Here is a 57,671-nt window from a genome sequence, read left to right on the forward strand (position 1 = left end):
TCTTAATAGTTACAATATTTTTTAAATAAATTATTTATTATAGTCGGTTTAATTTACAGACTTTATTACACACTCTCCAACCTCTTCTGGATAATTTGAAAACCATTTTATCTCCTATCCTTTCATATTCCATAATTTAATAAACTCAGTCATAAATTTTTCTGCTATTTCCCGACTATTGTCAATTGTAATTGTTTCATTGTGATACTGAGCCTTATTTGTCCAGTTATATGATCCATGTATAACAGTTTTTAAATCAATAACACAAAACTTATTATGCATTAGATTTTTATATGGCCCCCTTGGAGGTAGGGCGATTGTTTCAAAATGCTTCTTACACTTTTCTATTGTTTCTTTATTTATACTATCATCCATTGTAATAATCCTTATACTCAATCCTTCTTTTTGTCTTTTGTATAATTCATTTAGAATCGTTTTATCAGTTATCCATGCTACACAAACCCATATTAAATACTTTGCTGCTTTTATTTGTTCTATGATTTGGGCTTGTATATCTTCAAAATGCGGGGTAACTTCCACATCATCCGGAAGATCTTCCCCAGTTATTTTATATACTCCATCAAAATCTTGAAATTTATATCCGTCATTTATAATTATTTCATTAATCTTCTCTACCGCAATATCTCTATTTAACCTTTCATCCTTAGCAAAATGTCGAGAATCAGCTATTAAATTGAATATTATTTTTAACTTACTGCTACCGTTTAATTCTTTCAGTATCTTTTCAGTATATTGGTTTCTAGATATCCCCCCTGGTAAACCCAGTGGCAAACCATTGTTTTTATCCCAATTATAAGTATCTCTTATACCCACTTGGTTAAATAGTTTTGTAATGTCAGGGCCTGACAAATAAGGAGTATAGTCGCTATCTCCTATTACATAATCTTTCAGTATCTCTATTGATAAATTACTCAATTTCATATATAGCCACCTTTTATTTTATAAAATTTTATTCAAGATACTTCTGAGGTAAAAAAGAGTCCGAGGGTCTCGCGATCCCAAATAAGAACTAGATTTATTCTAAAAAAATTTTCATTACGTTTCGTTTAGTTAACTCCTTAAATTGCTATATCTCTTATTAATAAAGGAATTAACAATATAAAATGAACTATGTATGCAAGTCTTATGCATTTCGTTTTAAATGTATCTCTGGAATATAAAAGGTACTTCCAGAGTATATTATTAACGGGTCTTGCGAGTTCCAGAGAACACATATTTATTGGATTATTTTATCTTCATGTCCTGTCCAAGTATTTAAGACTTATAAAAACCTCACAATAGTTCCGCATATAGTACCTATAATAAAACTACTTACTACAATTATTGGGGCAGATTTCCTATCGCTTTTTGATACAATAATAACCATGGGTAAGGCACATATCACATATAATAATCCACCCATTACAATTTTGGATATATTTATATTTAGATAATACAAAATTGTCGGCATTATAAAATGGAATATAAATGCTGAGGAACAATCGAACTTGTCTAATTTTTTCTTTACCATTGGTAGTACATCAATTATTCCGAACAATATTCCTATTCCTAATAATATAACTTGAATTTTCATAGTTGATCTCCTTTCAAAAGTTTATAATATATTACCTGTGTCAAGAGTCACGACAGAGGGGCGAGGAAATTACTCAGTCCTTAATTATCATGAGGCGCACGATTCGTTCAGTCATTGCAAACACTAGTTTTGAAGTATACTGAAATTTTAGTATAGCTATTTATAAGGGGTGTATGTTTTGGACAGACCCTAAGTCAGACTTAGGGGCATCACTGACAGCTACTTAAAGCTAGAGTAACATTTTGTGACGTCAGATAAAGCCAAAACTCGCCATATCTATGTCCACTCAAATCTGAGAAGATCACTCAAATTTGGATTAACCTAAAATATTCTGAGCTGCCACTCTTTTCTGAGTCACTTTGTGCGATTCAGCGATTATATATTATAGAATTAAAAAATATATCTCCTCAAACTTTAGGTGATCTATTTCTTATTTTAGCCGGCTAAAAAATCAGCAGAATAAAACTTCTACTATAGGCCCCAAAATAGCGAAATCCCAATCATGGGTTCTGAGGATTTTGTTATTTATCAGCTCATTTTTGAGCTGATCTTAACCAATAGATTTCAAATCTGACAGCTCATTTTTGAGCAGTCCTCAGCCGGTACATTTGAAATGTATCGCTATTTCTTCCTGAAATGAAATTTTCTTTTCTAGTATATTGCCTGGATTTAATCTAGGCTGTTATATTTTCAATTACCTCATGCTTTACGATGCAGTACCACTGGATCAGGTTTAAACTCCAGAGCTCATATTTTCGATTTAAGGGCATTTCTGCTCGCCGAACTATTTGACGTAGAGCAATGTGTAGATTTGTTTTAAAATCAAAATTTGGAGCCCTTAAGGATTTATTTATTATGCTTCTTCTCATAAGTTATATTTTGGACATAATTATCCCATATATTTTGTTCTCTTGGCGTCAATTTTTCAATATATTCATCTCCATAAATTCCTTGTTTTCGTTTTACTCTCTCAAGTTCTTCATCTGTATAGTCATCAGCATTTTCATATTCATCAAAAGCATTTTCAATTTTTTCTTCAATAAGTTCTTCTATGTCATTAATTAATTCAGCAATATTTATTTTGCCTACCCTATCTTCATAAGCAATATAATATTCATATCCATAACCGAATTCTGTCTCTTCTTCTAATATTCTATAGTCCATTAATCCTATCATTTTTTTTATAAGATCATCTATCATAGCTTGTGATTCAAAATCTCCGATTAATTTATATAAGCTAACTTCTAAAATATCGGCTATTTCATTAAGAAGAGAGTCAGAGATGGGTATTTGCCCATATTCATACCTTTGAATTGTATAAGTAGTTTTCTCAAGCCTTTTCCCAAGGTCTTCTTGAGTTATCTTTCTTAACAATCTATATTTTTTGATATTTTTACCTATTATTTTATCCTTATCTTGTTGAGGTTCTTGTGACTTATTAGATTCCATTTATCTCACCCACTAGTGTTTTTTACTATTTTATCATTTATTTTTTAAATTTCAAAACTTTTTATTGACAAAAACCACTTATGACGTTATATTTATGACAACATAAAAAGTGGTGTAAATGTTTTTAGAAAAGGAGAGTGTAAAAAATTAAAATAAGAAAGTTAAAAGCATTATTACTGGAATATAATTACAAGTATTGTGAAGTGGCTAATGCTTTGAAAATATCAGAATCAAATGTAGCTGCTAAAATGAATGACAAACGGGAATTTAAACCAAGTGAAATATCAAAGCTGAGAAAACTTTTAAAATTAACAGATCAAGAAGTCATTGAAATATTTATTGATTAGAAAGGAGAAAATATGCAGATAGAAACATTTAAAACTAAATGTCAAGCTGTAACGACAGGCGGTAAGGTTAGAGGAGTGTATCAAACTTTAGAAGAATTGCAGGAAGAAGTGAACGATTTTATCCGGCAAGTAAAAGTATTTGACATAAAACATACTATTGAAGCAGCCAATACTACCATTCACTACTTCACAGTAATATATGAAGAAGAGGAATAAAAGGAGGGTCTTACAATGAACTTTAAGGAATGTTACAAAGGCTTTCTACAGTCTAATGGTAAAGCTCCCGCAGTATCTTATAAAAGTAAAAATACAAAGTTTTTATCCTATGAAGCTGCAAAAACTTACAATGAATTTGTTGGGATACTGGCAGATAATACCATATTGGTAGATGTGGATACTGAACTTGAGGGAGAATTATTAAAATCAATCCTGGAGGAAATGGAGATAAAATGCCCTGTATTAAGAACCACAAAAGGTTATCATTTTTTATTCAAACATAATAATATGTATAAAAAATGTACTTCAAAAATCAAAACTCCAATAGGAATAACTATTGATGTTAAGTTCGGAGCTCACCTGGGCGTACAATGTTTAAAACTCAGCGGTGTTGAAAGAGAAATATTGAGTGATCCAAATTATGACGAAATACCGGAAATACCAAAATTCTTGTATGCACCTACTAAGAATACATTTAAGAATCTTGATGTTATTGAAATGGGAGAGGGCGAACGGAATAATACTTTAAGTGCTCATAAATTTCATTTATATAAATTAGGCTACAACGACAATGAAATAATGGAAATATGTTGTCTTATTAATGAATATGTATTTTCTGAATCATTGGACGAGGACGAATTTCAAACTATCATGAGAGATGAAAATATACCAAAACAAATCAGATTTTTTGATGATAATAATAAATTTCAACATCATAAATTTGCGGAACATATCCGGGATAATTTCCATGTGAAAATGATTGATGATAGGCTGCATATCTATGATAATGGATACTACAGATACGATAATGAGAGTAAAATTATAGAGCGGTTTATGCAGGGAACAATTGCCTTTTTAAGCAGACATCAAAGGGCAGAGGCTACAGCCACACTAAAATTAATATGTGAAGAAGTACAGATTGATAAGTTTTATATTTGTTTCAATAATGGACTTTATCATGTTAAAACTCAAGAGTTTATCCCACATACACCGGATATAATATGTACCAATAAAGTACCACATAATTTCTATCCTGAAGCGAGCAGGAATGAGATAGATAAAATAGTATCAAGTTTTGTGTGCGATGATAAAGAATTAAAAGCTTTACTCTATGAAATAATTGGATATATATTTTACCCTGATCCCTTCCTTGATAAATGTTTTATCATAAAAGGTGATCACGATAATGGTAAAAGTAAATTTCTCTATATGATTGAATGCATGGTTGGTAGAAAAAATACCAGTTTTCTTGATTTAAAGCAGTTTAATGAGAGATTTACTCCGTCAACACTGTATGGAAAACTAGTTAATATAGGTGATGATATATCTAACCAATTTATGGAAGAAACAGCAATTTTTAAAAAACTTGTCACTGGGGAAACTTTACTTATTGAAGAAAAAGGAAAAAATGCCGTAGAGTACACACCAAGGGTGAAACATTTTTTCGGGGCAAATGTAATTCCTAGGTTTCCGGATATGACTGGTGCAATAAAGAAAAGGGTCTTTATAATTCCCTTTAATAATGATTTTAGTCCGGGAAGCCCGAACAGAGATGAATTTATAAATGAAAAATTAGAAAAAGAAGAGAATCAAGAGGCCCTTATCCAATTGGCAATTGAAAGCTTTAATAAAGTAATGAAAAATGAGGAATTAACAATACCAGAGTGTGTAAAGGATGAGCTCAAAGTATTTGATCATGAGAATAATCCTATATTAACATTCATAGAGGAGAAAGATGAGGAATCTCCAAATGGTGGTTGGTACTTAAGAAAAGCAACAACCGAGGTCTTTAATTCTTATAAATGGTGGTGCATGGAAAACGGCTATAGAGCTTTTGCACAAAGTAAATTCTCAGCAGAAATGAAAAAACTAAAGCAATTGGATATTAAAAACATCAGGGAAAGTGGGAAAGTTTCAAGGTGTTTTGTACAAGAATGCCCTATAAATTGAAAGTGTTATGCATTTCTGAACTCCCAGTTGTCTATTATTACTAGGTTTTATGCTTTTTAGTTACGCTTAGTTATGCATTGATGTAAATAAGCATAACAGCGGAATGAATGATCGCTACTGGACTAGAATATATTTTGTTACGCTGTTACTATTAAATTTATATTCTTATATATATAGACAAAGTAATAAAATTAAAAATAATATATATATTTATATATAAGGAATAAGAAAAGATGCGTAACAGTAACATAATAGATTCAACAACTGGAAAACAAAGGGTTTTGATGTGTTACGCTCTAAAAATGATATATGTAACATTTTGCTGAATAATGTTGAAATAAAAGTGATAATTATGACGATATTAGAAGGACTGATGAAATTGTATAACATAACTAAGAAAGACTTAGCAGCACAACTGGGAGTTACTACTAGAACATTGAATAGAAGACTAAAAGATACAAGTGAATGGAAATTACGGGATATTAATAATATTGTTGATATTTTTAGTCTAGAATCGTATCAATTTAAATATATATTCAAATCAAAAGTTGCTATTAATGGGAAAGAATTAGATAAGTGGATAAAGAAAATGGAGTGTTTTATTAATAGAAACGCTACTACAAAATACTGCAATAAAATGTAGGGAAATGTTGGAAATAAAATTTTGTAATTGCTAAGAAATGCTAAGGTATAAAACATTAGTATTCTATGGTCGATGTTATAAATGCAACCTGAGAAAACCTATATATTGAACTAGATAATACTAGACTTTTTAAATAAAAGAGGTGATAAAATGAAAAGTTTCTTTGAGTCTGCAGCTGGAATCATATTATTAATCGGAGCAGGATCAGAAAATTTGCTGACTACTGCAACATTTATAATAATATTTGTATTATTTATGGCCTGTCTAAAAATAAAAAAAGAGATAGTAATCCAGCTAGATTAAGCTATCTCTGCAAATCTTTTCTCGTTGGAGAAAAAACTATCGTGTGATATAATTATTACAACAACAGAATTATATCACACTTTAAAATTTTTTTAAAGGATGTGATTTTTTATGAGAAATCCTAATGGATATGGAAGTGTCCATAAACTTTCAGGAAAAAGAAGAAAACCCTATGCTGTTCAAGTTACAACAGGATGGGATGAAGAAGGTAGGCAAATAAGAAAATATTTAAGCTATCATACTTCTAAATCAGAAGCCATGAGAGCATTAGCAAAGTATAATGATAACCCATATGATCTGGATAATATTTCTGTCACATTTGCTGAAATATACAATAGATGGAGTGAACTTAAATTTAAAGAAATTGGTAGATCAGGAATTCTTGGATATCAAGCTGCTTATAAAACCTGTGAGCCTTTATACAATATAAAGTTTCAAGATATCAAAACAAGTCATCTGCAGGGAATAGTACAAAATTGTGGCAAAAAACATCAATCTTTGAAGAAGATAAAGGTACTGTTTAATCAACTTTTTGAATATGCTATGAAGCATGATATTGTTATGAAAGATTATAGTAATTTTGTTGAAATTGGTAAAAATAAAGAAGTATCCACAAGAAAACCTTTTTCAGCAGAAGAAATCCAAATACTTTGGGAAAATTCACATTTACCCTATGTTGATACTATTCTGATTATGATTTATTCTGGATTTAGAATAGGTGAATTGTTAGATATTAAATTAGAAAATATTGATTTGATCAACAGAACTATCACAGGTGGTTCTAAAACAGAAGCAGGTAAGAATAGACTTGTTCCTATACATGATAAAATTTTTGATTTTATTAAAAATAGAATGGAGTATAATAAAAGTGAGTATTTGATATGTAATTCAAGAAATAAAAAGATCCTATATGATCTGTATAAAACTAAATATTTTTATGGTGCTATGGAAAAACTTAGCATGTGCCACAAACCGCATGATTGTAGACATACTTTTGCGACTTTATTAAATAATGCAGAAGCAAATAGCACATCAATTAAAAACCTAATCGGGCATAGTAACTTCCTGACTACTGAAAAAATATACTCTCATAAAGATGTGGAAGAATTGAGAAAAGCTATTAAATTAATCAAATAAATTTGTCAGCTTGTTGTCTGCTGTTGATTAAATTCATAAGCATTTTACAAAAATTATAGTAAGTTAAAATACAGTAACGACAGTATTCAGTGACCTTGAGAGATCAAAAGTGTTATTTCTGGGATAATAATTATGACATACTGATAGATTATTTATATTCAATCCTGATTTTTTCAGTCTTTCCATCCATTCTTCAGAAACAGTGGAAGCATTCAGCTGAATATTATATTTATGGCTTAATTCAGCTGTCTCTTTGTCATCAAAGCCGAAATCCAGTCTCAAAGCATGTATCTTATAGTCTTCCCAACGGAATTCATCAAAAAATCCCTTTGAAATATCCACTATTACTTTCATATTACGTTTTTCTGCTTCTTTTAGTATTATTTCAAATTCATCTTTTACTCTTTTTCTATCTGTTTCAGGAATATGTACAGAAGTAAAAACATATTCTATCCCGTTTTTATACGCTCTTTCCATATACTCGATATTTTCTGCCGCAGAATAATCCAGTCCGGGAAAAATAGAAACTCCTCTCATTACCTTACCTCCGATTCTAAAAAAACATATATTTACATTATAACTAAACATTTGTTTCTAAAAAACACATATCCTCACTATAATCCGGTATCTGTTTTAGATATCCGAGTTTTCCCCAAAGCCTCCAATGCCTTATCATAAATCAGGTTAAAATAAGCTGTATATAATATGTCAATGACATTCAACATTGATATTCTCGAATATATCGCCGCACTTCTGTATAAATTCTCTTTTGCAGTTACATAAAGCGACTTATCTGCGAATTTTTCCAGTGTATTATCAGAATTTTTAGTAATTGTAACGATCTTTGCTTTATTTTCAGTGAGAATTTTTGCTATTTCCAGCATTTCAGCAGTTTCTCCCGAATAGGAAAATATAATAGCAGTATGATTTTCATTGGAATTTTTTGCCTGCACATACTGCTGGTCATAGAGCGCATATGTCGCAGTCACCTTTCCTATTCTCATAAATTTATAATTGGCATCCAGTGCCACAAAATGTGATGCTCCTGAACCGTATAAATCCAGAATCTCAGCATCATCAATCATGTTTATCACCGATTTCACCACATTTTCATCTGTTAAAATCCTGGTTTCCTTTAATGAATCTATACTCAGAGAGCTTATTTTATCTATAATGTCACTTATAGAATCTTCTCTGTCTATTTCATTGTTTTTATTTATTTCCATGCTGTTCTTAATAAAAAAGTTTATTTCAGAAGCCAGCATTACTTTGAATTCCTGATATCCCCCTATACCTATCTTTTTACATAATCTGATTATGGTAGCGGGACTTGTATATGTCTTTTTTGCCAATTCAGTGCATGAAAGCTTTATTACCTCGTCAGAATGCGTAATTATATACTTTGCTGCTTCTACTTCATTTGGTGTAAAATTCTTGGCCTCTCTCAACTTTATTATCAGGCTCATATTTTTACCTCATTTCCAAATATTATAGCTTTTCATTATTTAAAATCATTATATCAGATATTTTGTAAAAAAGAAAAGTTTATCCTGCCGGAGAATCCCGAAAACTTTACTTTTTACCATAATATAAAAACTGTATCAGACTAAAATCCTATACAGCTGTCACTGCTGACAGCATGTCATGATTCATTCCAATACAGTTTTTCTGCTAATTCTCTTCTCCCAGTATCTTTCTCCAGAGATCCTTTGCCCTCTCTACTTTAAACCTGTTATAAACCACATATACACTGGGGATTTCATTATCTTCCTTTAACTCACTCCAGCTCAGGATTCTTCCGTATTCTTTATACTTTCTGTAAAGCAGATCCCTTATTTCTTCTCTTTCACGGTAAAATATTTCTTCATTATTAATAAATCCCGCTAGCTTCCGTAAATTATCTATACCGCCGAATCTTCCGGCAATTCCCGTTCCTGTCATAGGGAAGTTATTCTGTTTCATATCAATTATCGAAGCCCCGCAGTCTTCTTTCCCTATCTTTAATGATAAAGCCCTGTACAGCTTTAACAATTCATCATTGTTGTACCTCTTTTGCCTTGGGATATACTTTTTTCTGCTCTTACATCTTACAAGCCCTAGTATTTCTCTTAATTCCGACCACTTCCAATATTTCTCTATCTCTTCCACAGAAATTACATCTTTAATTTTATCAAGATCTTTCTTAAATATTAACTCATAATTCGCTACTTTATGTTTCAGAATTTTTAATATCTCTTCTTTTCTTGATTTCGACATATTCCTCTCCTAATTTTGTATTTGTTTCATCAATAATTTAACATAAAATTTTGTTTTTTTCAATTTTTTTTGTTTTATATTTTCTGTGAATTTAATCAAATATCATATTTTTCTATAAAAAATACATATTATTATATAAAAAAGTGAACATAAAATAAAATGTCCACTTTTTATAATATATTTATCTGTATAGTTTTATTCTACTCTTACATAGTAAAAATCATAACCAGATGCGATTTTAGTAAAATTCATATCTTTTATTCTCTCATTTACAAGCATATTTTTTATGTTATATGTAAGCATAGCAATAGGAAGTTCTTTTCCTAATATTTTTTCTGCATCCATCATACTTTTCATTCTTACAGAATTATCTACGCTGTTTTTAGCAGTTTCCATTAATTTGTCATATTCAGGATTCGACCAGTTTGTCTTGTTATTTCCTCCGTTTGTTACCCACATATCCATATATGTCATAGGATCAAGATAATCAGGCCCCCATTGTGACAGATCCATATCGTAGTTACCCTGTGTTTCATTTTGTGAGAATATTTTAAATGTATTAGTTTCTATTTTTACATCAAGACCAAGTACAGTTCTCAGTTTTTCCTGAAGATACTCTGCCAGTTTCTGATTGTCAGGGGCTTCATATATCATCAAAGTAAGTGTAGGCGTTCCTGTTTCCCCTATCTCTTTCAATCCTTCCTGAAACAGCTGTTTTGCTTTTTCAGGATTATATTTTTCAAAAATATCTCCGTTTTCTTTTCTGAAATCTCCGCCGGCTGATCCTCCGTATCCTTCCGGAACAAACCCGTAAGCAGGCATAAAGCTTCCTTTTGATACGTTTTCTGTCATTTCGTTTCTGTCTATTGCCATAGAAACAGCTTCTCTTATTTTCTGGTTAGCAAGAAGCTTATTTTTAACATTGAATTTCAAAAATTTTATAGAACCTTTATTATATGAATAAAGTCTTTTATCTTCTCTATACTCTATCAGCTGTTCTCCTGACAGCTCTGTAATATCCAGTTCCCCGTTCTTAAATGCATTTAGAGCTGCAAGAGGGTCGGAAATCATTTTTATTTCCAGTTCATCAAGATGAATATTATCTTTATTCCAGTAATTTTCATTTTTAGCAAGAAGAATACTAGTTTCAGGTGTCCATTTTTTCACTGCATAAGGCCCGTTACCCATTATCTTGTCTGCTGACAGTGAAAAATCTTTTCCTGCTTCGTTATAGAACTTTTCATTAACCGGATAGTATGTAGGAAATGAAAATAATGAAAGCAGATATGGTGTAGGCTGATTCAGCTCTATTTCCAGAGTGTTGTCATCCGGAGTCTTTATTGCCACATCTTCTTTTTTCCCTTTTCCTTCGTTATATTCTCTGGCTCCTTTTATATAATAGAGCTCATATGCATATTCTGATGCTGTCTGAGGATCAAGTGCCCTAAGCCAGCCAAATGCAAAATCTTTTGATGTTACAGGGTCTCCGTTTGCCCATTTCATATCTTTTCTCAAATGAAATACCCATTTTAGGCCGTCTTCACTAATTTCCCAGCTTTCAGCCGCTGCAGGAACCACTTTTCCCTCTCTGTCAAGCCTTGTCAGCCCTTCATAAATAAGAGAGTCTATTGTTATTCCGGAAGCATCTGATGCCAGCTGCGGATCCAGTGATTTTGGTTCTGACTGTAGATTTACCGCAATTTTTTTCATATCACTGCTTTTTTTAGTACCGCTGTCACTTTTGCCGCATGATATTACAAAAAACAATAATGTTAACATTGTTAAAAATATTTTTTTCATTCACAGCACCTTCCTCAATAATTTATTCTTTCATTATTTTATCATTCTTTCAGTTGTAATTGCAAGTATTCTCATAAAAAATACCTTAATATCCTCTGATATTTTTTTGCAAAAATTATACAATATTTTCTTACTTATATTTAAAATAGTAAATAACACAGTAAAATCAACCCATCATACAATTTTACAATAAAATCAAAACAAACTGGTTCTCTGTACTTAGTATTGCCCGAGAAAAATCATTGTATAAAAAAGCAGACTATACCGCTTTTGGGAATAGTCTGCTGTTATTTTAATTATTCTACATAAGCATCATATAAATAATATTCTGCCCCGATTCCTTTGAAATATACATTTTTTATTTTGGGATTCAGTAGAATTACCCTTGTAGAGTAAAGCAGAGCTCCCACAGGCATATCATCGCCCAATATTTTCTCTGCATCTCTCATTGCCTGCATTCTTACTTTATTATCTCCGCTGTTATTTGCTGTTTTTATAAGTTCGTCATACTTTGGATTCGAGTATGAAGAGTGGTTATTTCCGCCGTTTGTAATAAATAAATCCATATATGTCATAGGATCTGCATAATCAGAACCCCATCCCGATAATACTATCTCAAAATCTTTCTGCTGAAGTCTAGCCATTCTCTCCTTAAAAGGAATCGGCTCTATTTTTATATTTGCTCCCAGATTAGTTCTCAGTTTTTCCTGTACATATTCCGCTATCTTCTTATTATTTCCCGCTTCATTTATAATAAGCGACAGTTCGGGAAGCTCACTTATCCCTAGTTCTGCCAGTCCTTCCTGATAAAGTCTTTTTGCTTCTTCGGGATTATATCTGGGATAAGCATCTCCGTTTTCCTCTCTGAAAGTTTTAATTTCTCCGGGAAATCCTGTAGGAACCATGCCGTAAGCACCTTCTCCCGTACCTTTTACTATGGTATTTGCCATTTCTTCCTTATCAATTGCAAGAGTCAATGCCTGTCTGATCTTCTTATTCGCAAGATATTTATTCTCCATATTATATTCCAGATACCATACTGAATTATTTCTGAATACATTTACCCTCGGGTCTTTTTCATATCTCTGATACTGCTCTGCTGTGAGCCTTATAAGATCTACCTCTCCATTGTTAAAAGCATTCAGCTCTGCTGTGGAATCTGCCACCAGAACCATTTCTACTTCATCTATTTTTATATGATCTTTATTCCAGTAATTTTCATTTTTTACTAAAACAAAGTTAGAATCATGTTTCCAGCTTTTTATCTTATACGGCCCGCTATATTCCATTGCATCAGCTTCCAATGCATAATCTTTTCCTTTTTCATTAAAAAATTTCTCATTTATTGGTGTATATGTGGCAGATGCTGTCAGTGAAGCGAAGTATGCTGTCGGCTTTTCCAATTTTACTTCCAGTGTTTGGCTGTCTATTACATTTATTCCTACATCTTCTTTCTTTCCTTTACCTTCATTGTACGCCTGTCCACCTTTTACAGGATAAAGCATATATGCATATTCCGAAGCCGTTTCAGGATTCAGCACTCTTAGCCATGCAAATTTAAAATCATCCGCAGTAACAGGCTCTCCGTCAGACCATTTCAGATTTTCTCTCAAATGAAAAGTCCATGTCAGCCCGTCTTCACTAACATCCCATTCTTTAGCCATTCCCGGTTCAGGAGTCCCGTCTTTTCCCTGTCTTGTCAGCCCTTCACTTACCAGTGAATTAACGGCTATTCCCGTCTGGTCTGTTAAAAGTCCCGGATCTATTGATTTTGGTTCAGCTGTTTCATTTACTATAATTTTGGTGTTTCCAGAAGATTCCCCTTCTTTTCCTGAGCCTCCGCAGGAAATAAGAATTAACATTATAAATAATAAAAGTAGTTTTTTCATTGTTTCTCCTTTCAACAATCATTTTTATATTTTATATTTTACTAAATTTCTTTGATTTTTACCATTCTTTTCTTTTCAATTCAACTAAGTGTCAATTAGTTTTTTAAACCATTAATTAATAATAATTTATTTCGTAAATCTTGACTTTTTCTATTCTTAGATGTATAATTATTACATGTTTATTAATATTTCTGTACTTCTCTAATATCTTAGTGAAAAATAAAACTTTCATATGTCTTATTTTTTTTTAATAAAAATTATAGATAAGATATCCGACATTTCCTATTTATTTATTCTTTAAATATCCAAATAGTCATTTGTTGTAATATCTATTTATAGTATAGAGAATGCAGCTATCTTTAAATAAAAGGAGATCATTTATGAAAAAAAAATTTTTATTGGTTGCCGTGCTTCTCATAGCTCTCACAGCATGCGGAAGTTCCGGCGGCGGTGGAGGAGGCGGTGGAAACGGGACTCCGGCGACTCCGATTCCAACATCACCTGATACTTCTACACCTAACGTTACTGTTCCTGATGCACCCTATGTTCCATTTAACAAAACTGATCCGCATAAAGCAAGCTCAGCAAAAAGCAGCGGCATTACAGGTACAGGAGTGACTATTGGTATTATTGATACCGGTTTTGAAACTGCAAATGCAGAATTCAAAGATAGTCTGGGGAATCCGCGTATCAGCACAGATCCGGCATTTACAGGCAATACTAATATACACGGAAGTCTGGTAGCTGAGGTCGCAGGCGGTAAGACAATCGGTATGGCACCTAATGTGACTATAAAAGCTATTTCTGCCGGTGCGACATGTACTGACGGCGGTGATACCTGCGTTGATACTAATCTTTCCATGTATCAGTCATTATATAATGATGGTGTGAGAATATTTAACCAGTCTTTCGGAGCCGATAAAGCCACAGGTGCTGCTAAAAAATCAGAATTTCCGCTTACTGATCCGGTTATCGACTTTTTCTATAAAAGAGCTACTACAGATTCATTGTTTGTATGGGCTACTGGAAATGGAAGCTCTTTACAGCCCGGAGCTGAAGCAGGACTTCCTTTCTTATATCCGGCTTTGGAAAAGGGATGGATCGCTGTTACCGCTGTTGATTCTCAGACCGGTTTAATAGCTGATTATGCTAATCAATGCGGACTTGCTCAAAACTGGTGTATAGCAGCAGTAGGTGACTATAGCTTTTATGCAAAGAATGTAAACGGCAAGGGTACTTCATTTGCTACCCCGGCAGTTACAGGCGCAGCTGCTCTTGTACAGCAGAAATATCCGTGGATGAACGGAGACCTTCTGAGACAGACACTTTTATCCACAGCAACTGATATGGGGAAACTTGGAGTAGACAGTACCTATGGATGGGGACTTCTAAATGTGGAAAAAGCTGTAAAAGGCCCTGCTCTTTTTGATAAGAAACTGGCATTGGGAAATTATGTTAATATCAGCTTTGACACTGTTACTTCTTATTTTCAAAATGATATAAGCGGAGATGCGGGTGTAATAAAAAGCGGTACTGGAAAGCTTGTTCTTTCAGGAAATAATACTTATACAGGGGATAACATCGTCAACGGCGGTACTCTTACTGTTAACGGTAAAGTAATATCACAGGTTCAGATTCAGTCCAACGGTACCTTCTCTAGTAACGGCGGATATGTGGACAATAATGTTATAAATAACGGCGGTACTTTTGTAAATGAATCAAACGGTACAATAATCGCAGGAAATTACACTGCTTCATCAGATTCTATAACTGAAAGCACTGCTGATTCTACAATTAACGTAAAAGGAAAGGCTGTACTTTCAGGTTCTGTCCTAAAAGTAGCCGCTCCTAAAGATGAGAATGACAGACCTGTTTATATAAGTTCTACGAACAGTATACAGGGAAACATACTTGTTGCTGATCAGGGAATCGAGAGCAGTTTTGGTTCTGTGGAAACTCCGGTACTTCTGAGTACAGAGCTTAAATACAGCGAAAATAATGTAGGATTGGAAATGACAAGAAAAGATGTTTCGGTTTATTCAGCGGAAGCTTATAATTCTGATGCTACAAGGGACAACACAGCTTCAAATCTGGAACAGGTATTTAAAATCCTTGATAACGGTACAGGAAATGAAGCATTCAGAACACAGGCCGCATACTTACAGCAGACTGCTTCTTCAAAAGTGCTGGCTGCATCTCTTGACAGTTTATCAGGACAGATTTATGCTTCGGCACAGGCACTTACATTCCAACAATCTCAGACAATAAACAAAGACCTGTCAAACAGGCTTACATGGCTTGGAAGTATGACAAACCCTGCTGACAGCACAGGTATATGGTTTAACGGAATTGGTTCAGTAGGAAGACTTTATCAGTCCGGATATGCAGAGGCAGATACTTACCTTTACGGCGGACAAATCGGGGTGGACAAAGCTTTTAACAGTAAGTTTATTCTTGGTGCATCACTTTCATTCTCTGACTCCAAAGCTGATTTTGACAGATATGCCGGAGAATCAAAGAGCCAGAATCTGGGATTATCATTATACGGAAGATACGGACTGGAAAACGATACATTCTATGTGCTGGGACGTATAGGAGGAGCTTATGTTTCAAGTGATGTAGAAAGAGATGTAATAGTAGGTTCATATAAAGATAATCTTTCTGTTAATCATGATGATTATGTACTTTCAGGTTACGGGGAAGTAGGATACAAACTCAAAACTTCTTCTGCTGTGAGTATCACTCCTTATGCCGGTCTTTTATTCGACAGTGTAAACAGAGGAAGTTTTTCTGAGGATAACAGTCTTTTTGGACTAAAAGCTGACAGTAAAACTTATTCACAGACTTCCGGACTTTTAGGATTACGTGCTGAAGGTTCTTTCAACTGGGCAGCAGGTAAATCTACAGTTCTTGGTTACTTCTCATGGCAGACTGCATTTAATGATGAAGACCTGAGCTACGATGCTTCTTACATCGGGCTTCCTAATGAGAAATTCAAGATAAAAGGTATCGGTCTTGCAGATAACACTGCATGGACAGGTGTGGGGATACTTACTGAAGTGACTCCTGTCTGGTCATGGTACGCGAACTATGATATGCAGATAGAAAGATCAAAGGTAATGAATAATGTATTCTCAGTAGGTGCAAGAATTAACCTAAATTAGGCTTAATAAAAAATGAGCTTTTTGAAGTGACAATCTGACTTTTCAGATCACTTCAAAGGCTCATTTTTATATTGGCTCTATATTCTTAAGAAAGTGTGTAATATCTCAATATTTTAAAAGAAAAATTTAAATCCTAAATTTACAAACTGCTCATTTTCATCATCTAAAACTCCTGCATTATATCCTCCGAATACAGAAAAATTATTAATACTATATTCCAAGTCTATTCCCAGATTCAAATCATTTCTTCCCGCTTCCCTGCTCCATATCTCCATTGTATCTGCGAGTGATACCAGACTGATGTTTTTATTTTTGTAAGGATCAGCCATTTCATAATAATAATTTATTTTGGGTACCACTTTGAAACGGGAAACACCATTATCAAATAAATTTATATCAGCTTTTATTCCTGCTCCTGCTTTAGCAGAAAAAGCATCTTCCGAATCTACTTTTACATCTGCTATAGCTCCTGTTTCAGTATACTCTTCTTGGGAAATATAAGACAATATAAGGTTCAGAGATGGTTTTAATGTAATATTCCGTGTAATTTCCTTGCTGTATTCCAGTCCTGTAGTTCCGTTCAACGACCATGTGTCGTATTCTCCGTTTACTTCATTATACGAATTGTCATATGTTATTTTTCTTTTGGTATCATTACTCCCGTAATTATACCCTAACTTTGTTGTCAGCTTAAAATTATCCATAAATTTATTTTCCATTACACCTGTGATGGAAAAAGTATCTGTATCCTGACTTGAATCTGCATTATCTTTATAATCAATATCGGAATTCAAATATGAAATAAATCCTCCGAGTGAAACTGAATTATTCACAGGTGTCATTATTCCCACTGTTACGCCATATGAATTACTATCAAAGCCGCTGCTGTTATCAAGATTTTTTTGATCTGAAAAACTTCCCATTGTCTCAAAATAATATTCAGTACCTGCATTGCTGATATCTCTTCTTGATAATATAGAATCAATACTGTTATTTAATATTTTATTTTGATGAAACTGATTATAAAGTGAATTACTTATTATTGTTCTTCCTGTTATTTCTTCATCTGCCAGACTAAATGTTTTCATACTGCTTATACTCTTAATAGAATTATATAATTCTTTACTTACATTGTCATTTTCAGAACCTGCATAATTTTTTTCAAGAATATTTCCCAGCTCACTTTCAAATAAAGTATCGAATTTTTTTCTTTCAAGCGAAACTGAGTATGTCCCGTCAGCTGCCTGTGTAGTTTTTGCAGTAAATAAAGGTGAATATGACTTTATTTCTCCTGTCCCGGTAAGGTTCTTTACATTCAAATCCTCATAATTATATGTATCTGAAGATGAATCCATTGCCTTACTTGCGTTTAGATATATATCCTTTTGCAGATCCAGTGTTTCTGCTTCTATACTTCCTGTACCGCTGTCCAGTATCACCTGTGCGGATGTACTTACTGACAATGTACCTGATGCTGAAATTACCCCAGCATTTATCAGCTGTGATGTGGAATCCAGCTTATATGCTGCTCCGCCTGCATTGATATTACTGTTTGGAAAAGTATAATTTGTACTGCTCTGTGTTATTGCGGCATTACCATCCAATATTACCTTAGAATTCTGCGCTATTTTTATTGTGCTGTAATTTACTGCTTCTATTCCTACTCCCGAAGTACCGTTTATTTTTATAGTCCCGTTATTTGTGAATGTACTTCTGTCTCCTACATACACTCCTGTAAGATTATTTCCCGTTAATTCAATCGTTCCGTTATTAACTCCTGTAGAATTCCTAGTTATATACATTCCGTATGTCCCGCTGTTATTTATAGTTCCGCTATTCACAATACTGGCATTATTATGGGCAGCCATACCTTTATTCCCGATATTGCTGATAATTCCTGCATTTACAGCTTTTGCCCCATTTACGGAATATATTCCGAAATCTCCGGCATTCATTATCTTTCCAGTACTGTTATTCGTCGCTGTTGTTCCATTTTCCGAAACAAGAATACCATATGCCCCATTATTCTGTATTTTCCCTTCATTTACAACTTTTGACCTGTCCTCTGCGAATACACCGTAACTTCCGGCATTGCTGATTTCTCCATAGTTATACAAAGATGTATCGTCATCAAGATAAACACCATAATTCCCGTTATTTTTGATGATATTGCTATTTATCATTGTTCCGCCGTCTTCCAGTGAAACACCGTATGAATTTCCCTGAATAATGCCGGTATTGGTAAAATATGCCCTGTCATCCACCTCTACGACAAAAGTGTCGTTATCAAGGCTTAATCTTGTATAGTTTGACTCTAATACCTTATCGTTAAAGACCTTTGTATTATTATCCTCCATCTTCAAAGCCGGTTTATTCGCAGCCACAGTATTATTTCCCACTGAGTACTCCAAAACTTCATTTCTGTTTTTATAAATAATGTTATTATCTATCTTTATTGCAGATACATTTCCTCCGCCCGGTGATGTGGAAGGTGAATTGGAAGAACCTCCGCCGCCTCCCCCGCCGCTGCTGGAACAATTTATAAGATTTAACAATAAAGACAAAAGTACAGCTTTTTTTATATTTTTTCTCATAGCAACCTCCTAAAAACTTTATATTTATACTATAAGATATTCATATATCCAATATGTGTCTTTTATGTTTCTTTTCTATATCTAAAAATCTTACTTATCTGTAGACCATGTTCCACATACATAAAAATCATTTTTATTTTTTACATTTTTGTGCATAAAAAGAGAGGACATATAATTTTTATAATGTTACACTTATATCAGATGCATGCAAAAAAGATATATCTTATTTATTTTCAGGAGGTTTTTATGGAGTGGCTGAAACGGCTGAACAAAGCTATTGACTATATTGAAGAAAATCTGTGCAGTACTGTCAGCATTGATGAAGCAGCAAGGATTGCCTGCTGTTCCGCATATCATTTCCAAAGAATGTTTTCGTATATTTCAGAGGTTCCCCTTGCAGAATATATACGCAGAAGACGTATGACTGCTGCTGCATTTGAGATACAAAGCAGCAATACAAAAATAATAGATGTCGCCCTGAAATACGGGTATGAATCTCCTACATCATTTAACAGGGCTTTTCAGAGTATACACGGAATCTCACCTGTAAATGCCCGGCTAAACGGAACTATGCTGAAAGCTTACCCGAGAATAAGTCTCTCTGTCACTATAAAAGGAAACTCTGTTATAAATTACAGAATTGAAAAAAAAGAAGCATTCAGGATTATAGGAGTAAGAAAAAATTTGAAAACAGATATTGAAACCAATTTCAAAAATGTTCCTTCATTTTGGGCAGATACTAAAAAATCTGAAATTTTTCCTGAATTATGTGGATTAATAACTTCTGATTTTCCAAAAATTCTGGGTGTAAGTGTTTATGAAAATAATGAAAACTTTTATTACTATATTGCCGTAAAAAGTGATAAAACACTGAAAAATACTTTTGAATATATAGTACCAGCTGCTACATGGGTTATCTTCGAATGTACAGGTGCCGCTCCGGAAAGCATACAAAATCTCTACAGGCAATTTTACACTGAATGGCTCCCCACATCAGGTTATGAATATGGAAATACTCCTGAAATAGAAACATATACAGACGGGAACGTGAATTCCCCTGATTATAAATCGGAACTTTGGTTCCCTGTAAAAAAATCTGAATTTGTCTGAAAGGTGGTTTTTTATGAACTATGAAATAAAAATCAAAGGTATCGAACCTGTACTTGCAGCAACACTTCGTTTTAGCGGAAGATCCGAGGATGCAGGAAAATACTTTCCTGATATCTACAAAGCATTAAAAGGGCAAAGCAGCGGTTCCCCGTTCTTTTGTTACTATAATAAAGAATTTAGTGAAACAGCCGATATTGAGTTATGTGTACCGGTTTCTGAAAAAAAGGAACTAAGGGGGATAATAATCAAGGAGCTGCCGCGGATAAAAGCCGTATGCACAGTTCATACAGGAAGTTACGAAACTATCAAAAATGCATATCAGGCTCTTACAAAATACATATCTGAAAAAAATCTTGAAACGGACATTCCTGCGCGTGAAGTCTATATCAAAGGGCCGGGTATGTTTTTCAAGGGAAATCCTGACAAATATATTACTGAAATTATAATTCCCCTTAAAAATCCACATTTTGACTGATTTATTTTTAAAAATTACAAATACGTGCTGAAAAGGAGTTTTCAAAATGGAAGCAATTAAAATAGAAAATCTGACTAAAATTTATAAAACCGGAAATAAAGTTCTGGATAACCTGAATCTTACTGTGGAATCAGGAAACACTTTTTCTCTTTTAGGGGTGAACGGAGCCGGAAAATCTACCCTTATTAATATTCTTACTACATTTATTAATTCCACTTCAGGAAAGGCCTGTATTTTCGGAAAAGATATTACAAAAGAAAAGAAATTCGTAAGAAGAAATATTTCATGTGTAGCACAGCAAATCTCCATAGATGAACATCTTTCCCTTTATGAAAACATGCTTTTTCAAAGCAGACTTTATAAAATAGATTCACTTACTGCGAAAAAAAGGATACATCATCTTATTGAAGCTTTTGGCTTACAGGAATATGAGAAGTACAAAATTTCAGCTTATTCAGGCGGTATAAAACGCCGGCTGGATATAGCAATGAGTATGATTTCTTCCCCGAAAATACTTTTTCTTGATGAGCCCACAGTTGGTATGGATGTGGAATCACGCAGAACTATGTGGAAACTTATTAATAATATAAAGCAGAATTTTAAAACTACAATTTTTTTAACTACTCATTATCTTGAAGAAGCAGATATACTAAGTGACAAAATATGTATAATCAAAAATGGAAGTGCTTTGGTGCAGGATACCCCTGAAAATCTCAGATATTATACTGATAAAAATATAATAAAAATAAGTCTGAAAACTCCCGGAGAAATGTATATTATTGAAGAAAAATTGATAAATGCAGATTTTATCTATAATATGCGCAGGGAAAATAATTCTCTTATACTTGACACCCAGAATAACGAGCAGAATTTTTATACAATTAACAGACTTTTGATGGAAAATAATATAAATTACAATGGTATAGAAGTGTCAAAACCAAGCCTTGAGGATGTATTTATCTCATTTATAAATGATAGAGAAAGGGGGATTTAATATGGAAATTACAAATATTTTCTGGCGTAATATCAAATGGAGGCTCCAAAATCCTCTTACTATTATTATGACACTGCTTCAGCCGCTTATCTGGCTTCTGCTGTACAGTACAGTTTTTGCCGCCGATCTGCCGGGTATTCCTGCGGGCGGCTATACTGCCTTTATACTTCCCGGCATCCTTGTTCTTGTTATTTTCGCTAGTTCAGGAAGCAGCGGTGTTATTAATTATATAATGAAAACTAAGGGAAGTTTTTACCGTATCCAAATTTCACCTGTTAGAAGAAGTTCTATTATATTCGGGCATATTTTTGATTCTGCTGTGTTATCATATCTGGAAATAGCTGTATTATTTATTATTTCATTTTTTTTATCATCGGGATTATCTTTGAATATATATGATTTTCTCCCTTTGGTTATTTTATTTTTTCTGGTAATCTTTTTTGTATCATCTTTTTCATATACATTAAGTCTTATATTACCTGATGAAAATATCTTTTTTGTAATAATAAACACATTTGTTCTTCCGATATTTTTTGTCAGCACTGCACTGATACCTTATGAGAGTATATCACAAAATTATAAAACAGTGGTTTTGGCTAATCCTTTTACACATGTGATTAACAGCATACGTAATATCATTCTGGAGAATTCCATAAATTGGGCAATGTTTTTTCAGGCGGCGGCAATCATGGCTGTATTATGTGTAGTTAGTTTTTTCTTATCGGTTTATATTTGAATAAGAGTAGTAATAATATTTGATTTTTTATTAATTTAGTAAAAAACTGTCTGAATGTTGAAGTAATCTTCAAAACCAGGCAGTTTTCTTATTTATTTTACATAAGCATCATTTAGATAATATATAGAACCAAGCGACTTAAATTTCATATTTTTAAGTCTTGGATTGATCAAAACTATTTTTCGTCTGTAGTAAAGCATTCCTATAGGCATATCATCTCCTAGAAGCTTTTCTGCTTCTATCATTGCCTGCATTCTTACTTTTTGACAAGGGCTTGTCTGTGCTATTTGTATTAATTCATCATACTTAGGATTAGAATATGATGTATGATTATTCCCACCATTTGTTATCCATAAATCCATATAACTTAGCGCATCATTGTAATCTCCGATCCATCCTGCGAGGACTATATCAAAATCCTTTCCTAACATTTTCACCAGTCTTTCTTCAAATGGTAAAGGTTCTATTGTTAAGTCATAACCAAGTTCCTTTTTTATTTTTTTCTGAACATATTCAGATATTTTTTTGTTATTCCCTTGATCATTAAATATCAGAGTTACTTTCGGTGCTTTTTCCAGTCCAAGTTCTTTCATTCCCTCTTTAAATAATTCTCTGGCTTTTTTAGAGTTATAACGAGGATATGTTTCTCCAGCCTCTTCTCTAAAAGTTTTATTCTCACCCATTATAGTATCCGGAACGAATCCATAAGCCGGCTTCCCCATTGCCTGCAAAATATTTCCTAATTCTTCTTTATCCACTACCATTGTCAAAGCCTGCCTGATCTTCTTATTAGATAAGAATACATTATTAAGATTATATTCTAAATACCATGTCGAACCATCATCATATGTAGTTAATCTTTTATCTTCTCTAAATTTTGAATACTGCTCAACAGTTAATATAGTAAAATCAATTTCGTTATTTTCAAAAGCACGCAATGAATCTGATGCATTTTCAATTAACTTTGCTCTTATTATTTCATTTTTTATTTTATTCTTATTCCAATAATTTTCATTTTTCTCAAGAACTAATTCATCATGATGAATCCAGCTTAGCAGTTTGTATGAACCATTTGCCATTATCTTCCCTGCATCTTTTGCATATCCATTTTTATTACTCTTATAATATTTCTCATTTAACGGAATGTATACTGGAAAAGTCAATAATGAATCCAAATACTTTGTAGGTGTATCAAGTGTTATTTCCAATGTTTTATCATCAATTACTCTTATCCCTATCTCTTCAATACTACCCGCGCCTCCGTTATATTCATATGCCCCTTTTATTAGAAATAATAAATAACTGTATTCTGCTGCATTTTCACTCTCAAGTGCTCTTATCCAAGCAAACTTAAAATCATTTGCTGTTACATAATCTCCATTTTCCCATTTAGCATCTCTTAAATGAAAAGTCCATACAAGTCCATCTTCGCTTATTTCCCATTTTTCAGCAATTCCCGGAACTGGTTTCCCTTTCTCGTCCTGTCTGATCAATCCTTCCATTATTAATGCATTTATATCAAGATCTATACCTAATTGTGGGTCTAAATTTGATTCATAAGGTTCATATTCAAAATTAACTACAATCTCATCTTTCGCCCCAAAAACTAACATACCCATAATAAAAAACAACACCATCAAAACTCTCTTCATACTTACCCCTTCCATCATCAATTTATTAACATTATACTAAACCATCCAATATTTTTCCAATATTATTTACTTATTATACAATTCAAAAAACTACACTAAAACAAAAAACTGCCCTAATCAAAATCAGGGCAGTTACTATTTTTATACTGTTATTTATTCTACATAAGCATCTGTTAAATAATATTCTGATCCAACTGGCTTAAATTTCATATTTTTAAGTCTTGGATTTACTAAAGCCATTCTTTGTCTGTAATACAGCATTCCTATAGGCATATCATCTCCAAGAAGCTTTTCTGCCTCTATCATTGCCTGTATTCTTGCTTTTTGATCAGGGCTTGTCTGTGCTATTTTTATTAATTCGTCATATTTAGAATTAGAGTATGATGTATGGTTATTTCCTCCGCCAGTTACCCATAAATCCATATAACTTAATGCATCGTTGTAATCTCCGCTCCATCCTGCAAGAACTACTTCAAAAGTTTTTTGAGTCATTCTTTCCAGTCTTTCTTTGAATGGTAAAGATTCTACTGCCAAGTCATATCCAAGTTCTTTTCTTATTTTTTCCTGAACATACTCAGCTATTTTTTTGTTATTTCCCTGGTCATTAAATATCAGAGTTAGTTTTGGTGCTTTTTCCAGCCCAAGTTCTTTCAGGCCTTCTGCGAACAGTTTTTTAGCTTCTTCAGGATTATAGTGTGGGAATGTATCTCCTGCTTCATCTCTGAAAGATTTGTCTGTTCCCTGTACGAATCCCGGAACATATCCGTAAGCCGGTTTACCCATTGCCTGTAAAATTGCCCCAAGCTCCTCTTTATCTATAGCCATTGTTAATGCTTGTCTTATTTTCTTGTTAGCAAGAAAATCATTTTTAAGGTTATATTCTAAATACCATACAGATCCGTCATCATAAGGAACTAATCTCTTATCTTCTTTGAATTCAGGATATTGCTCCACTGTAATCAAAGTAAGATCAAGTTCGTCATTTTTGAATGCTGATAAAGCTGCTGAAGCATCACCTATTAGTTTTGCTCTTACATTATCAATCTTAGTTTCTGCATTATTCCAGTAGTTTTCATTTCTAGTAAGTTCAAAGCTTTCGTTATGTGTCCATTTTACAAGTTTGTAAGGACCGTTTGCCAATATCTTTCCTGCATCAAGAGCATACTGGTCTCCCTGCTCGTTGTAATATTTTTCATTTAAAGGTGTGAATGTCTGGTAGCTTATTAAAGCTGCGAAATAAGCTGTAGGATTCTTAAGTGTTACTTCCAGTGTCTTATCATCTACTACTTTTATTCCTACCTCTTCAGCACTTCCTTTACCTAAGTTAAACTCTTCTGCTCCCTTTATAGGATACAGCATATAAGCATACTCAGCAGCATTTTTACTGTCAAGTGCTCTTATCCATGCGAATTTAAAATCATTTGCCGTTACAGGCTCTCCATTTTCCCATTTAGCATCTCTCAAATGAAAAGTCCATACAAGTCCGTCTTCGCTTATATCCCATTTTTCAGCAATTCCCGGAACCGGAGCTCCAGTTTCATCCTGTCTTGTAAGTCCTTCGACAATTAAAGCATTAATTTTAGTAGCTGTTGTATCTGTAGTCAGCTGTGGATCAATTGTTTTCGGCTCCTGCTCAAAGTTCAAAGTTACTGTTCCTCCGGAACCTTCACTTTTACCGGCTTCTCCGCCTTTATTTCCACCACAAGATAATACCAGAACAAATAATGTCAGTATTAAAAATAGTTTTTTCATTTTTCCTCCTAAAATACTTAAGAATATTTATTAATCTATTGTAGCGTCTATAAGATCTATCGGTGCACCTACAGATCTGAAATGAACATTTTTAACCTTTGAATTTACCAGTATATTAACTGTCTGGTAATAAAGCCCTGAATAAGCAAATGAATCAGTAACTATTTTTTCAGCCTTTTCCATAGCTTCAGTTCTTTCATCATGATTATTACTTTTTCTTCCAATTGACAGAAGATTATCATATTCTGGATTTACATATCTTGGTATATTCATTTCTGTATTTGAGAAGAATAATTCCAAATAAGTCATAGCATCTGCAAAATCAGGTCCCCATGAGTATCTTACGATATCATAGTCTCCAGATCTTGATCTTGCTATTCTGTCTTTTTTAGTAGTCTGGTCAACAGAAACATCAAGTCCTAATTTTTCTCTCCATTGTGCCTGATAGAATTCTGCTTCTTTTTTAGCTGTTCCCTGTTCATCTACAAGAAGTGACAGTTTTACGTCAGCAGGAGTTTTTCCTAATTCCTGAAGTCCTTCTTCAAAAAGTTTCTTTACGTCTAAATCTTTATATTGGTCGTATAAGTCACCGTTTTCTTTTCTAAAGTCGTCTTTTATTCCCGGCATTCCAGATGCTACTATTCCGCTTCCTTTTTCAGAACCGTTTGCAAGCACTTCGTTTACCAGTTTATCTCTGTCTATTGCCAATGATAAAGCCTGTCTTACTTTTTGATTTTTTAGTATTTCGTTTTTCAGGTTAAATGAAAAATAGTAAACTCTTCCGTCTGAATAACTTACTAATTCAGGTTTCCCTTTATAAGCTTTCAGTTTTTCAGGAGATATTTTTGTGATACTAAGCTCTCCGTTTTCGTAAGAATTCGCAGCTGAGTCTAAATCTGCAGTTATTATTGCTACTAATTTTTCAATTTTGAATTTGTCCTTAGTCCAGTAATTAGGGTTTCTCTCCAAAACTACTTTACTTCCGTGGCTCCATTCTGTCATTACATATGGTCCCGAATAAACAGATTTCTTAGGGTCAAGTGCATATTGATCACCGAACTCTGCAAGAGCTTTTTCATTAATAGGATAAAATATCGGCATTACAAGAAGTTTCCCGAAATAAGCCGTAGGATCCTGTAATTCAAATTCAAGTGTGTACTCATCAATAACTTTTACACCAACCTGTTCAAAGTCAGTTATTTTCTTTTCACTGTAATCCTGCGCATTTTTTATATAATATGTCAAATATGCATATTCAGACGCCAGATTAGGATCAAGTCCTCTTTTTACTCCGTTATAATAGTCCTTCGCTGTAACAGGATCTCCGTTTGACCATTTCATGTCTTTTCTAATGTGAAAAGTCCACTTAAGCCCGTCTTCGCTTATTTCCCATTTTTCAGCACCTGCAGGAACTATTTCACTCTTTTCATTTAATCTTACAAGGCTTTCGTATAAAAACTGTGCAACATTCAGTCCTGCCTCATCTGTAAGCAGCTGTGGATCAAGAGATGTAGGTTCCACCTCTATATTGAAGCTGACAGTACCTTTATCTCCGGCATTCCCAGACTTGCTTCCTCCACAAGAGACCAGCAATACTGTAACAACTAAACTTAAAATTACTAACAAAAGTTTCCTCATTCGCAAATTCCTCCTATAATTTTTTTATATTAAATTATGATTTTTCAAAAACTCTGTTTCTACAAAATGATTGGGTTTGTACTCAGTTAATTCCGGTATTTTAGGAACTTCATGTATTTCCGAAGCATTCCCCACAGGACTTCTAAGGTAAGATTCTTCTATACCTTCCCCGATCTTATCTCTGGTATTCAGCGGATCTGCTATAGGTACTGCCGATATCAGCGATTTTGTATATGTATGAACCGGATTATCATACACTGCTTCCGGTGTTCCCAGTTCTACTATCTTTCCTCTGTACATTACGGCTACTCTGTCTGAAATATACTTAACCATTGATAAATCATGGGCTATAAATAACAATGTCAAACCTTTCTGCTGCTGCAAGTCTTTCAGCAGATTCACCACCTGTGCCTGAATCGATACATCAAGTGCAGATATAGGCTCATCGCAGACTATCATCTCAGGGTCTACTGCAAGAGCTCTTGCTATCCCTATTCTCTGTCTCTGTCCTCCTGAAAACTCATGAGGAAATCTGTTAGCATGTTCCTTATTAAGCCCCACTGTTTCAAGAAGATCATATATCTTGGCTGTTCTTTCCTCTTTTGTGGCACAAAGCTTATGTATATCCAGTCCTTCTGCTATTATATCCCCGATTGTCATTCTCGGATTCAGCGAAGCCTGAGGATCCTGAAATATCATCTGTACCTTTTTAGAAAAGTCCTTAATAGTATACTCCTCTATAAGTTTTCCTTTGTACTTTACTTCACCTGCTGTTTTATTATAAAGTCTTGATACTGTACGTCCCATTGTTGTTTTTCCGCTTCCTGATTCACCTACGAGACTTAAGACTTCTCCTTTATATATATCAATACTTATATTATCTACTGCTTTTAGCACTTTTTTACTTTTCATGGCAAAATATTTTTTCAGATTGCTTATCTCCATTATCTTTTCCATTATAAGTCCTCCCCGTTTATCTTGTCTTTTCTCTTTAATTTGAAAGGAGGATCTATTTTTGGTGCTCCTTCTACATAAAGCCATGATTTCACAAAGTGATTATTCCCAAGATCTACCAAAGGCGGTTCTTCTTCATAATCTATTACCATTGCATAATCAGACCTTGCTGCAAAAGGGTCTCCTTTCGGAGGATTTAACAAGTCCGGCGGAGTTCCCGGTATTGCTTTTAGTCTTTCATGACTGTCCATATCAAGTCTTGGCAGTGATTCCAAAAGACCCCATGTATAAGGATGCTTAGGATCATAGAAAAGATCCACTACATTTGCTTCTTCGAGCTTTTCCCCCGCATACATAACTATAACTCTGTCTGCTGTTTCCGCTACGACTCCCAAGTCATGCGTAATCAAAATTACTCCTATATTCATTTCTTTTTTCAGCTGGTTAATAAGTTCCAGTATCTGAGCCTGTATTGTAACATCAAGTGCTGTAGTAGGCTCATCACAGATCAGCAGATCAGGTTCTGCTGCCAGTGCGATTGCTATAACCACACGTTGTCTCATTCCTCCTGAAAACTCGTGAGGATACTGCTTAAATCTGTCTTTCGGCTTTGGAATTCCTACTTTATCAAGCATTTCAATTGCCAGTTTTTTTGCTTCTGCATTTGAGACTTTTTTATGTAATTTTATTACTTCCATTATTTGTTTTCCGATTTTTATTGTAGGATTTAATGAAGTCATAGGATCCTGAAATATCATTCCTATTTTTCCGCCTCTAAGCTGTCTCATTGTTTTATTGGAAGCCTTTACCAGGTCTATTCCTTCAAACAATATTTCCCCGCTCTTGATTCTTCCCGGAGGCATAGGTATTAATTTCATTATAGTCTGTACAGTAACAGACTTCCCTGATCCAGATTCACCAACTATCGCCAGTGTTTCCCCTCTTTTCACTTCAAAGCTTAAATCCCTTATTGCTTTTACCTCTCCAGCATAAGTATCAAATGAAACATGTAAATTTTTTACTTCAAGTATTTTCTCGTTCATAATCTCCCCGCCTAACTATTTCTCAGTTTTGGATTTAGTGCATCATTAAGCGCATCTCCAACTATATTGAATGAAAGTGTTATTAATGATATTACTGTTGCCGGGATAAAAAACAGATACGGATAAGAATCTGCATAGCTGAATCCCTCTTTTACCAGGTTCCCCAGAGAAGCCTGCGGAATCGGCACACCAAGACCTATAAAGCTTAGAAAAGCTTCTGTAAATATTATCTGCGGTATATCTGTAGTAAGTGACACTATTATAACCCCTAAGGCATTAGGTATCAAATGTTTTTTTATGATCCACCAGAAATTAGCTCCCAATGACTGAGAAGCCATTACGTATTCGCTTTGTTTCAGCTTTAATACTTCCCCTCTTACCAGCAGGGCATAATTCAGCCATCTCGTAAGAGACATCGCTATTATGATCGTCCATAGACTGTTACCCATTACCACCATTAATAAGATAATGTATATCAATGAAGGAATTGCCATAACTATTTCTATTATTCTTGTCATGATAAAATCTACTTTTCCCCCGAAATATGCAGATATTGATCCGTAGATAGTTCCAAAAACGATACAAATCGATACCACAATTAAAGATAACATCAACGATACTCTGATTCCCTGTGATATTCTTGTCAGCTGATCACGGCCGAAGTTATCTGTTCCCAGATAAAATCTGTCTTTTATTCCCTGACCCGGTGTAAGAAAACTCTTGTCCAGATGCTGTTCCATATATTTATATCCGCTGATATGAGTTCCCACAATTGCCACTATCATAAAAAATATTATTAAAAACAGAAAAAACATTGCTATTTTATTTTGTTTAAATCTCCTCCAGGCATCCTGCCAGAAAGTAAGACTTGGTTTATAAATCTTTTCACTTTCCTTCGTATCTCTCCCTACGATTTTAAACTTATCCTGTAAATATTCCATCAATCATTCGTTCCTTTCCCTAACTTTATTCTAGGATCAATTAAAACATATAGTAAATCTACTACGATTATCATAAAGATTAGAAAAGCGGCATAGAATACAGTGATCCCCAATACCATTGTATAATCTCTCTGATATATACTGTCTATATAGTATTTCCCAAGTCCGGGAATAGAAAACATGTTTTCGATTACAAATGATCCTGTAAGTATCGCGGCTATTGTCGGGCCCATTATAGTTACTACCGGCAGAATAGCATTTCTGAATGCATGCTTAAAGATAAGACTCTTTGATGACACTCCCTTTGCTATGGCAAGTTTTATATAATCCTGTCCCATTACTTCTATCATTTTATTTCTCATTAATCTCGCTATTACTGCTACTGTATATAATCCAAGTGCAATTACCGGAAGTATTCTGTATTCAGGGCCGTCCCAACCGGCCATCTTTATCTTCATAAGAGGCAGATGCCACTTATCTATCCAGACCTGATTATATACTCCTATAAAAAATCTCTGCAAAAGTCCCGCAAGGACGAAACTCGGTACTGATATTCCTATAACAGCGATTATCATGACTCCGCTGTCAGAGGCCTTTCCTCTTTTTAGCGCTGCTATTATCCCTATAGGTATTCCCACTATAAGAGAGAATAATATCGCTCTTGCTCCAAGATCTGCCGATACCGGGAAGCTTTCCGCTATAACTGTGTTTACTTTTCTTCCTCTATTTTTCATAGACTCCCCCAGATTACCCTTGGCTATGTCTTTCAAATAGTAAAAGTACTGCACATGAAGCGGTTTATCTAAGTGATATTGTTTCATCATATTTGCTTTTATGTGAGGCGGTATTGCCTTTTCACTTTCAAAAGGGTCTCCCGGCAACATATGCAACAGAAAGAAAGTTATTGTTATAACAAGCCATAATGTTATGACCCCGCTGCACATTCTTGTTATTAAAAAACGAAGTAAATTTTTCATTACTAACTCCTTTTTCGAAATATTTATTTTAATCATTTTTTGGCATGATACTATATTATATTACAAATCCAATGGTTATTCAAGTATTTTAAAAACAACATAACCTATATATTATATATATAATTAAAATTAAGCATTTATAAATAACAGCATTTTCTATTATATAGTATTTCTTTAAAACAAAAAAAAGAGATAATATCTCTTTTTATTTATCTAAAGTATTTTAATTTTTTAATGGTGCGAGAGGTGGGACTCGAACCCACACACCAAAGGCGCTAGATCCTAAGTCTAGTGCGTCTACCAATTTCACCACTCTCGCATAAAAGATGGTGAGCCATACTGGAATCGAACCAGTGACACCATGATTAAAAGTCATGTGCTCTACCGACTGAGCTAATGGCTCATATTCTATTGTCATAAATAAGATACATGGGGTGACCGACGGGGCTCGAACCCGCGACAACCAGTACCACAAACTGGCGCTCTACCAACTGAACTACGGTCACCATAATATTAATGGAGCGGGAGACGAGGGTCGAACTCGCGACATTCAGCTTGGAAGGCTGACGCTCTACCAACTGAGCTACTCCCGCATATAATGGTCGGTGCAGCAGGATTTGAACCTGCGGCCCCCTGCTCCCAAGGCAGGTACGCTACCGGGCTGCGCCATGCACCGTTTTTTACTTGACAAAAACTATACTATCATTTTTTCATTTTTTTGTCAACACTTTTATTGATTAAAATGCAAAAAAATATAAAATAATTCTTCCCGAACTGCACCTCAAATCCACAAACATATCTAAAACAAAGGATTTGGACTAATTCATCCAATTCCTCTTTTTTTTATTTTTTTCATTAGAAATTTCTTATTCCGAATACTATTTTCAGGTAAAACAGATTTTTTTTATTTTTAGAATGCTGCTTTCAAATTTATTCCTATTCTATAATTTTCATTGCTGCCTGACCCTGCTTCATATGCACCTGTAAGGAACACGCCGAATCTCCCGCCGGCCTCTGCTCCCACAGTGATTTTCGATTTTAAAATCCCTTTTTCCTTATCGGGTTTCACGAGATTATGATAATCATCTTCAATAACTGTAAGTCTTGCTTTTTCTTCAGTATTCAGATCAGCAAGTTCATATTCATATGCTACATCCAGCATACCTTTTAGTTTCCATCCATTTTTCCATGGTTTTGTTTCACTTTTCAGTTCTATTCCTATTCCGGGTTTTACACTCCACGCATTATTTCCTTCTATTTGCAGTCTTTCTATACCTGTCTCTTCAAATGTAGGTCTCGTTACATACATTACTCTGAAACCGGCATAAGGCATTACCGCACTGTTTACTTTATAGCCGGCTCTGTTTACACTGCTGAAGCTATATGACTGATAGTCTCCGTTCATTTCCGACTTTCTGTCTTCCCAGCTTATATTCCTTTTTACATTATGAAAACTTATTCTTCCTGTGAGATCATTTTCAAAAGTCCATTTTGAGATATCATATCTGCTGTGTACTCCTGCCTGTAATGTATCACTATCTTCCGAACTTCCGTTGGAATCATCATAATCAGTGTCTGTATGAAGATATCCTGCTGAATACCCCACAGTATTATAATATGTTCTTTCCACTTCTCTCAGTATAATTCCCCCGAAGACAGTGCTGTCATATCCTGTTACCCCTTCCTGTCTCTCTGTATTTTTGCTTTTTCCTGTTATCACATTTACTTTTATATTTTCCTTTGTATTATTTTCAGAATTTTGAAGCAGTTCCAGCGAATCCTGAAATACATCAGCTGTATTCTGCTCTCTTTTATTCATATTTGCATATATGCTTCCTGATAAATCTTCCATGATTTTTATAAAATCATTTTCGCTTTTTATAACATCAAGACTGTCAAAAATCTTAAGTGCATCTCCTGTGGAAAATTCATACTTTTTATCCAGATTCTCTCCCAACGAAGCATACCATCTATTTGAAGTAAACTGTGTATAAGCGATTTTTTCCATCCATATATCAAGATTTCCCGAATCATTAATCACCGGAGTTGCTTTCCACGTGAGTGATTCACTCGCTATAGGCACTATTCCGTAATTAGGTCCTCCGTTTTTTGTAGACGGATTAAATACATCTTTCAGCTTATACACCAGTGCATTTGTTCCTACAGCAAAATCCGGCGTTATCAGTACAGGATTATCTTCATCCCCGTCAAAATAAGGTGCATTAAACTTCACTGAATCTGCCACAAATTTTGCTCCGTTGTCTTCAGGCAATACTGCTGCTCTTATTGTTTCGGGATTTATTCTTATTTTTATCTTCATTCCCTCATTTAAGAAGTTTTCATTTACATTTATTACGCCTGAGTTCACAATGCTTGGAACTGCCAGAGGCGTATCATTTGCTTTTGAAATTTTATTCTTTTCATCTTCTCCTAGACCTGTATTATTTACATTTATTATTCCATTATTCTCAAAAACGGAATTTCCGTAATAAAGTCCGCCTATTCCACTTTTCCCGTTCAAATTTATAACACCGTTATTTACTGCTGTAGATGCTGTACTTACTGTCATTGCTACAGAGTTGTCACCGTTTATATTAATAACACCGTCATTTATTACTACAGCATTAACATTCGCATACATTCCAACTGCATTATTTCCGTTCATTGTGATTATACCGCTGTTTGATACTACGCTGCTTTCAGCGAATATTCCTATAGCTCCGTTTCCGGCAGATGTTATATTTCCGGTATTTTTGGCCGGAATAGTTCCTTTGTATTTTTTCACATATATTCCTACTCCGTTTTCTCCGGTTTCTATATTTCCGGTATTTAGAAAATGAGTATTATTTTCACTGTACACTCCTATACTGTATCTGCTGTTATTATAGTCTGTCTGCCCGTCTTTCTGATATACCAGAACAGAATTTCCTGTTTTTATATCCCCGTTATTTTCTATACTTCCTCCGTTATTGTATATCCCCACATTGGATGTTCCAGCAACACCTGTAATATCTGCATTATTTATCAGTTTTCCGCCGTTCACCATATAAAATGCCGTATTATCCTGTCCGCTTATCAATATGTCCGCTCCGGCATTATTTATCACTTCTGCGGCTCCGTCTGAATACACAAATACATTTCTGCTGCTCAAAGATATGCTGCTTGAGTTATCCAGTTTTGACCCGGATTCCAGAACATACCCGAAACTGTCTGTCCCTATATTCAAAGTTCCGTTGGCAATAATTGCCGTATTATTTTTCCCATATATTCCTATTGCGTTATTTCCTGTATTTACACTGGAAAGTCCGTTCAACACCACACTTTCATTATCTGCATATATTCCGATTCCTTTATTTCCCGTGGAAACAGTCCCATCCTGAACAAGATTTCCGTTAAATGCGTATATTCCCGCTGAACCGTCATATACACTCACACTTCCCGAATTTGTAACAATACCGTCTGCATAAATTCCAATTCCTGGCTTTACTGCATTGCTGATGTTTATAAGAGATATTATATTGTCATTTCGTGTATTCACACTGGAAACACTGTACATCCCCACATTTCCGTCTCCTGTCAGCACTATCTGCCCTGTTGCCGAATTAAGTGCGCTAACAATATTCCGAGAGTATATTCCTGTCTGTCCGCTGCCATTTCCCATTATCAATTTGTCATTCTCTGCTGAATTGCTGTCTATGGTATAAATACCTGTAGAGTTATCCTTTATATATATTTCTCCGGAATTCAGAATACTGCCTGCCGACTCTCCGTATATTGCCGCAGAACCCGTTCCTACACTTATTACTCCATACTGGCTGTTAAATACTCTTGCTCCGTCTTCTGCATAGATTCCTGCCGAATTATTTCCTTCAAAATTTATTCTTCCTAAATTCAAAGCATCATAAGGGGATGAAGTATAAACCCCGTCCATATAAAGACCAATTATATTATCATATTGAGAATTCAGATGCCCGTACGGTCCAAGTGTTACCGAAGAAGCTGTTCCATACACAAACACACCGCCTTCTCCAAGATTCGCCGTACCTTCGTATACATAAGACATATCTCTTATTACTCCTAGCAGATATGTGGAACCCGGAGCTGCATTCACAGTGAAATCCTGATTAAATGAACCTGTAAAATCTCCGGCAAAATAATAAAGTATATTGTCTGTTCCATTTACATTTATCGTATTAAGCCCGCCGACTGCATTGAATGATGTATTCCCCTGCAAATAAAACCCGAGTGCATTATTCCCTGAAAGATTCATTGTAAAACCGCTGAGATTTATAACAGAATCACGCCCGTATATTCCTATCCCTTTATTTCCTATTTCTATTATACCGCTTCCGTTCAATGTGCTCTTTATGAGAAATACACCTACTGAATTTTCCGAATCTTTTAATAATATTTTTGAACTGCCGGTTAAATTAACTCTGGCATCTGATGACGATACTCTTTCATTTATAGAGTATATCCCGTAAACATTTTTTTTATCATTCATACTCTGTATTGTTCCGTTATTATGTATTTCTATTTTTTCATCTCCGTAAACAGCCGACACTCCTGTAAAATTATTTGAACCGTATATTCCTGCCGAGTCTGCCCCGCCGATATTAATAATCCCGTTATTAAAAACTGCTGTTCCGTTTAGCGAGACCAAAGCTTTGGAACTATTACCAAGTATACTGATTTCACCGCCCGCATTGTTATTTATCACTCCGAAATCAGTAAGAATTCCTATTGAGCTATTTCCTGAAAGTTCTATAGTTCCGTTATTATCAATTATTACTTCATTTCTTCCTGAGCTTCCGTCATAATTTTCCTGCATAATAAAAATCTGCCCGTCTTCACTTCCTGTTATATTAATTCCCGGATCTATTTCAATAGCTGATGATGAATATATACTCTTCAGATAAGTATCATCAGGATTATCCAGATTAACATTTTTATCTATTATCAGCCCTATTTTGTTAAAGCCGTAATTATAATAGTCTGAACCATTTACTTTCAATGCACTCCCTATATTTGACAAATCAATATCCAAACTGCTCAAATACTGTGAAGCCCCTGTTGTTTCATCAAGAAATATAAGCACTGACCCTTTTTCCATATTCAAATTTAATGTTCCGGTACCTGATACTGTATTTCTCAAAAAATCTTCCACATCTGTGCCGGCATTTTTATCATAATAAAAGGCAAACCCGCTTTCTTTTATATTTGCCGTTGACACGCCGTCAGTATTTAATACTGATGAATATGTTCCTGAAGAATCCTTGTTATATAACATAAAACTGTCATTATATACATTAATTGTAAAACCGTTTTTCAGATTTGCCACAGTTCCGTTATTCAAATATAATGATACTCCTTCATCAAGTGTATTTATAACCCCTGCATTCAGATTTATAACAGAATTATCTGTCCCGAATATTGCCATATTGTTACCTGTATTTTCAATAACTCCGCCGTTCATATTAATCGTGGAATTATCAGCTATTATTCCTGCCGAGTCGTAATTATCCACATAAATATTCCCTTTATTCTCACCTGTTCCATTATATGCTAAAATCCCTGAGGAATCCTGTGATTCTACTCTTATTACCCCGTTTTCAAGATTTATTGCATTCCCTCCGTTTACAAATATCCCTATATTTTCATTTCCGCCATAAAGCAGCTGTATTAATCCGCTGTTTTTAGGAGTGGTTGTCTGGTCTGTTCCTGCCATCCCTATGGAATTCACTGCTCCTGCAAGGAGTTTTATTGTTCCGGCATTCTCCACACCGCTGTAATCAACACGTATTCCTATTCCGTCTAAAGAATTCAGATTTATCGTCCCGTTATTATAATAGTTTGTCTCTTCTCCATGGAAAATATTAGAATTATCATATGATCCGTCTGTATATATACCCACGGAATTTTCATTATTTATATTTATTATTCCTGCTGTCTCATTTAATACTGCATCATTTAATATTTTTACGTTATAAACGCTGTCAGTATCTTTCAGTACCAAACCTACACCATTTTTACCGTTTATATCAATAGTTCCTCCTTGTACAAGAAGATTCTCATACATTACATCAGAAGCAATATTTGTAGGTCTGTCAGGACAGCCGTTATATCTGTTACATTTTCCCCTGAGATCTTTTCCTCCTATAAATATACCATAGCTGTTATCTCCGTTTATTTCTATCAGACCAGTATTTTTTATCCCTATATCCAGATCAGTTCCTGTAGCATTGGGAGTTCTTACAGAATTTATTCCTATGCTGCCGTTGCCGTTCATTCTGATCGTTCCTCTGTTCTCAGCTATTATCGGTCCTTTTTCAAATCCCAGTGTTTCGCCCTGAAAGTCTATCCCTATTACATTACTCACTCCTGCACCTGATTCAATAAGTCCCTTATTTATATATATTACATCATTTCTTATATTTGAATAGCCGCGTTCCAGCTCCACACCTATAGTTGTATTGGCATTTACATATAAATTTCCTGTTGTTGTAACAAATAAAGCTTCATCAGGATCTCCGGCTGCTGAAACAGTTCCTGTTGCTTCTGAATTTCCTCTGTGAGATTCTATTGTTATAATTCTTCCTTTAGTTCTCTGACTCTCCAAGTCACTGCTTATTACATATGTGACACTGCCTGTTCCTGTGAGAGGATCAGCATAATTCGTTCCTTCTACTCCTATTATCTGTATAAGTCCGTTATACGAACTTCCGTTTGCCAGTAATGTACTCGCAGGATTTTGTGTATTGGTATTCATATTTGAATTATTCGCAGCAGAAGTATAGCCGTTTGGATTAGTATCTACATTTACAGTTATCGGATCTATAGTACCGAACGTTACCGGATATTGTATATTAGGTATTTCCACATCAAAATTGGGTATATCTACAGCTCTTACTGTAAGCAGCTCAAGAGATCCGATTTCTATAGATTCGGGATCTGTAAAATTATAATTATAGCTATTTGGAATAATTGCCTGAATTTCAGGTTTTATCTCTTTCATCGGGATAAGCATACCAAAATTAACCGGTACGGGTACTACCGGAATTTCATGAAATTCTCTGCCTGAAGACTTACCTCCTTTTGCATCATAATAAAGACCCGAAAAAAACACCTGCCACTCCAGATATTCCGGCTTTACTATAAAATCTCCCTGTTTATATAAATCTTCCAATTCTCCCTGTCTTTTTTTTAATAGCTGTTCTACTAATTTATATTTATTCTCATAATTTTTTTTATTTATATTGAGTATACTCTGACTATATGTAAAATGAAGAAAAACAATATATAATATGATACCTGCATATTTTCTCATAATCTCTCTCCTTGACATAAAATTTGTTTATACAAATTTTTAATCTAAAAAGAATACTGATGTTGCTTGTATAACCAATAGTATCATATTGATAATCATATTTCAATTTTTATTTTAAAATAAAAAACACAGCTAAATATTTGAAATAAGCTGTGTTTTCATCTTTATTATTTTCTGCTGATATCAGACATTTACAATAAGAAAAAAATTACTGTAAATACTTTATTTAGAGCAGATTTTGGCTAATTCTCTATAAATTTTCCTACTACTTTTATAAATTTATCTTCCAGATTATATAACTCCTGCAATGATTCTATCTTTATTTTCTCTTCAATCATTTTTCCATTTTTTTGTTCAAATGTTGGCATAACAACTACAATATCATTTTCATTAAAAATAATTCTGCAGATCCATTTTCTGGTATTATTCTGATATAAAATTCCAAAATAACTCTTTGTATCCTTATATGTTATATTTTCTATATCCGTCATCTTACCAAGTATTGATTTCACTATATAAAATGCTTCTTTTTCATCCTCAGTTGTTACAATTTCTGAATCAGGCAATTCATTAATTTCTTCTGTCTGTCTCGCTTCCTGTTCTCTATTTTGTTCTAATGCATTCTCTAGTTTCTTTCTGATGTTTTCATTAATAAAAACTTTAAAAGACATAGATACAATTTCTCTAAATTCTTCAAGTCTGTTTTGTGTAATTTTTCTATCATATACTTCTTTCATTAATAACTTGACAAAGTCGTCCTCTGGTGTCTCCAACTGTTTAAATAAATATCTTTTTATCCCGTTTGAATATTTCAAAATTTCAGCACTTGATAAAATTATATTTATATCAAAATTCTTTTTATGGAATTTTTTCAGTTCCAAAATCTGGCTTTCAGATATTTCAAAAAGATTTATTTCCAAAAAAGGCTTTGAATCCATTCTATTTGTTTCTTCCAGATCAGTAAAAAATTTATAAATAATACCGTTTGTCAGAATTCCTATTTTTGAATTAGTTACATTAAAATATCTGGTCAATTGTATATCATGATTTATAAGATTATCGCACATAGGTTTAGTTTCTATTAATAATTCAATCTGATTTTCCAGCGAAATTGCATAATCTACTTTCTCTCCTTTTTTCTCACCAATATCTGAAATATATTCCGGAATTACTTCCAATGGATTGTAAACATCATATCCTAAAGTTTTAATAAATGGAATTATAAGTGCCATTTTAGTTTGTTCTTCGTTAAATTTCATTTCTTTGAATTTTTCCATATTTTTAATATGTTCACTCAAGTTTTCTTTAAAATCCATACTACCTCCTAAAATTTTTACCCATCTTTCATCATTAAATTAATAAATTTATGTTCATTCAATTAATTATATCATTTTTAAGTATTTTTTTGTATAAAAATGTATGTTTTATTATGATTTTAACAAAGATTTTTTTATAAAATTTACTTAATATTCACAATTTTCTTTGAAATTTTACATTAATAGTTTTTCTTTCATATAATATGTTATAATCAATTATAAAATTATGAAATCATCACCAAAAACAGGAGAAAATATGGCATTTAGTAAAAAAGGAAAAAGAAAAATCATTTATAACGAAGAAGTCTTTTACTGGTATGTAAAAAGAGACGAGGATTATTTCACGGACTATCTGAATATAATCAAAGAAGATAGTTCCCTTGTTATTTATTACCGTGTAAACCAGATCAGCGACGAATTCATACATCCTAAGATTTTTGTCCAAAAAAGCAGCAGACTAAAAACCGGACTTTACTGTTTTTTCCCTCCTCTTCCAGACGAAGTCATAACACCGAAAATCATCAGCAGAATTCTGGAATGGCACGAACAAAGCAGTACTTCTATTACGCCTGTTGAATACCAGCCGCACGACTTTTTACTAACAGACATTGATTATAAAACAGGAAAAATCACCTATATTTCCGATGACTTTAAGTACCCTGTCGAAGATATGCTCCAAGTGAACTATCCCGGCGGTTACACACTGGATTTAGGATGGTATGGTTCTTCAAACGGCTATGTACTTTATATTATTAAAGACGAAGACTGGGATACTCCGGTAAAAAGAATCCAGACAAGCCGCTGGCATTTAAAAGAAATTCTTAAAAATGCAGTAGATTTTATTATATCTCTTTCTGAGATTTAATTCCTGTATAAATAAAATTTTCTGCAAACAAAAAAGGGCCGAAGCCCTTTTTCTTATAACAGTCCCAAAACCGAACAAACAATACTGAATACTATTATAGCTATCATTATTATATTGTATCTTGGCCCTTTTTTCTTTAAGAACCAGTAAATTCCAAACACTGCTGCGAGTTCAAGCAATCCCGGCGCTATTGAATTAAGTATTTCCTGTATCATTATCGGCTGTGAGTTTGCTATTGCTATTTTAAAAGGAGTTTCTATCTTTATATAACTTGCAGAAAGTGATCCCATCATGAAAAGTCCCAGCACACTTGCGCCGTCTATAAGATCTTTTACCTTTCCGTCCTGTAATAACTGTAAAATAGAGTTTTTCCCTATTACATAACCTTTTATACACAGATAGTAACCTATAAGTATTGTTACTCCCGTATAAAGAATTATCGGCATAATGGCACCAAGTGCATTACCATTTATTGCAAAAGGAAGAAATAAAGCTATTATTATCGGCATAATTGCTGCCCATATTATTGAATCCCCGATTCCTGCTATAGGACCCATTAATCCTGTTTTTATCCCTGTTATTGCTGTGTCAGAACTTCCCTGTTCATTATTGGCTTTTTGTTCTTCCATGGCAATTGTAATACCGGTTACTATGCTTCCTGCTATTCCTTCTGTATTATAGAAGTTCAAATGTCTTTTCAAGGCTTCTGATAATTCTGCCTTATCTTTATACAGTTTTTTCAGTACAGGTGTCATTGAAGCACAGAATATCAAGCTTTGCAATCTTTCATAAGAGTTCGATACCTCTGCTCCGAGATACCATATCCACCATGATTTTTTTATATCCTTTTTATCTATTTTGATTTCATAGTTTTTTTCTTCCATTTTTATCCCTCCTGTCCTTTTCTCTGAGCATTAAGATATGTAAATAACAATGCGAAACATGCTCCGAATATGGCTGCTGCCATTACGTCTATATTCAGATATTTTACACCGAAATATCCAAGTATGAAAAACGGTATAAGATGTTTCTTACCTATTACCATTATTGTTATCGCAAATCCAAGAGCAGGAAGTATTCCACCTACTATTTCAAATGAGTGAAGCAGCCACTGCGGCATTATGCTTAAGAATTTTTGAACTACAGATTCTCCGAAATAAGTCGCTACGAAAACCAATGGAAATCTTAATAAAAATCCCATTAATGCAGGGTATAAAAATGCACATCTCATTATTCCCTTTGTATTCGCATCTTCTGCGTATTTATCAGCCATATGAACCCAGAACGAATTTGTTGTTCTTCTTATCTGATCCAAAAAGATTCCAAGTACCCCAAACGGTACTGCCAATGCTACTGCAAGTTTAGGATCCATTCCTGTCTGAAGTGCTATAGGTATTGCCACACATGATGCAAGTGCCGGATCTGAAGGCACATTTCCTCCCGGAGTAGATGTTACCCCAAGATAAACAAGCTGTACTGCTGCCCCTATCATCATTCCCTTAGATACATCACCATAAAGTAATCCTACTGCAAGACCCACACTCACGGGCTGAAACAGAATAGACGAAAAAGTATATCCGAGTCTTAATCTTGTAAACCAGTAAATCAACCCCATACAAATCGCAATTACTAAATTATTCATTTTCCTTCACCAACCTAATCAATATTTTTTTAGAATTTCTTCAAATTTTTGCGGCTTATCTTCCGGAATAGTCTGGAATATAATATCCACACCTTTTCCGGCAAGTTCTTTTAGTATCTCCACGTCTTTGTCGTCAAGAGTAATATTTTGAAATACTACTTTTCTGCTTGGCCCTCCTCCGAGACCGCCTACCTGTAATTTTCCTAATTCAAGTCCTGCATCCAGTGTCTGCTTTAGCACTGCCAGACTTGGGAAAAGAAGAAGCACTTTCCCTGTTCCAAACTGATCCTCCTTCCAAAGTTTCCCTGTTTCTTCACTTCCGTATACATCTACTTTTACACTTGGCGGTGCTGCCATTAAATAGATGTTTTTCATAAATTCGTCATTTACCAGTTCGTCGCTTACTACTATTATTCTGTTTGCTCCTGATTGTCCTACCCACTTCGTAACCACTTGTCCGTGTATAAGTCTGCTGTCTATTCTTGTTAAAACTAATTCTGCCATTATCTTTCCTCCCTGATATTATTTTGTCATTTTTCTTAATTCTTTTAGTATATTTTTACAGCTGTCTTTTCCCTCTTCCACTATGTTATCAAGTACCTCGTCCTTATCAATGGAATCTATATTTAAAAGAGCCTCAAATAAAAGCGGGGCATTTAATCCCGAAATTATATTTATATTGTAGCTCAGACTCAGCTTTGCCGCCACATTTGTAGTAGTACCCCCGAATATATCAGTAATAATCAAAGACCCGTCTTTTAGTTCAGAAACTTTCTTTTCCACTTTTTCATAAAATTCTTCAAAAGTATCTGCCGGATTCAATGCTACATGTGATACACGGTCTACATTCCCTACGATCATTTTACCTGCTTCAATGATATATTTTCCCCAGTCACCATGTGTCAGCAGTAAAATTCCCAATTCTTTTTCCATTTCTCCTCCTTACATTTTTTCTCTATTTATGATTATTTTTATGTAACAAAATTTTTATCACTGTTTTGACTTTATTTTACGAGTTTTTTTGTGATCTCATAAAGTCTCTTTACGTCCTCTGCTCTTGTAAGCCCTGTTTCCTTATTTATTATTGATCCGTATATATGAGGCATTATTCTTGGTATTTTGCTTTCCACACATACTTTCAGGATTTCCTCAAAGTTTTCAAGGTCTATTCCTCCTGTCGGCTCTATTAGTTCCAGACCGCCTCTTTCACTTGCCTTTACTACTTCTTTCAGTTCCTCTATTGATTTCAGTCCTCCCATTGGGAAAAACTTTACTGAATGTGCTTTCATATCTTTCAACATTGCCACTGCTGTATCTACATCCACTATTGCCGGTTTTTCTTTTTCGCTGAGCTCTCCTGTGTTTATCTTTACTTTCCCCGGCTCTCCGGTAGGACTCATTAACACGTTTATATACGTTCTGCCATACCCTTTTGCCTTCAAAGCTCCCGCTGCATATCCTGCCCCTGTAAATACCTGATTTACATGTCCCGGATCTGTCTCACACGATATTAATGCCGCTTTTTGAAACTGGCTCGGATCTCCCGCTCCAAGTCCTACAGATACTACTCCCAGTTCTTTCAGATATTCTTTTACCTCTGCCACTCCGTCTTCTATTTTGTCATAATTCTTTGATAAAAGGCCTACTACTACATGACCTTCCGCTGCTTCATATATTTCTTTTGCATTTGCCAGATCTTTTGCGAGTACGTTTAATGCCACTCTCCCTTTATAAAACTTTATTTTAGTATCAAGCATTTCTCTTCCTCCTGTTTATTTACCCAGTATCTTTTAGGATACAGATATTTTAGATTGCTATTTTTATAATAATTTTTTATTCTTTTCCAGGTATAGTACCTTATCTTATTCATATTTTGGTAGTTGAATATATAATAAAGTAAAAATTCTAACCCAGTATTTCCTCTATTCTCTTAAATATATTGCCTATTTCCTTTTCATCCACTGATCTCATATCAAAGTGTATTTTTCCCTGATTCTTATAATAATTTCTTGTATATATCGCAGGATTTCCGCTTTCCAGTTCATTGATCAGCTCTTCTGCATTTAGTTTTGTCTCTTTCAGCTTCATCTCTGTTCTGTATATCTCTCTTCCTGCTTCATCTTTTACCACCGATATTTCTGTCCCCTTTATTCCTTTCAGTTCCTCCGCCAGAAGCTCTGCCTTTTTCTTATTTTCCTGTTCTATTTTAGCTTCATCCTTTTGACTGTACTGTTCAAGCGCACTGAGGAGACTCATGATTACCCCTTTGTCCACTTTCATTGCTCTTCCTATTCCTTTATACTGAAGCTTACAATTCTTAATCAGTTCCTTCTTCCCTGTTATAAACCCTGAAGCCGGTCCTTCTATTGCCTTGGAACCACTGTATATAACCATATCAGTTCCCATTGCCACATATTTTTCCAGATCTTCCTCTGCTGCTGCGTCCACTACCACCGGCAGATTATATTTCTTTCCTATCTCTATTGTTTTTTCCAGACTAAGCATACCTTTCTGTACACTATGATGCGATTTTACATAAAATATTCCCACTGTATTCTCATTTATATTTCCTGTTATATTTTCTTCGCTTGTAAGGTTCGACTGTCCCACTTCCACCAGCTTACCGCCTCCAAGCTCTATCATTGTCTTTATAGGTGCACCGTAGTTTACCACATGACCTTTTTGTATAATTATCTCTCTTTTATCAGTATTTAGTATATGAAGGTTTTCTGCCATTGTCTGACTGTCTTTTGTAATAAGAGAAGCAGTAGCTATTGCTATTCCCGCAGAAGCAGAAGATGTAACGCAGCTTGCCTCAGCCTTTGTATAAGTGGAAACTATTTCTCCCGCCTTATTCATAAGGTCTTCCATTACTACGAAATTCTGGCTTCCTTCTTTGAATCCTTCTGTACTCTTATCTGATAATACAGACACTCCTAATATTGTCATTCTTCCGCTTGCATTTATTACTTTCTGCAAACCTATTTTTTCATATATATTCACTTTTTCACCTCCAATAATTTTTCATCAATTTTTTCTTTCACTACTAACATACCATATTATCTACGAAAGTCAAATTTTTCATTTTCGTCGTCGGACATTGAAATATTCTTTGACTTTTTTTTATAATTGTGCTAGATATATAAATATAACATGATAGTATAACGATAATTTTGTAAAATAATTATCGTTGGTCATTGATTAAAAAATTGACTTTTTCTATGGAACGGAGAAAAAAAATGGAAAAAAATATGAAAAAAAATGAGTTTTTCTTTCAAGAACATGATATTTTTATAGATTTTCAAAAAAAACTTAATAAAAAAGACAAGATTTTTTTGGAATTTCTGATAAAAAAAATTACTTCTGATAATGATCCAAAAATAGTTCTGGGACAAAAAGTTCTTCTGAATCTTTTGAATCTCGCCAATAAGCATGAGCTTGACGATTTCCTGAATAAATTCTTTGAAAAAAGAGTAAATTATCAGTGTAATAAATTAAATATTCCAGATATTGAAGGAATTATAAATCCGCTTTCTTCATATAAATTTTCAGAAAATAATTATGCTTTTTCAATATCTTCGGATTTTTTTAATATCTTCCAAAAAAACAAAAAAGATTTCAGGGCATATAATTTTGATATTCTTCTGCAGTTTAGCAACCCTATTACAAAGAAACTCTTTTTATTCCTGACTAATAATACCGGAATAAACGACTTTCTTGAAGTATCCCTTGATACTCTGAAAAATTATCTGGACTTAAACAATACTTCATACTCCAGATTCTACGATTTTGAAAAGAATATACTGACTGTGTGTATAAACGAAATAGAAAAATACACAACACTAAAAATACAATATAGAAAAATAAAGCTTCACAATACTTCCAGCAGTAAAATAATAGGTCTGAAATTTTATCTTGCCGATGAAAATAAAAATGCACTTGAGAAAAATACTGATACACTTATGGAAGGAATCAAACCTCTTATTAAGAATAACAGTAAAATACGTAATTTTATTACTCTTTCCCTTGCTAACAGGGGGTATAACTATATGAAAAAGAATATTGACTATGCAAAGCTTCATTATAAAGGAAACTTTGAAATTTTTCTTATTGAAGCAGTAAAATATGATTATTTTGAAAACAGATTCTCAAAAATGATTATTCCTTTTAAAGAGAAATATAAACTGCTTTTCTCCCTGAAAAAGAGTTTCCATTCCCTTCCGGAATTATATGAAAATCTTTTTGAGATAATCAGCGGGACTAATCTGTTCCACCTCACACAAATGGCGCCTATATTCAGGGAAGCATATGATCTTATGGAATCAGGATATATAAATCAAAAAGAGCAACCAAAGATTGCCCCCTTTTATAAAGAACTGCTCAATTTAAAGTCATTTAATGAATTTAAATATGAAGATGAAAAATTTATAATATTTATAGAGTATAATAAAAACTATGATAGTTTTATTTACATTTTTGAAAAATAAGCGGGATTAATTCCCGTTTTTTTATCCTGCCTTTCCCATCAAAAGGCTCAGCATCAGTATCACAAATACAAGAAGTGTTATCTTTACATACAGATAATCTTTTTCCACAAAAAATATTACTATTGATATTCCCACACGGAAAATCGGAGTAGCTATAAGTATAAGCAGCCCTGTCATAATAACTCCATATGGTTTCAGAGCAATAAATCCTTTTATGATCGCAAGAAAATCTGCCGGGTATGTTTCCCCGGGATATCCGCTGTTTCCTGTGGCGAAGTACATTATAAGCCCGGCAAATGTAATGATACCGCTTATCAGCACCCCTATTCTGAGAGCTTTGCTTATGGCAAGTTCCACTTCGTGAAGCTCTTTTTCGTCTTCTCTCATTTTACCCACCTATTCCTCTCATAAGCATCTGTATTGCTACATAAAGTAAGACCGGTATAAAGATCATTCTTATTGTTTTACTTTTTAGATACTGCATAATTTTTGCACCTAATGTGGCACCTACCAGTACACCTAATGCAACAGGCCCTGCTATATCAGGTCTTATATCGCCCCGCACCAGATACACACCGGCACTTGCTGCAGCAGTAACACCAATCATAAAATTACTTGTACTGCTGGAAACTTTCATGGGCAGTTTCATAAATACATCCATTGCCATAACTTTAAACGAGCCGCTTCCTATACCAAGAAGTCCTGACATTATACCTGCCACATACATTACGCCGAAACCGCTTTTTACTCCGCTGACATTATATTTCACGTCCTGCTTCAAAGCTTTGTCGTAATATTCTCCGTGAAGATTCAGCTTATCCGCCAGAGGATCCTGAATTACGTTCTGCGGAAGCTCAGCACCTGATTTTTTTATCATCATAAATGTGGAATAAAACATCAGAATACTGAATATTATAAACAGATATTTCGGGTTTAGAAAACCTCCTATAAAGGCTCCTGTTATAGCGCCTACAGTGGTGGCAATTTCAAGAAACATTCCTATTCTTATATTCGTTACCTTATCTTTTATATAAGCCACTGCTGCTCCGCTCGAAGTTGCTATGACTGCTATTATACTGGCTCCTATTGCATATTTTATATCTACCTGAAACATAAGTGTCAGCGCAGGAATTATAATTATTCCCCCGCCCAGACCAAGTATGGAACCCAGTACTCCTGCTGCGATGGATACTAAAAATATTTGCAGACTGTATATTTCCAATATTCTCCTCTCCTTCTATTTTCCCATAACTCTCTATAATAAAAGTATAACATAATTACCACAAAACTACATAGCAGATTTTATTTTTTTAAACTGTCACTGAAATATCAGGTATTTTAAAATAATTTTTTTTGCTTATTGACTTTGAAAAAAATATGGTATACTTACATTAACTGGTATATACCAGTTAGGTTTGTACAATAAGTAGCTACGATTTTAAACCTTTACCTTATTATATTTTATTATGGAGGAAAAAAATGATCAAATTTATTGAAAACAAACTTGTTCCAATTCTGATCAAAATTGGTGAAAACAAAATTCTTGTTGCAGTGAGAAATGGAATCACACTCACTCTGCCGTTTACCATTTCGGGAAGCGTCTTTCTTATTCTGGCAAACCTTCCTATACCGGGATGGTCTGATTTTTTAGGACCTTTTGCTGACAAACTCAGCGCTCCTGTCGCGGTTACATTTGGTGCTATTGGTATAATATCAGCTATAGGAATAAGCTATAATCTGGCTAAACAGTATAAGCTTGATGCCATTACATGTACCGCTATTACTATGGTGGTCTTTCTTTTGGCACAGTTGAATCAGGAATATACCCTGAATGTAGATAATCTGGGAGCTGCCGGTCTGTTTTCGGCTATCATATTATCTATAATTACTGTACATATAATAAAGTTCTTTATATCAAGAAATATTGTAATCAAGCTGCCTGACGGTGTGCCTCCGGCAGTTTCGCGGTCATTTGCCAGTCTGGTTCCTGCTGCGGTTACTATTACTCTTATATGGTTTATCAGAATTATTTTGAATTTTGATATAAATTCATTCTTTACATGGCTGTTAAGCCCTCTTGTAGTAGGATTAGGAACACTGCCCGGAATGCTTATACTTATATTTCTTATTTCTGTACTATGGTGCTGTGGTATTCACGGGGATAATGTCCTTTCCGGTATTACAAGCCCCATATTTCTGAAATATATCGCAGAGAATACACAGGCATATCTGGCTCACCAGCCTATTCCGCACATAACTGCCGATGGATTTTATATAGTTTTTATGTGTCTGGGAGGGACAGGGGCCACACTCGGACTTGTTATTTCCATGCTTCGTTCCAAAAGCAAACTTTATAAATCCGTGGGTGAACTATCACTGCCGTCTGCCATTTTCTGTATAAATGAACCGGTTATATTCGGATTCCCTGTAGTGTTTAACCCGATTATGATGATACCGTTTACTATTACGCCTATGATTTTGTGTACTCTTACATATGGTCTGATGTACTTTAATATAATAGGTCGTCCTGTATTACAGATACCATGGACAATGCCCCCTATATTTGCCGCATACTTTGTAACAGGTGGAAATATACCGGCAGTTATATGGTCTGTATGTACTATTGTTATTTCCGTTGTTGTTTTCCTGCCTTTTTTCAAAATGGCAGAGAAAAAACAGCTTGAAAAAGAAGCAGCGGAAAGTGAAGAAAGTTTAGAACCTGTTTTAAACAGTGAAATATAATACTTTATGAGGTGATAAAAAATGAAAGGATTAAAAATTGCAACTATCGGCGGTGGTTCCAGCTATACTCCGGAATTAATAGACGGATTCATAAAAAGATACGACGAACTGCCGGTTACAGATTACTATTTGGTTGATATTGAAGAGGGAAAAGAAAAACTGGAAATTGTTGGTGAACTTGCCAGAAGAATGGTAGAAAAAGCCGGTGTCCCTATCAATATTCACCTTACCCTTGACAGGGAAGAAGCACTGAAAGGTGCCGACTTTGTAACAACTCAGTTAAGAGTAGGATTTTTAGACGCAAGAATCAATGATGAAAAAATTCCGCTGAAATATGGTGTCCTAGGTCAGGAAACAACAGGGCCCGGCGGGTTTATGAAAGCCCAGAGAACTATTCCTGTTCTTTTGGATATATGCAAAGATATGAAAAGGCTCTGTCCTGATGCATGGCTTATTAACTTTACCAATCCCGCTGGTATAGTAACAGAAGCAATAAAGAAATACAGTGATATAAAAACAATAGGTATATGCAGCGGGGCAAACAGCATGCTTATGGATATTGCAAAGGCATATAATGTAGAAAAAGATGATATTTATACAAGAATCATAGGATTAAATCATTTGATTTTTGCAGATAAAATATTTTTAAAAGGTGAAGATATAACTGATGATTTTATCAAAAAATTATCTGTGGGAAAAGCTGACAACAGCCTGAAAAATATTCCTGATATTGGTTTTTCAGCTAAATTCACTGAAGCTCTGCATATGTATCCTATTTCATATCTGAAATATTTCTTCCTGAACAGAGAAATGGTGGAAATCGCACTGAAAGATGAAGCTGAAAAAGGCACAAGAGGGGAACAGACAAAAGAAATCGAACATAATTTATTTGAACTTTATAAAGATAAAAATCTTGTTACTAAACCTAAAGAACTGGAAAAACGAGGCGGAGCATACTATTCAGATACAGCATGTTCTATAATAAGCTCTATTTATAACAACAGAAAAGAAATACATGTGGTAAATACACTTAATAACGGTACTACATCTGATCTTCCCGATAATGTGGTAATCGAAACAAATGCAATGATTGACAAAGACGGTGCACACCCTATTACTTACGGAAAACTTCCTGTAAAAATAAGAGGACTTATCCAGAGTGTAAAGGCATATGAGGAACTTACAGTGGAAGCTGCCGTAACAGGGGATTATGAGACTGCACTTCTTGCCCTTAGCATTAATCCGCTTGTACCATCGGCAAATATCGCAGAAAAGATATTGGATGAACTGCTTGAAGTTAATAAAAAATATCTGCCGCAATACTTTAAATAAATTATAAATAAAGGAGATAAATATGGAACTTATAACAAAAAAAAATTATGACGAATTATCTAAAGCAGTGGGAGACTTTGTAATTGATTATGTAAGCAAAAAGTCTGACAGTCTGCTTTGTTTCGCCGGCGGCGACACACCTCTGGGTCTTTTGAAATATCTTGTAGAAGCTGTAAATAAAAATAAGGTTGACCTTAGTAAATGTAAATTTGTCGGTCTTGATGAATGGGTAGGACTTGGAAGAGATGTAAAAGGAAGCTGTCAGGAAACACTTTATAATAATTTTTATGATCTTATTCCTGTTCCCAAGGAGCAGGTGTGTTTCTTTGACGGACTTGCCCAAGATCTTAATGCAGAGTGCAAAAGAGTGGATAAATTTATATCTGATAACGGAAATCTTGATCTTATAGTTCTCGGCATTGGTATGAACGGACATATAGGCTTTAACGAACCTAATGTTCCTGTGGATACTTACTGCCATATTGTAGACCTTGATCCTATTACTAAAAAAGTCTCTGTAAAATATTTTGATACTGCACTTGATGTGAAACAGGGATTATCACTGGGAATGAAGACAATACTTGAATCTGATACTATTATTTTAATGGCAGATGCTGAGAGAAAAGCTGATATTGTTTATAAAACAGTTCACTCAGAAAAAAATCCGGAGATTCCTTCTACTATGGTAAAAGATGCTCCGAAAGTTTATTTCTATATTGATGAAGCTGCCGGAAAATTATTATAGCTTTCTCAAACACACACATGTATATAATTAGTTAGTTAACCCTTTCTCAATTATAAAAAGGCACCGAATTTTCTTACGGTGCCTTTCTTATTTCTCTATTTTAAGATTTTTTACTCTGAAAATATCTCCTCTGTTATAGCTGTACGAATAGTTAAACACTGTTTTATCTTCAAGCCTTGTGACCTCAGTCATTTTCAGCATTGGATGCCCGGCTTTTATCTTAAGAAATTTTGCCAGCTCATCTGTAAACAGCGATGCTTCTATTATAGTATCAGAGTCTTTTATTTTTTTCCCTGTAGTTTTTTCAATATATTCATAAAGAGACCCTTTTATTAAGACTTCTTTTGGAATTTCGTTTATGACACTAAGGGGTATATTGGTATCTTCCACAGTAACAGGTACATCGTCTATAAGTCTTACCCTTCTTATATAATATACTTCCTCTCCTGTTTCTATTTCAAGAAGCTTTGCCAGTTCTTTTCCCGCTTTTATTATTTCAAAATCTATAAGTCCGCTGCTGATCTTCACTTTATTTTTAAACTCTCTTGAAAATCCGAGAACACTGTCACTTTTTTCATTATTAAAAATATATATGTTCCCCTCGGTATTTTTCAGTACAAACATACCCTTGCCGTGGACTCTTTCTATAAAGCCTTCCTGCTCAAGGTTATTCATTGCTTTTTGTACTGTAACCCGTGTAACATTATAAAGAGAAGCCAGTTCTCTTTCAGAGGGGATTTTTTCCCCGACTTCATATTTTTTATTTAATATATCATTTTTTATCTCTACTTTTATTTCCAGATATTTGTGTTTTTTTTCCATAAATTATCCATTCTGTTTTTTATTTTCAAAAGATAGTTTTATATTACCAAATCTGTTTTGTCTATACTTCTAAAGATGCCCCGTCAGATAGAAAACTATTATTAATATTCTTTTCTATTTACTAATAATTATACTATATAACACATGATTTTTGAAGATTAATTTACCGGAAAAACAGGCAGATATACCTGATTGCCGCCTGTCATTTTCTATTTATATACTATCTGCTCTGCTATTCTGTCTGCTTCATCTTTTCCCTTCAGCATTTCTATCAGTCTTAAGGAAAAATCTACTGCTGTCCCTGCTCCTCTTGAAGTAGTTATATTCCCGTCTGTCACTACATTTTCTTTCAGTAAAACAGCTTCGTTTTTTTCAAGATCAGATTCCACAGCCGGAAAAGAAACTGCTTTTTTACCTTTAAGTATGCCTAAACGAGCTAAAACACCCGGAGCAGCACAGATAGCCGCTATATATTTTTTATTATTTTTACTGAAATCCAGTAATTTTTCCAATAAAAAATCCGACTTCTCATAATTCCCTGTTCCGGGTCCTCCCGGCAATAAGAGCATATCATAATCCTCAAAATTAATATCTTTCATATTTTTATCAGTTTCTATTATTACATTATGGCTGCTTTTTACATTTTTCTCATTAAATACAGAAATAGTATCTATCTCTATTCCCGCACGTCTCAAAAGATCTACCGGTGTCAATGCTTCTATCTGTTCAAATCCCTCTACTATAAATTCAGCAACTTTCATAATTTTCACCTCATATTTTTATTTCATAAATAGTTTTTTTCTAAGAATTCCCTGTTTTAAATATATCACTAAAATGGCAAAATAACAACAAACGAATTTTTATCCTTGTATAAAATTCCATAATCTGACTGTAACGAAAAAACTGCCTAAATATAGACAGTTTTCCCTTTATATAATTATCTTAAATTTTCCAAAACTTCTTCCGGTGTATTCAGTGCTAAGATTTCATCTCTGTATTTTTGTGCTTTTTCATAGTTGCTGTTTCTGATTTTCTTCTTAACCTGAAGTACTGATGATGCGCTCATGCTGAATGCATCCAGTCCCATTCCAAGTAATACTTCTGTAGCTCTTCTATCTCCTGCGAATTCTCCGCACATACTAACAGATATATTTCTGTCATGCCCTGCATCTATTACTTTCTGTATTGCTTCTAATACAGCAGGGTTAAATGAATCATATAATGATGCTACCAGTTCGTTTCCTCTGTCTACTGCAAGGAAATACTGTGTTAAGTCATTTGTTCCTATTGAGAAGAAGTCTACTTCTTTTGCGAATTTATACGAGATAATAGCTACAGATGGAGTTTCCACCATGATTCCTACTTTTATATCTTTATCATATTTTTTACCTATTTCATCAAGTTCTTTCTTACATTCATCAAGTATTTCATTGGCTTTTCTTACTTCATTTATTGAAGTTACCATTGGATACATGATTTTTACCTGTCCGTAAGCACTTGCTCTTAATATTGCTCTTAACTGAGTTTTGAATATATCCTGTTTTACAAGAGAGATTCTTATTGCTCTCCATCCAAGGAACGGATTTAATTCTTTAGGAAGATCCATATAAGGAAGTTCTTTGTCCCCTCCTATATCCATTGTTCTTATAGTAACCGGTTTCCCCTGAAGCTTTTCGGCAACTACTCTGTATGCCTTATACTGCTCGTCTTCTGTAGGAAGGTGATCTGAATTCATAAATAAGAATTCTGTTCTGTATAGTCCTACCCCTGTTGCTCCTGCTTCAAGAACAGCATCTATATCTTCCGGGCTTCCTATATTTCCCCATAATTCTACTTTATGTCCGTCTTCAGTTACAGCTTCTTCGTGGATTAATTTTTTCAGTTCTTCTCTTTCTTTCAGGTAAGCTTCTCTTTTTTCTGTATAGTCTTTTAAAACACTTGCATCAGGTTCTATGATAATTTCTCCCAATTCACCGTTCATTACTATTGGAGCTCCGTCAGCTATTTCTTTTAATGCATCTTTTACTCCTACTACTGCCGGAAGTTCCAAAGATCTTGCCATAATAGCAGAATGCGATGTCTTTCCTCCTATTTCAGTAATAAATCCAACTGCATTTTTAAGATCAAGCTGCGCTGTGTCAGATGGTGTAAGATCATAAGCTATAACTACTGTTTCAGGATCAAGGTTACTCAGATCCTTCATTCTTATACCAAGTATATTTTTAAGCCATCTTTTTCCGACGTCTTTCAAGTCAGCTTCTCTTTCTCTTAAGTAAGGATCATCAAGCTGTGAAATCATTTCACAGTACTCATTAACACCTTCATCAAGAGCTCTGGCTGCAGCCATTTTTTCAGCTTTTATTTTATCTCTGACTTCGTCCATCAGATCATCATCTTCAAGAAGCATTATATGCCCGTCAAAAATAGCAGCTTTGTCTTCACCCATTTTTTCTTTAACTTTGTCTCTAATAGAAATCAACTGTAATTTAGATTTTTTCTGTGCATCTAACAATTTTTCAATTTCTGTTCCTACCTGTACTTCTGATATTTTTTCCTGAGGTATGTTCATTTCTTCTTCGATGAATAACATAGCCTTCCCAATAGAAATCCCTTCTGAAGCTCCAATTCCTTTAAATTCTTTCATACTTCTCTCCTTTGATAAAAATTTTAATTATTTAATGAATTATAAATTGCATCCACGAATTTGGTTAATTTTTCTTCATCCTGTTCTTTCATTGATGAATTTACCTCCAAAGGATCCCCTATTATTTCTGTATCTTTCATTTTTGATACATGTTCGGTAATTACCTTTATTGCACTTGAAGCCCATGTATAATTTCCTATTATACCAACCTTTCTTTTCTGCATATTCAAAGCTGTTAATTCGTGCAGTAAAGCGTCCATTACATGATACAGCCCGCCGTTATAAGATGGTGATGCCACTACCATGTGGCTGTACTTCCATACTTCTGCAATTATATATGAAGGATGTGTTTTTGAAACATCAAAAACTCTCATATCTTCCACACCTTTTTCAGCAAGTCTGTTTGCTACTGCGTTAACTACATTTTCTGTATTTCCGTACATTGATGCATAAAACAGTACTACTCCTTTTTTCTCAGGAGTGTAAGAACTCCACTTATCATACTTATCAAGAAAGTATTCAAGATTTGTTCTCCATGATGGTCCGTGAAGCGGACATATCATTTTTATCTCATTTTTTGTGAGCTTTTTTAAGGCATTTTGTACCTGCATTCCGTATTTCCCTACTATATTAGCATAATATCTTCTTGCCTCTGACAGATAGTACCCTTCAAAGTCTGTCTGATCGCTGAACAGATTTCCGTTTATTGCCCCGAATGTACCGAAAGCATCTGCGGAAAACAATATTTTCTGACTGGATTCATATGTTGCCATTACTTCGGGCCAATGCACCATCGGCATCATGTAAAAGTTCAGTGTATGTTCTCCAAGGGAAAGACTTTCTCCCTCTGCTACTTTATGATAATTTTCAGGCTTTCTTGTATCATAAAACTGTTCAAAAAACTGAAAAGTTTTTGCATTTCCTACTATTTTCATATCAGGATAAATTCTTAACAAGTCTTCTATATTTCCACAATGATCAGGTTCCATGTGGTTTATTACCAAATAATCAAGATTCCTTCCATTTAGAACATATCTGATATTATCTATAAACTGGTCTCTTATAGCTGAATCAACAGTGTCGATCAAAGCTGTCTTTTCATCAAGAATCAGATATGAATTGTATGATACCCCTTTTGGTACTGGGAACATGTTTTCAAAACGTTCTAGTCTTCTGTCATTACCTCCGACCCAGTAAATTTTTTCACTAACTTTTTGTACACAGTGTATCATTTTTGTTCTCCTCCTTAAAATTATAGCGCATTATTTGAAGATTTAATCACAAGATTTCCATAATACTATTAAGGCTGTAAAGTGTAAATATAGAGAAAGCGCTAGTTCCAATGTAACTTCTTATCCTGATCTCTTAATAATTTTACAATTTCACCTTTTCCAAATTTTGTTGCCATATCTATAGGCGTCTCATCTTTGAAATTTGGAACCCTTGGATCAGCTCCGTATTCAATCAATAATTTTACTATCTGGATATTACCTTTCAAAACTGCATCGTCAAGAGGCGTCCAGCCGTCATTATCACTCTGGTAGTTCACAATATTTTTATTATGATCCAGCAATATTTTCACTGCTTCTGCATTTCCGTAGTAACATGCTGTATGTAATGCCAGTCTGCCAAAAACAGGATGCTTTTCATAGACACTGGCTCCTCTTTTCAGAAGCTCCGCAAGCATTTCATTATTTCCAGACTCTATAGCAACTATAATAGGTGTATACCCCAGTTTATTACGTGAATTAACTGTAAGCTGTGTCCTGAACTGTCTTGGTGCTATTTCAGGTCCGTAAGTTCCTTCTTTTACAGTCTGTTGTCTTGCCTGCCGGTTTTTCTCCATATCTAAAATATTTATAACTAATAAATTATTTTTTTTGCGGATGGTGTCCAAAAAAAAATTAACTGCATTTTCTTCGTATTTACTGTCATCCATCTGCTTTAACATATCTATTTCATTTGAAAATATTACAACATTAAATAACAATATCCATATCAAGATTTTTTTCATTAAAACACACTCCAGACTATGCTTCCTAAATTATATCATCAATTGTTTATATTTTCAAACATAATATCTACTATCAAAGGAAATAAATCTTTAACGCTATTTTTGTATACCACATGTATAT

Annotated in this window: 47 protein-coding genes and 5 tRNA genes; 16 read left to right on the plus strand and 36 right to left on the minus strand. The window is 34.2% G+C overall.

The genetic code is table 11. The features are described from left to right. Positions 1–114: 114 nt before the first annotated feature. The 3 genes from NK213_RS05610 to NK213_RS05620 all read right to left on the minus strand — a co-directional run bounded on the left by NK213_RS05610 (position 115) and on the right by NK213_RS05620 (position 3,043). Entirely contained in the window at positions 115–942 is an 828-nt protein-coding gene (locus tag NK213_RS05610; RefSeq protein ID WP_253347642.1) for a phospholipase D-like domain-containing protein, read from the minus strand. Positions 943–1,282: 340 nt separating this feature from the next. Further along, on the minus strand, positions 1,283–1,594 hold the full coding sequence (locus NK213_RS05615) for a hypothetical protein (RefSeq protein WP_253347644.1): 312 nt from the start codon (positions 1,592–1,594) through the stop codon (positions 1,283–1,285). A gap of 846 nt (positions 1,595–2,440) precedes the next feature. Next, complete coding sequence (locus NK213_RS05620) at positions 2,441–3,043, minus strand: helix-turn-helix domain-containing protein (protein ID WP_253347646.1); 603 nt, start codon at positions 3,041–3,043, stop codon at positions 2,441–2,443. Positions 3,044–3,246: 203 nt separating this feature from the next. Between NK213_RS05620 and NK213_RS20620 the strand changes: the two genes are divergently transcribed. From NK213_RS20620 to NK213_RS05645, 6 genes are all read left to right on the plus strand, one after another. Next, positions 3,247–3,390 (plus strand): DUF739 family protein, encoded by a 144-nt coding sequence (locus NK213_RS20620; protein ID WP_371926377.1) that lies wholly within the window; start codon positions 3,247–3,249, stop codon positions 3,388–3,390. Between the two features lie 12 nt (positions 3,391–3,402). Further along, a complete protein-coding gene (locus tag NK213_RS05625) occupies positions 3,403–3,606 on the plus strand; it encodes a hypothetical protein (RefSeq protein WP_253347648.1) in 204 nt (67 codons plus the stop codon). Positions 3,607–3,621: 15 nt separating this feature from the next. Then, positions 3,622–5,556 carry a phage/plasmid primase, P4 family gene (locus NK213_RS05630; RefSeq protein WP_253347650.1) on the plus strand — a complete coding sequence of 645 codons (1,935 nt, stop codon included), beginning with the start codon at positions 3,622–3,624 and terminating at the stop codon, positions 5,554–5,556. 352 nt (positions 5,557–5,908) lie between these two features. Beyond that, positions 5,909–6,199 (plus strand): helix-turn-helix domain-containing protein, encoded by a 291-nt coding sequence (locus tag NK213_RS05635; protein WP_253347652.1) that lies wholly within the window; start codon positions 5,909–5,911, stop codon positions 6,197–6,199. 150 nt (positions 6,200–6,349) lie between these two features. Next, the gene (locus NK213_RS05640; protein WP_253347654.1) at positions 6,350–6,502 is read left to right on the plus strand and encodes a hypothetical protein; all 153 of its coding nucleotides are present in this window, start codon (positions 6,350–6,352) and stop codon (positions 6,500–6,502) included. A 111-nt stretch (positions 6,503–6,613) separates the two neighbouring features. Further along, positions 6,614–7,639 carry a tyrosine-type recombinase/integrase gene (locus tag NK213_RS05645; protein ID WP_253347663.1) on the plus strand — a complete coding sequence of 342 codons (1,026 nt, stop codon included), beginning with the start codon at positions 6,614–6,616 and terminating at the stop codon, positions 7,637–7,639. 63 nt (positions 7,640–7,702) lie between these two features. Here the strand turns inward: NK213_RS05645 and NK213_RS05650 are convergent, their stop codons facing one another. The 5 genes from NK213_RS05650 to NK213_RS05670 form a co-directional block, all read right to left on the minus strand. Further along, a complete protein-coding gene (locus NK213_RS05650) occupies positions 7,703–8,176 on the minus strand; it encodes a MupG family TIM beta-alpha barrel fold protein (protein WP_253347665.1) in 474 nt (157 codons plus the stop codon). 77 nt (positions 8,177–8,253) lie between these two features. Beyond that, positions 8,254–9,105: a MurR/RpiR family transcriptional regulator gene (locus tag NK213_RS05655; protein ID WP_253347666.1), complete on the minus strand. Its 852-nt coding sequence runs from the start codon at positions 9,103–9,105 to the stop codon at positions 8,254–8,256. A gap of 205 nt (positions 9,106–9,310) precedes the next feature. Then, positions 9,311–9,895, minus strand: a complete 585-nt coding sequence (locus NK213_RS05660; RefSeq protein ID WP_253347668.1) for a hypothetical protein — start codon at positions 9,893–9,895, stop codon at positions 9,311–9,313. A gap of 195 nt (positions 9,896–10,090) precedes the next feature. After that, positions 10,091–11,695, minus strand: a complete 1,605-nt coding sequence (locus tag NK213_RS05665; RefSeq protein ID WP_253347670.1) for an ABC transporter substrate-binding protein — start codon at positions 11,693–11,695, stop codon at positions 10,091–10,093. A 296-nt stretch (positions 11,696–11,991) separates the two neighbouring features. Beyond that, positions 11,992–13,584: a peptide ABC transporter substrate-binding protein gene (locus tag NK213_RS05670; RefSeq protein ID WP_253347679.1), complete on the minus strand. Its 1,593-nt coding sequence runs from the start codon at positions 13,582–13,584 to the stop codon at positions 11,992–11,994. A 380-nt stretch (positions 13,585–13,964) separates the two neighbouring features. Between NK213_RS05670 and NK213_RS05675 the strand changes: the two genes are divergently transcribed. Then, positions 13,965–16,748 carry an autotransporter serine protease gene (locus NK213_RS05675; RefSeq protein ID WP_253347681.1) on the plus strand — a complete coding sequence of 928 codons (2,784 nt, stop codon included), beginning with the start codon at positions 13,965–13,967 and terminating at the stop codon, positions 16,746–16,748. A 113-nt stretch (positions 16,749–16,861) separates the two neighbouring features. On the opposite strand, the gene NK213_RS05680 is transcribed toward NK213_RS05675, so the two are convergent. Beyond that, positions 16,862–19,342, minus strand: a complete 2,481-nt coding sequence (locus NK213_RS05680; RefSeq protein ID WP_253347683.1) for an autotransporter domain-containing protein — start codon at positions 19,340–19,342, stop codon at positions 16,862–16,864. A 246-nt stretch (positions 19,343–19,588) separates the two neighbouring features. Here NK213_RS05680 and NK213_RS05685 point away from each other — a divergent pair, with 246 nt between their 5' ends. From NK213_RS05685 to NK213_RS05700, 4 genes are read left to right on the plus strand one after another with little or no spacing between them, the layout of a single operon-like run. Continuing rightward, positions 19,589–20,452, plus strand: a complete 864-nt coding sequence (locus NK213_RS05685) for an AraC family transcriptional regulator (RefSeq protein WP_253347685.1) — start codon at positions 19,589–19,591, stop codon at positions 20,450–20,452. 13 nt (positions 20,453–20,465) lie between these two features. Further along, on the plus strand, positions 20,466–20,927 hold the full coding sequence (locus NK213_RS05690; RefSeq protein ID WP_253347687.1) for a GyrI-like domain-containing protein: 462 nt from the start codon (positions 20,466–20,468) through the stop codon (positions 20,925–20,927). Positions 20,928–20,973: 46 nt separating this feature from the next. Further along, positions 20,974–21,921 (plus strand): ABC transporter ATP-binding protein, encoded by a 948-nt coding sequence (locus tag NK213_RS05695; protein WP_253347689.1) that lies wholly within the window; start codon positions 20,974–20,976, stop codon positions 21,919–21,921. A 1-nt stretch (position 21,922) separates the two neighbouring features. Next, positions 21,923–22,657: an ABC transporter permease gene (locus tag NK213_RS05700; RefSeq protein WP_253347691.1), complete on the plus strand. Its 735-nt coding sequence runs from the start codon at positions 21,923–21,925 to the stop codon at positions 22,655–22,657. 92 nt (positions 22,658–22,749) lie between these two features. Here NK213_RS05700 and NK213_RS05705 read toward each other — a convergent pair whose 3' ends face one another. From NK213_RS05705 to NK213_RS05770, 14 genes are all read right to left on the minus strand, one after another. Beyond that, complete coding sequence (locus NK213_RS05705) at positions 22,750–24,309, minus strand: peptide ABC transporter substrate-binding protein (protein WP_253347693.1); 1,560 nt, start codon at positions 24,307–24,309, stop codon at positions 22,750–22,752. A gap of 153 nt (positions 24,310–24,462) precedes the next feature. Then, the gene (locus tag NK213_RS05710) at positions 24,463–26,061 is read right to left on the minus strand and encodes an ABC transporter substrate-binding protein (protein ID WP_253347695.1); all 1,599 of its coding nucleotides are present in this window, start codon (positions 26,059–26,061) and stop codon (positions 24,463–24,465) included. A gap of 30 nt (positions 26,062–26,091) precedes the next feature. Next, entirely contained in the window at positions 26,092–27,699 is a 1,608-nt protein-coding gene (locus tag NK213_RS05715) for a peptide ABC transporter substrate-binding protein (RefSeq protein ID WP_253347696.1), read from the minus strand. A 24-nt stretch (positions 27,700–27,723) separates the two neighbouring features. After that, positions 27,724–28,656: an ABC transporter ATP-binding protein gene (locus NK213_RS05720; RefSeq protein WP_253347698.1), complete on the minus strand. Its 933-nt coding sequence runs from the start codon at positions 28,654–28,656 to the stop codon at positions 27,724–27,726. Then, positions 28,656–29,696 carry an ABC transporter ATP-binding protein gene (locus NK213_RS05725; RefSeq protein ID WP_253347700.1) on the minus strand — a complete coding sequence of 347 codons (1,041 nt, stop codon included), beginning with the start codon at positions 29,694–29,696 and terminating at the stop codon, positions 28,656–28,658. Before NK213_RS05725 ends, NK213_RS05720 begins: the two co-directional genes overlap by 1 nt. Positions 29,697–29,707: 11 nt before the next feature. After that, positions 29,708–30,637 (minus strand): ABC transporter permease, encoded by a 930-nt coding sequence (locus NK213_RS05730; protein ID WP_253347702.1) that lies wholly within the window; start codon positions 30,635–30,637, stop codon positions 29,708–29,710. Continuing rightward, positions 30,637–31,614: an ABC transporter permease gene (locus NK213_RS05735; protein ID WP_253347704.1), complete on the minus strand. Its 978-nt coding sequence runs from the start codon at positions 31,612–31,614 to the stop codon at positions 30,637–30,639. Before NK213_RS05735 ends, NK213_RS05730 begins: the two co-directional genes overlap by 1 nt. 235 nt (positions 31,615–31,849) lie before the next feature. Next, positions 31,850–31,933, minus strand: a tRNA-Leu gene (locus NK213_RS05740). An 8-nt stretch (positions 31,934–31,941) separates the two neighbouring features. Then, positions 31,942–32,017: transfer RNA gene (locus tag NK213_RS05745), tRNA-Lys, on the minus strand. A gap of 27 nt (positions 32,018–32,044) precedes the next feature. Beyond that, positions 32,045–32,120 (minus strand) — tRNA-His (locus NK213_RS05750). Between the two features lie 11 nt (positions 32,121–32,131). After that, a tRNA-Gly gene (locus NK213_RS05755) sits at positions 32,132–32,207 on the minus strand. A 6-nt stretch (positions 32,208–32,213) separates the two neighbouring features. Then, positions 32,214–32,290, minus strand: a tRNA-Pro gene (locus NK213_RS05760). Positions 32,291–32,524: 234 nt separating this feature from the next. Beyond that, positions 32,525–38,941 (minus strand): autotransporter domain-containing protein, encoded by a 6,417-nt coding sequence (locus NK213_RS05765; protein WP_253347712.1) that lies wholly within the window; start codon positions 38,939–38,941, stop codon positions 32,525–32,527. 242 nt (positions 38,942–39,183) lie between these two features. Then, the gene (locus NK213_RS05770) at positions 39,184–40,257 is read right to left on the minus strand and encodes an endonuclease (RefSeq protein WP_253347714.1); all 1,074 of its coding nucleotides are present in this window, start codon (positions 40,255–40,257) and stop codon (positions 39,184–39,186) included. A 256-nt stretch (positions 40,258–40,513) separates the two neighbouring features. Between NK213_RS05770 and NK213_RS05775 the strand changes: the two genes are divergently transcribed. Continuing rightward, positions 40,514–41,122 (plus strand): hypothetical protein, encoded by a 609-nt coding sequence (locus tag NK213_RS05775; protein WP_253347716.1) that lies wholly within the window; start codon positions 40,514–40,516, stop codon positions 41,120–41,122. A 53-nt stretch (positions 41,123–41,175) separates the two neighbouring features. Here the strand turns inward: NK213_RS05775 and NK213_RS05780 are convergent, their stop codons facing one another. The 6 genes from NK213_RS05780 to NK213_RS05805 all read right to left on the minus strand — a co-directional run bounded on the left by NK213_RS05780 (position 41,176) and on the right by NK213_RS05805 (position 45,767). After that, on the minus strand, positions 41,176–42,006 hold the full coding sequence (locus NK213_RS05780; protein WP_253347718.1) for a PTS system mannose/fructose/sorbose family transporter subunit IID: 831 nt from the start codon (positions 42,004–42,006) through the stop codon (positions 41,176–41,178). 2 nt (positions 42,007–42,008) lie between these two features. Next, positions 42,009–42,764, minus strand: a complete 756-nt coding sequence (locus tag NK213_RS05785) for a PTS sugar transporter subunit IIC (RefSeq protein ID WP_253347720.1) — start codon at positions 42,762–42,764, stop codon at positions 42,009–42,011. Between the two features lie 18 nt (positions 42,765–42,782). Continuing rightward, complete coding sequence (locus NK213_RS05790; RefSeq protein WP_253347722.1) at positions 42,783–43,268, minus strand: PTS sugar transporter subunit IIB; 486 nt, start codon at positions 43,266–43,268, stop codon at positions 42,783–42,785. An 18-nt stretch (positions 43,269–43,286) separates the two neighbouring features. Beyond that, positions 43,287–43,697, minus strand: a complete 411-nt coding sequence (locus NK213_RS05795; protein WP_253347724.1) for a PTS sugar transporter subunit IIA — start codon at positions 43,695–43,697, stop codon at positions 43,287–43,289. 71 nt (positions 43,698–43,768) lie between these two features. After that, complete coding sequence (locus tag NK213_RS05800; protein WP_253347726.1) at positions 43,769–44,521, minus strand: KDGP aldolase; 753 nt, start codon at positions 44,519–44,521, stop codon at positions 43,769–43,771. Between the two features lie 148 nt (positions 44,522–44,669). Continuing rightward, the gene (locus tag NK213_RS05805; protein WP_253347728.1) at positions 44,670–45,767 is read right to left on the minus strand and encodes a DgaE family pyridoxal phosphate-dependent ammonia lyase; all 1,098 of its coding nucleotides are present in this window, start codon (positions 45,765–45,767) and stop codon (positions 44,670–44,672) included. A gap of 236 nt (positions 45,768–46,003) precedes the next feature. On the opposite strand from NK213_RS05805, the gene NK213_RS05810 reads away from it, so the two are divergent. Further along, positions 46,004–47,251 carry a replication initiation protein gene (locus NK213_RS05810; protein WP_253347730.1) on the plus strand — a complete coding sequence of 416 codons (1,248 nt, stop codon included), beginning with the start codon at positions 46,004–46,006 and terminating at the stop codon, positions 47,249–47,251. Between the two features lie 21 nt (positions 47,252–47,272). On the opposite strand, the gene NK213_RS05815 is transcribed toward NK213_RS05810, so the two are convergent. Next, complete coding sequence (locus NK213_RS05815) at positions 47,273–47,638, minus strand: DUF1634 domain-containing protein (protein ID WP_253347755.1); 366 nt, start codon at positions 47,636–47,638, stop codon at positions 47,273–47,275. A gap of 1 nt (position 47,639) precedes the next feature. Beyond that, positions 47,640–48,473 carry a sulfite exporter TauE/SafE family protein gene (locus tag NK213_RS05820; RefSeq protein ID WP_253347757.1) on the minus strand — a complete coding sequence of 278 codons (834 nt, stop codon included), beginning with the start codon at positions 48,471–48,473 and terminating at the stop codon, positions 47,640–47,642. Positions 48,474–48,730: 257 nt separating this feature from the next. Between NK213_RS05820 and NK213_RS05825 the strand changes: the two genes are divergently transcribed. Genes NK213_RS05825 through NK213_RS05835 form a run of 3 tightly spaced genes read left to right on the plus strand, consistent with a single transcriptional unit; the run spans position 48,731 to position 52,070 of the window. Continuing rightward, complete coding sequence (locus tag NK213_RS05825) at positions 48,731–49,993, plus strand: PTS sugar transporter subunit IIC (protein ID WP_253347759.1); 1,263 nt, start codon at positions 48,731–48,733, stop codon at positions 49,991–49,993. 21 nt (positions 49,994–50,014) lie between these two features. Beyond that, positions 50,015–51,325: a 6-phospho-beta-glucosidase gene (locus tag NK213_RS05830; RefSeq protein ID WP_253347762.1), complete on the plus strand. Its 1,311-nt coding sequence runs from the start codon at positions 50,015–50,017 to the stop codon at positions 51,323–51,325. A gap of 22 nt (positions 51,326–51,347) precedes the next feature. Further along, a complete protein-coding gene (locus NK213_RS05835) occupies positions 51,348–52,070 on the plus strand; it encodes a glucosamine-6-phosphate deaminase (protein WP_253347763.1) in 723 nt (240 codons plus the stop codon). Between the two features lie 87 nt (positions 52,071–52,157). Here NK213_RS05835 and NK213_RS05840 read toward each other — a convergent pair whose 3' ends face one another. The 5 genes from NK213_RS05840 to NK213_RS05860 form a co-directional block, all read right to left on the minus strand. Then, a complete protein-coding gene (locus tag NK213_RS05840; protein ID WP_253347765.1) occupies positions 52,158–52,892 on the minus strand; it encodes a GntR family transcriptional regulator in 735 nt (244 codons plus the stop codon). 209 nt (positions 52,893–53,101) lie between these two features. Continuing rightward, positions 53,102–53,653 (minus strand): DJ-1 family glyoxalase III, encoded by a 552-nt coding sequence (locus tag NK213_RS05845; protein ID WP_253347767.1) that lies wholly within the window; start codon positions 53,651–53,653, stop codon positions 53,102–53,104. A gap of 176 nt (positions 53,654–53,829) precedes the next feature. Continuing rightward, a complete protein-coding gene (gene ptsP / locus NK213_RS05850) occupies positions 53,830–55,536 on the minus strand; it encodes a phosphoenolpyruvate--protein phosphotransferase (protein WP_253347769.1) in 1,707 nt (568 codons plus the stop codon). A gap of 23 nt (positions 55,537–55,559) precedes the next feature. Then, positions 55,560–56,768 (minus strand): FprA family A-type flavoprotein, encoded by a 1,209-nt coding sequence (locus NK213_RS05855; protein ID WP_253347771.1) that lies wholly within the window; start codon positions 56,766–56,768, stop codon positions 55,560–55,562. Positions 56,769–56,869: 101 nt separating this feature from the next. Continuing rightward, on the minus strand, positions 56,870–57,550 hold the full coding sequence (locus tag NK213_RS05860) for an ankyrin repeat domain-containing protein (protein WP_253347773.1): 681 nt from the start codon (positions 57,548–57,550) through the stop codon (positions 56,870–56,872). Positions 57,551–57,671 lie beyond the last annotated feature (121 nt).

The sequence above is a fragment of the Sebaldella sp. S0638 genome, from assembly GCF_024158605.1.
Lineage (GTDB): Bacteria > Fusobacteriota > Fusobacteriia > Fusobacteriales > Leptotrichiaceae > Sebaldella.

What these genes read in the sequence shown, in the direction of transcription:
- NK213_RS05610 (WP_253347642.1), bottom strand. Translation starts at nt 942, where the DNA reads ATGAAATTGAGTAATTTATCAATAGAGATACTGAAAGATTATGTAATA.
- NK213_RS05615 (WP_253347644.1), bottom strand. Translation starts at nt 1,594, where the DNA reads ATGAAAATTCAAGTTATATTATTAGGAATAGGAATATTGTTCGGAATA.
- NK213_RS05620 (WP_253347646.1), bottom strand. Translation starts at nt 3,043, where the DNA reads ATGGAATCTAATAAGTCACAAGAACCTCAACAAGATAAGGATAAAATA.
- NK213_RS05625 (WP_253347648.1), top strand. Translation starts at nt 3,403, where the DNA reads ATGCAGATAGAAACATTTAAAACTAAATGTCAAGCTGTAACGACAGGC.
- NK213_RS05630 (WP_253347650.1), top strand. Translation starts at nt 3,622, where the DNA reads ATGAACTTTAAGGAATGTTACAAAGGCTTTCTACAGTCTAATGGTAAA.
- NK213_RS05635 (WP_253347652.1), top strand. Translation starts at nt 5,909, where the DNA reads ATGACGATATTAGAAGGACTGATGAAATTGTATAACATAACTAAGAAA.
- NK213_RS05640 (WP_253347654.1), top strand. Translation starts at nt 6,350, where the DNA reads ATGAAAAGTTTCTTTGAGTCTGCAGCTGGAATCATATTATTAATCGGA.
- NK213_RS05645 (WP_253347663.1), top strand. Translation starts at nt 6,614, where the DNA reads ATGAGAAATCCTAATGGATATGGAAGTGTCCATAAACTTTCAGGAAAA.
- NK213_RS05650 (WP_253347665.1), bottom strand. Translation starts at nt 8,176, where the DNA reads ATGAGAGGAGTTTCTATTTTTCCCGGACTGGATTATTCTGCGGCAGAA.
- NK213_RS05655 (WP_253347666.1), bottom strand. Translation starts at nt 9,105, where the DNA reads ATGAGCCTGATAATAAAGTTGAGAGAGGCCAAGAATTTTACACCAAAT.
- NK213_RS05660 (WP_253347668.1), bottom strand. Translation starts at nt 9,895, where the DNA reads ATGTCGAAATCAAGAAAAGAAGAGATATTAAAAATTCTGAAACATAAA.
- NK213_RS05665 (WP_253347670.1), bottom strand. Translation starts at nt 11,695, where the DNA reads ATGAAAAAAATATTTTTAACAATGTTAACATTATTGTTTTTTGTAATA.
- NK213_RS05670 (WP_253347679.1), bottom strand. Translation starts at nt 13,584, where the DNA reads ATGAAAAAACTACTTTTATTATTTATAATGTTAATTCTTATTTCCTGC.
- NK213_RS05675 (WP_253347681.1), top strand. Translation starts at nt 13,965, where the DNA reads ATGAAAAAAAAATTTTTATTGGTTGCCGTGCTTCTCATAGCTCTCACA.
- NK213_RS05680 (WP_253347683.1), bottom strand. Translation starts at nt 19,342, where the DNA reads ATGAGAAAAAATATAAAAAAAGCTGTACTTTTGTCTTTATTGTTAAAT.
- NK213_RS05685 (WP_253347685.1), top strand. Translation starts at nt 19,589, where the DNA reads ATGGAGTGGCTGAAACGGCTGAACAAAGCTATTGACTATATTGAAGAA.
- NK213_RS05690 (WP_253347687.1), top strand. Translation starts at nt 20,466, where the DNA reads ATGAACTATGAAATAAAAATCAAAGGTATCGAACCTGTACTTGCAGCA.
- NK213_RS05695 (WP_253347689.1), top strand. Translation starts at nt 20,974, where the DNA reads ATGGAAGCAATTAAAATAGAAAATCTGACTAAAATTTATAAAACCGGA.
- NK213_RS05700 (WP_253347691.1), top strand. Translation starts at nt 21,923, where the DNA reads ATGGAAATTACAAATATTTTCTGGCGTAATATCAAATGGAGGCTCCAA.
- NK213_RS05705 (WP_253347693.1), bottom strand. Translation starts at nt 24,309, where the DNA reads ATGAAGAGAGTTTTGATGGTGTTGTTTTTTATTATGGGTATGTTAGTT.
- NK213_RS05710 (WP_253347695.1), bottom strand. Translation starts at nt 26,061, where the DNA reads ATGAAAAAACTATTTTTAATACTGACATTATTTGTTCTGGTATTATCT.
- NK213_RS05715 (WP_253347696.1), bottom strand. Translation starts at nt 27,699, where the DNA reads ATGAGGAAACTTTTGTTAGTAATTTTAAGTTTAGTTGTTACAGTATTG.
- NK213_RS05720 (WP_253347698.1), bottom strand. Translation starts at nt 28,656, where the DNA reads ATGGAAAAGATAATGGAGATAAGCAATCTGAAAAAATATTTTGCCATG.
- NK213_RS05725 (WP_253347700.1), bottom strand. Translation starts at nt 29,696, where the DNA reads ATGAACGAGAAAATACTTGAAGTAAAAAATTTACATGTTTCATTTGAT.
- NK213_RS05730 (WP_253347702.1), bottom strand. Translation starts at nt 30,637, where the DNA reads ATGGAATATTTACAGGATAAGTTTAAAATCGTAGGGAGAGATACGAAG.
- NK213_RS05735 (WP_253347704.1), bottom strand. Translation starts at nt 31,614, where the DNA reads ATGAAAAATTTACTTCGTTTTTTAATAACAAGAATGTGCAGCGGGGTC.
- NK213_RS05765 (WP_253347712.1), bottom strand. Translation starts at nt 38,941, where the DNA reads ATGAGAAAATATGCAGGTATCATATTATATATTGTTTTTCTTCATTTT.
- NK213_RS05770 (WP_253347714.1), bottom strand. Translation starts at nt 40,257, where the DNA reads ATGGATTTTAAAGAAAACTTGAGTGAACATATTAAAAATATGGAAAAA.
- NK213_RS05775 (WP_253347716.1), top strand. Translation starts at nt 40,514, where the DNA reads ATGGCATTTAGTAAAAAAGGAAAAAGAAAAATCATTTATAACGAAGAA.
- NK213_RS05780 (WP_253347718.1), bottom strand. Translation starts at nt 42,006, where the DNA reads ATGGAAGAAAAAAACTATGAAATCAAAATAGATAAAAAGGATATAAAA.
- NK213_RS05785 (WP_253347720.1), bottom strand. Translation starts at nt 42,764, where the DNA reads ATGAATAATTTAGTAATTGCGATTTGTATGGGGTTGATTTACTGGTTT.
- NK213_RS05790 (WP_253347722.1), bottom strand. Translation starts at nt 43,268, where the DNA reads ATGGCAGAATTAGTTTTAACAAGAATAGACAGCAGACTTATACACGGA.
- NK213_RS05795 (WP_253347724.1), bottom strand. Translation starts at nt 43,697, where the DNA reads ATGGAAAAAGAATTGGGAATTTTACTGCTGACACATGGTGACTGGGGA.
- NK213_RS05800 (WP_253347726.1), bottom strand. Translation starts at nt 44,521, where the DNA reads ATGCTTGATACTAAAATAAAGTTTTATAAAGGGAGAGTGGCATTAAAC.
- NK213_RS05810 (WP_253347730.1), top strand. Translation starts at nt 46,004, where the DNA reads ATGGAAAAAAATATGAAAAAAAATGAGTTTTTCTTTCAAGAACATGAT.
- NK213_RS05815 (WP_253347755.1), bottom strand. Translation starts at nt 47,638, where the DNA reads ATGAGAGAAGACGAAAAAGAGCTTCACGAAGTGGAACTTGCCATAAGC.
- NK213_RS05825 (WP_253347759.1), top strand. Translation starts at nt 48,731, where the DNA reads ATGATCAAATTTATTGAAAACAAACTTGTTCCAATTCTGATCAAAATT.
- NK213_RS05830 (WP_253347762.1), top strand. Translation starts at nt 50,015, where the DNA reads ATGAAAGGATTAAAAATTGCAACTATCGGCGGTGGTTCCAGCTATACT.
- NK213_RS05835 (WP_253347763.1), top strand. Translation starts at nt 51,348, where the DNA reads ATGGAACTTATAACAAAAAAAAATTATGACGAATTATCTAAAGCAGTG.
- NK213_RS05840 (WP_253347765.1), bottom strand. Translation starts at nt 52,892, where the DNA reads ATGGAAAAAAAACACAAATATCTGGAAATAAAAGTAGAGATAAAAAAT.
- NK213_RS05845 (WP_253347767.1), bottom strand. Translation starts at nt 53,653, where the DNA reads ATGAAAGTTGCTGAATTTATAGTAGAGGGATTTGAACAGATAGAAGCA.
- ptsP (WP_253347769.1), bottom strand. Translation starts at nt 55,536, where the DNA reads ATGAAAGAATTTAAAGGAATTGGAGCTTCAGAAGGGATTTCTATTGGG.
- NK213_RS05855 (WP_253347771.1), bottom strand. Translation starts at nt 56,768, where the DNA reads ATGATACACTGTGTACAAAAAGTTAGTGAAAAAATTTACTGGGTCGGA.
- NK213_RS05860 (WP_253347773.1), bottom strand. Translation starts at nt 57,550, where the DNA reads ATGAAAAAAATCTTGATATGGATATTGTTATTTAATGTTGTAATATTT.